Annotated in this window: 58 protein-coding genes, 1 tRNA gene and 1 other annotated feature (2 of these 60 running past the window's edge); of the genes, 33 read left to right on the top strand and 26 right to left on the bottom strand. The window is 54.3% G+C overall.

What is annotated here, in order from left to right; all coding sequences use genetic code 11:
* A protein-coding gene (gene priC / locus AM410_RS01740; protein WP_025204841.1) for a primosomal replication protein N'' crosses the window boundary here: on the bottom strand, window positions 1–398 show its 5' portion. 130 nt of this gene lie to the left of the window's left edge; only the first 398 of its 528 coding nucleotides appear in the window; it begins with the start codon at window positions 396–398; the stop codon falls past the left edge of the window.
* Window positions 399–448: 50 nt separating this feature from the next.
* On the opposite strand from priC, the gene AM410_RS01735 reads away from it, so the two are divergent.
* The 9 genes from AM410_RS01735 (at window position 449) to AM410_RS01695 (ending at window position 9,816) form a co-directional block, all read left to right on the top strand.
* The gene (locus AM410_RS01735) at window positions 449–826 is read left to right on the top strand and encodes a DUF454 family protein (RefSeq protein WP_020885182.1); all 378 of its coding nucleotides are present in this window, start codon (window positions 449–451) and stop codon (window positions 824–826) included.
* Between the two features lie 151 nt (window positions 827–977).
* Entirely contained in the window at window positions 978–1,529 is a 552-nt protein-coding gene (gene apt, locus AM410_RS01730; protein WP_000127359.1) for an adenine phosphoribosyltransferase, read from the top strand.
* Window positions 1,530–1,617: 88 nt separating this feature from the next.
* Window positions 1,618–3,546, top strand: a complete 1,929-nt coding sequence (gene dnaX / locus AM410_RS01725; protein WP_020885181.1) for a DNA polymerase III subunit gamma/tau — start codon at window positions 1,618–1,620, stop codon at window positions 3,544–3,546.
* Window positions 2,876–2,940: a sequence feature (DnaX frameshifting element), on the top strand. Its footprint overlaps the gene before it by 65 nt.
* 54 nt (window positions 3,547–3,600) lie before the next feature.
* Complete coding sequence (locus AM410_RS01720; RefSeq protein WP_010428194.1) at window positions 3,601–3,933, top strand: YbaB/EbfC family nucleoid-associated protein; 333 nt, start codon at window positions 3,601–3,603, stop codon at window positions 3,931–3,933.
* Window positions 3,933–4,538, top strand: coding sequence for a recombination mediator RecR (gene recR, locus AM410_RS01715; RefSeq protein ID WP_006809843.1), 606 nt, complete (start codon window positions 3,933–3,935; stop codon window positions 4,536–4,538). The genes AM410_RS01720 and recR overlap by 1 nt, the downstream gene beginning before the upstream one ends.
* Window positions 4,539–4,648: 110 nt before the next feature.
* A complete protein-coding gene (gene htpG / locus AM410_RS01710; protein WP_014168914.1) occupies window positions 4,649–6,523 on the top strand; it encodes a molecular chaperone HtpG in 1,875 nt (624 codons plus the stop codon).
* A gap of 192 nt (window positions 6,524–6,715) precedes the next feature.
* Complete coding sequence (adk, locus tag AM410_RS01705; RefSeq protein ID WP_006809841.1) at window positions 6,716–7,360, top strand: adenylate kinase; 645 nt, start codon at window positions 6,716–6,718, stop codon at window positions 7,358–7,360.
* Between the two features lie 125 nt (window positions 7,361–7,485).
* Window positions 7,486–8,448, top strand: coding sequence for a ferrochelatase (gene hemH / locus AM410_RS01700; protein WP_025204839.1), 963 nt, complete (start codon window positions 7,486–7,488; stop codon window positions 8,446–8,448).
* A 63-nt stretch (window positions 8,449–8,511) separates the two neighbouring features.
* Window positions 8,512–9,816, top strand: a complete 1,305-nt coding sequence (locus AM410_RS01695; protein WP_108647461.1) for an inosine/guanosine kinase — start codon at window positions 8,512–8,514, stop codon at window positions 9,814–9,816.
* A gap of 89 nt (window positions 9,817–9,905) precedes the next feature.
* On the opposite strand, the gene ybaL is transcribed toward AM410_RS01695, so the two are convergent.
* The gene (gene ybaL / locus AM410_RS01690) at window positions 9,906–11,582 is read right to left on the bottom strand and encodes a YbaL family putative K(+) efflux transporter (protein ID WP_014168917.1); all 1,677 of its coding nucleotides are present in this window, start codon (window positions 11,580–11,582) and stop codon (window positions 9,906–9,908) included.
* A 229-nt stretch (window positions 11,583–11,811) separates the two neighbouring features.
* Window positions 11,812–13,020 (bottom strand): MFS transporter, encoded by a 1,209-nt coding sequence (locus tag AM410_RS01685; RefSeq protein WP_020885177.1) that lies wholly within the window; start codon window positions 13,018–13,020, stop codon window positions 11,812–11,814.
* A 169-nt stretch (window positions 13,021–13,189) separates the two neighbouring features.
* Between AM410_RS01685 and ushA the strand changes: the two genes are divergently transcribed.
* Window positions 13,190–14,842: a bifunctional UDP-sugar hydrolase/5'-nucleotidase UshA gene (gene ushA / locus AM410_RS01680; protein ID WP_014168919.1), complete on the top strand. Its 1,653-nt coding sequence runs from the start codon at window positions 13,190–13,192 to the stop codon at window positions 14,840–14,842.
* A gap of 89 nt (window positions 14,843–14,931) precedes the next feature.
* Here the strand turns inward: ushA and ybaK are convergent, their stop codons facing one another.
* The 3 genes from ybaK to copA form a co-directional block, all read right to left on the bottom strand.
* Window positions 14,932–15,411, bottom strand: a complete 480-nt coding sequence (ybaK, locus tag AM410_RS01675; protein WP_020885175.1) for a Cys-tRNA(Pro)/Cys-tRNA(Cys) deacylase YbaK — start codon at window positions 15,409–15,411, stop codon at window positions 14,932–14,934.
* 199 nt (window positions 15,412–15,610) lie between these two features.
* Window positions 15,611–16,405 (bottom strand): TraB/GumN family protein, encoded by a 795-nt coding sequence (locus AM410_RS01670; RefSeq protein WP_040016802.1) that lies wholly within the window; start codon window positions 16,403–16,405, stop codon window positions 15,611–15,613.
* A gap of 50 nt (window positions 16,406–16,455) precedes the next feature.
* On the bottom strand, window positions 16,456–18,954 hold the full coding sequence (copA, locus tag AM410_RS01665; RefSeq protein ID WP_108647460.1) for a copper-exporting P-type ATPase CopA: 2,499 nt from the start codon (window positions 18,952–18,954) through the stop codon (window positions 16,456–16,458).
* 108 nt (window positions 18,955–19,062) lie between these two features.
* Here copA and cueR point away from each other — a divergent pair, with 108 nt between their 5' ends.
* Window positions 19,063–19,473, top strand: a complete 411-nt coding sequence (gene cueR / locus AM410_RS01660; RefSeq protein ID WP_014168923.1) for a Cu(I)-responsive transcriptional regulator — start codon at window positions 19,063–19,065, stop codon at window positions 19,471–19,473.
* Here cueR and AM410_RS01655 read toward each other — a convergent pair.
* Entirely contained in the window at window positions 19,464–19,922 is a 459-nt protein-coding gene (locus AM410_RS01655; protein ID WP_047744108.1) for an NfeD family protein, read from the bottom strand. The two genes, cueR and AM410_RS01655, sit on opposite strands and share 10 nt — an antisense overlap.
* The gene (locus AM410_RS01650; RefSeq protein ID WP_014168925.1) at window positions 19,919–20,833 is read right to left on the bottom strand and encodes an SPFH domain-containing protein; all 915 of its coding nucleotides are present in this window, start codon (window positions 20,831–20,833) and stop codon (window positions 19,919–19,921) included. The genes AM410_RS01655 and AM410_RS01650 overlap by 4 nt, the downstream gene beginning before the upstream one ends.
* Window positions 20,834–21,050: 217 nt before the next feature.
* On the opposite strand from AM410_RS01650, the gene fetA reads away from it, so the two are divergent.
* Window positions 21,051–21,722, top strand: a complete 672-nt coding sequence (gene fetA / locus AM410_RS01645) for an iron efflux ABC transporter ATP-binding subunit FetA (protein ID WP_044868016.1) — start codon at window positions 21,051–21,053, stop codon at window positions 21,720–21,722.
* Window positions 21,715–22,497, top strand: a complete 783-nt coding sequence (gene fetB, locus AM410_RS01640) for an iron efflux ABC transporter permease subunit FetB (RefSeq protein WP_020885171.1) — start codon at window positions 21,715–21,717, stop codon at window positions 22,495–22,497. The genes fetA and fetB overlap by 8 nt, the downstream gene beginning before the upstream one ends.
* A 49-nt stretch (window positions 22,498–22,546) precedes the next feature.
* Here the strand turns inward: fetB and AM410_RS01635 are convergent, their stop codons facing one another.
* From AM410_RS01635 to tesA, 3 genes are read right to left on the bottom strand one after another with little or no spacing between them, the layout of a single operon-like run.
* On the bottom strand, window positions 22,547–23,401 hold the full coding sequence (locus AM410_RS01635; protein ID WP_050737449.1) for a co-chaperone YbbN: 855 nt from the start codon (window positions 23,399–23,401) through the stop codon (window positions 22,547–22,549).
* Window positions 23,402–23,459: 58 nt separating this feature from the next.
* A complete protein-coding gene (locus AM410_RS01630; protein WP_108647458.1) occupies window positions 23,460–24,269 on the bottom strand; it encodes an SDR family oxidoreductase in 810 nt (269 codons plus the stop codon).
* Window positions 24,259–24,882, bottom strand: coding sequence for a multifunctional acyl-CoA thioesterase I/protease I/lysophospholipase L1 (gene tesA, locus AM410_RS01625; RefSeq protein ID WP_025206538.1), 624 nt, complete (start codon window positions 24,880–24,882; stop codon window positions 24,259–24,261). The genes AM410_RS01630 and tesA overlap by 11 nt, the downstream gene beginning before the upstream one ends.
* On the opposite strand from tesA, the gene ybbA reads away from it, so the two are divergent.
* The 3 genes from ybbA to AM410_RS01610 all read left to right on the top strand — a co-directional run bounded on the left by ybbA (window position 24,853) and on the right by AM410_RS01610 (window position 29,278).
* Complete coding sequence (ybbA, locus tag AM410_RS01620) at window positions 24,853–25,539, top strand: putative ABC transporter ATP-binding protein YbbA (RefSeq protein ID WP_068795147.1); 687 nt, start codon at window positions 24,853–24,855, stop codon at window positions 25,537–25,539. The two genes, tesA and ybbA, sit on opposite strands and share 30 nt — an antisense overlap.
* Window positions 25,536–27,950, top strand: coding sequence for a putative ABC transporter permease subunit YbbP (gene ybbP / locus AM410_RS01615; protein WP_108647457.1), 2,415 nt, complete (start codon window positions 25,536–25,538; stop codon window positions 27,948–27,950). Before ybbA ends, ybbP begins: the two co-directional genes overlap by 4 nt.
* 182 nt (window positions 27,951–28,132) lie before the next feature.
* The gene (locus AM410_RS01610) at window positions 28,133–29,278 is read left to right on the top strand and encodes a porin (RefSeq protein ID WP_014168933.1); all 1,146 of its coding nucleotides are present in this window, start codon (window positions 28,133–28,135) and stop codon (window positions 29,276–29,278) included.
* Window positions 29,279–29,349: 71 nt separating this feature from the next.
* Here AM410_RS01610 and mnmH read toward each other — a convergent pair whose 3' ends face one another.
* From mnmH to ppiB, 6 genes are all read right to left on the bottom strand, one after another.
* Window positions 29,350–30,420 (bottom strand): tRNA 2-selenouridine(34) synthase MnmH, encoded by a 1,071-nt coding sequence (mnmH, locus tag AM410_RS01605; protein WP_040016807.1) that lies wholly within the window; start codon window positions 30,418–30,420, stop codon window positions 29,350–29,352.
* 84 nt (window positions 30,421–30,504) lie between these two features.
* Window positions 30,505–31,572, bottom strand: coding sequence for a 5-(carboxyamino)imidazole ribonucleotide synthase (gene purK, locus AM410_RS01600; RefSeq protein WP_040016808.1), 1,068 nt, complete (start codon window positions 31,570–31,572; stop codon window positions 30,505–30,507).
* The gene (gene purE / locus AM410_RS01595; protein ID WP_020885164.1) at window positions 31,569–32,078 is read right to left on the bottom strand and encodes a 5-(carboxyamino)imidazole ribonucleotide mutase; all 510 of its coding nucleotides are present in this window, start codon (window positions 32,076–32,078) and stop codon (window positions 31,569–31,571) included. The genes purK and purE overlap by 4 nt, the downstream gene beginning before the upstream one ends.
* A 212-nt stretch (window positions 32,079–32,290) precedes the next feature.
* Window positions 32,291–32,500 carry a YdgH/BhsA/McbA-like domain containing protein gene (locus tag AM410_RS01590; protein ID WP_108647455.1) on the bottom strand — a complete coding sequence of 70 codons (210 nt, stop codon included), beginning with the start codon at window positions 32,498–32,500 and terminating at the stop codon, window positions 32,291–32,293.
* 136 nt (window positions 32,501–32,636) lie between these two features.
* Complete coding sequence (lpxH, locus tag AM410_RS01585; protein ID WP_040016809.1) at window positions 32,637–33,359, bottom strand: UDP-2,3-diacylglucosamine diphosphatase; 723 nt, start codon at window positions 33,357–33,359, stop codon at window positions 32,637–32,639.
* A gap of 3 nt (window positions 33,360–33,362) precedes the next feature.
* Complete coding sequence (gene ppiB / locus AM410_RS01580) at window positions 33,363–33,857, bottom strand: peptidylprolyl isomerase B (RefSeq protein WP_014168939.1); 495 nt, start codon at window positions 33,855–33,857, stop codon at window positions 33,363–33,365.
* 174 nt (window positions 33,858–34,031) lie between these two features.
* Between ppiB and cysS the strand changes: the two genes are divergently transcribed.
* Complete coding sequence (gene cysS / locus AM410_RS01575) at window positions 34,032–35,417, top strand: cysteine--tRNA ligase (protein ID WP_020885161.1); 1,386 nt, start codon at window positions 34,032–34,034, stop codon at window positions 35,415–35,417.
* A gap of 78 nt (window positions 35,418–35,495) precedes the next feature.
* Here the strand turns inward: cysS and AM410_RS01570 are convergent, their stop codons facing one another.
* The 5 genes from AM410_RS01570 to folD form a co-directional block, all read right to left on the bottom strand.
* A complete protein-coding gene (locus tag AM410_RS01570) occupies window positions 35,496–36,017 on the bottom strand; it encodes a metal-dependent hydrolase (RefSeq protein ID WP_073395649.1) in 522 nt (173 codons plus the stop codon).
* A gap of 72 nt (window positions 36,018–36,089) precedes the next feature.
* Window positions 36,090–37,106 carry a Mal regulon transcriptional regulator MalI gene (gene malI / locus AM410_RS01565; RefSeq protein WP_032677568.1) on the bottom strand — a complete coding sequence of 339 codons (1,017 nt, stop codon included), beginning with the start codon at window positions 37,104–37,106 and terminating at the stop codon, window positions 36,090–36,092.
* A gap of 84 nt (window positions 37,107–37,190) precedes the next feature.
* A complete protein-coding gene (locus tag AM410_RS01560) occupies window positions 37,191–38,690 on the bottom strand; it encodes a PTS transporter subunit EIIC (RefSeq protein WP_014168943.1) in 1,500 nt (499 codons plus the stop codon).
* Window positions 38,691–38,909: 219 nt separating this feature from the next.
* Window positions 38,910–39,122: a ribosome-associated protein YbcJ gene (gene ybcJ, locus AM410_RS01555; RefSeq protein ID WP_014168944.1), complete on the bottom strand. Its 213-nt coding sequence runs from the start codon at window positions 39,120–39,122 to the stop codon at window positions 38,910–38,912.
* Between the two features lies 1 nt (window position 39,123).
* On the bottom strand, window positions 39,124–39,990 hold the full coding sequence (gene folD, locus AM410_RS01550; protein WP_014168945.1) for a bifunctional methylenetetrahydrofolate dehydrogenase/methenyltetrahydrofolate cyclohydrolase FolD: 867 nt from the start codon (window positions 39,988–39,990) through the stop codon (window positions 39,124–39,126).
* A 310-nt stretch (window positions 39,991–40,300) separates the two neighbouring features.
* Here folD and fimA point away from each other — a divergent pair, with 310 nt between their 5' ends.
* From fimA to sfmF, 6 genes are all read left to right on the top strand, one after another.
* Window positions 40,301–40,864, top strand: coding sequence for a type 1 fimbrial major subunit FimA (gene fimA / locus AM410_RS01545; protein ID WP_020885158.1), 564 nt, complete (start codon window positions 40,301–40,303; stop codon window positions 40,862–40,864).
* A 67-nt stretch (window positions 40,865–40,931) separates the two neighbouring features.
* On the top strand, window positions 40,932–41,477 hold the full coding sequence (fimI, locus tag AM410_RS01540; protein ID WP_020885157.1) for a type 1 fimbrial protein subunit FimI: 546 nt from the start codon (window positions 40,932–40,934) through the stop codon (window positions 41,475–41,477).
* A gap of 34 nt (window positions 41,478–41,511) precedes the next feature.
* Window positions 41,512–42,204, top strand: a complete 693-nt coding sequence (gene fimC / locus AM410_RS01535) for a type 1 fimbria chaperone FimC (protein WP_020885156.1) — start codon at window positions 41,512–41,514, stop codon at window positions 42,202–42,204.
* 14 nt (window positions 42,205–42,218) lie between these two features.
* Complete coding sequence (locus tag AM410_RS01530) at window positions 42,219–44,780, top strand: fimbrial biogenesis usher protein (protein WP_106503780.1); 2,562 nt, start codon at window positions 42,219–42,221, stop codon at window positions 44,778–44,780.
* Entirely contained in the window at window positions 44,773–45,780 is a 1,008-nt protein-coding gene (gene fimH / locus AM410_RS01525) for a type 1 fimbria D-mannose specific adhesin FimH (RefSeq protein WP_020885154.1), read from the top strand. The genes AM410_RS01530 and fimH overlap by 8 nt, the downstream gene beginning before the upstream one ends.
* A 9-nt stretch (window positions 45,781–45,789) precedes the next feature.
* On the top strand, window positions 45,790–46,314 hold the full coding sequence (sfmF, locus tag AM410_RS01520; RefSeq protein ID WP_020885153.1) for a fimbria assembly protein: 525 nt from the start codon (window positions 45,790–45,792) through the stop codon (window positions 46,312–46,314).
* A gap of 51 nt (window positions 46,315–46,365) precedes the next feature.
* Here the strand turns inward: sfmF and fimZ are convergent, their stop codons facing one another.
* The 3 genes from fimZ to AM410_RS01500 all read right to left on the bottom strand — a co-directional run bounded on the left by fimZ (window position 46,366) and on the right by AM410_RS01500 (window position 49,250).
* Window positions 46,366–46,998 carry a fimbria biosynthesis transcriptional regulator FimZ gene (gene fimZ / locus AM410_RS01515; protein ID WP_014168952.1) on the bottom strand — a complete coding sequence of 211 codons (633 nt, stop codon included), beginning with the start codon at window positions 46,996–46,998 and terminating at the stop codon, window positions 46,366–46,368.
* 812 nt (window positions 46,999–47,810) lie between these two features.
* Window positions 47,811–48,527, bottom strand: coding sequence for a helix-turn-helix transcriptional regulator (locus tag AM410_RS01505; protein ID WP_032677572.1), 717 nt, complete (start codon window positions 48,525–48,527; stop codon window positions 47,811–47,813).
* Window positions 48,528–48,551: 24 nt separating this feature from the next.
* The gene (locus tag AM410_RS01500; RefSeq protein WP_047356117.1) at window positions 48,552–49,250 is read right to left on the bottom strand and encodes an EAL domain-containing protein; all 699 of its coding nucleotides are present in this window, start codon (window positions 49,248–49,250) and stop codon (window positions 48,552–48,554) included.
* Window positions 49,251–49,528: 278 nt separating this feature from the next.
* Here AM410_RS01500 and AM410_RS01495 point away from each other — a divergent pair.
* The 5 genes from AM410_RS01495 to AM410_RS01475 all read left to right on the top strand — a co-directional run bounded on the left by AM410_RS01495 (window position 49,529) and on the right by AM410_RS01475 (window position 53,820).
* Window positions 49,529–49,605: transfer RNA gene (locus AM410_RS01495), tRNA-Arg, on the top strand.
* 164 nt (window positions 49,606–49,769) lie between these two features.
* Window positions 49,770–50,954, top strand: coding sequence for a tyrosine-type recombinase/integrase (locus tag AM410_RS01490; RefSeq protein ID WP_108647453.1), 1,185 nt, complete (start codon window positions 49,770–49,772; stop codon window positions 50,952–50,954).
* Between the two features lie 1,022 nt (window positions 50,955–51,976).
* Entirely contained in the window at window positions 51,977–52,708 is a 732-nt protein-coding gene (locus tag AM410_RS01485; RefSeq protein WP_108647451.1) for a hypothetical protein, read from the top strand.
* Between the two features lie 214 nt (window positions 52,709–52,922).
* The gene (locus AM410_RS01480; RefSeq protein WP_048026851.1) at window positions 52,923–53,120 is read left to right on the top strand and encodes a helix-turn-helix transcriptional regulator; all 198 of its coding nucleotides are present in this window, start codon (window positions 52,923–52,925) and stop codon (window positions 53,118–53,120) included.
* Between the two features lie 103 nt (window positions 53,121–53,223).
* Window positions 53,224–53,820 carry a Rha family transcriptional regulator gene (locus tag AM410_RS01475; RefSeq protein WP_108647449.1) on the top strand — a complete coding sequence of 199 codons (597 nt, stop codon included), beginning with the start codon at window positions 53,224–53,226 and terminating at the stop codon, window positions 53,818–53,820.
* 70 nt (window positions 53,821–53,890) lie between these two features.
* On the opposite strand, the gene AM410_RS01470 is transcribed toward AM410_RS01475, so the two are convergent.
* Entirely contained in the window at window positions 53,891–54,076 is a 186-nt protein-coding gene (locus tag AM410_RS01470) for a YlcI/YnfO family protein (protein WP_048026853.1), read from the bottom strand.
* Between the two features lie 192 nt (window positions 54,077–54,268).
* Here AM410_RS01470 and AM410_RS23870 point away from each other — a divergent pair, with 192 nt between their 5' ends.
* From AM410_RS23870 to AM410_RS23860, 5 genes are all read left to right on the top strand, one after another.
* Complete coding sequence (locus AM410_RS23870; RefSeq protein ID WP_125364913.1) at window positions 54,269–54,475, top strand: hypothetical protein; 207 nt, start codon at window positions 54,269–54,271, stop codon at window positions 54,473–54,475.
* A complete protein-coding gene (locus AM410_RS23865) occupies window positions 54,468–54,920 on the top strand; it encodes a hypothetical protein (RefSeq protein ID WP_141240646.1) in 453 nt (150 codons plus the stop codon). Before AM410_RS23870 ends, AM410_RS23865 begins: the two co-directional genes overlap by 8 nt.
* Window positions 54,907–55,209, top strand: a complete 303-nt coding sequence (locus AM410_RS01460; protein ID WP_063214780.1) for a hypothetical protein — start codon at window positions 54,907–54,909, stop codon at window positions 55,207–55,209. Before AM410_RS23865 ends, AM410_RS01460 begins: the two co-directional genes overlap by 14 nt.
* Window positions 55,210–55,467: 258 nt before the next feature.
* On the top strand, window positions 55,468–56,448 hold the full coding sequence (locus AM410_RS01450; RefSeq protein ID WP_000019473.1) for an IS5-like element ISKpn26 family transposase: 981 nt from the start codon (window positions 55,468–55,470) through the stop codon (window positions 56,446–56,448).
* Window positions 56,430–56,743, top strand: the 5' portion of a protein-coding gene (locus AM410_RS23860; RefSeq protein ID WP_159082265.1) for a hypothetical protein. 97 nt of this gene lie beyond the right edge of the window; 314 of the gene's 411 nt are visible here — the first part of the coding sequence; it begins with the start codon at window positions 56,430–56,432; its stop codon lies beyond the right edge, outside the window. Before AM410_RS01450 ends, AM410_RS23860 begins: the two co-directional genes overlap by 19 nt.

The following is a 56,743-nucleotide window of genomic DNA, read 5'->3' as shown; positions in this document are numbered from 1 at the left end:
AGGCGCGTTTCCCGCTCCTGCTTCATCTCAAACAGACGGCGCGCAAACTCCTGGTTCTCCAGCCGCTTGCGCTGCCATTTACCGAGACCCGGCGAAGCGCTGTCCCAGACGCGTAGCGGCCAGGCGGTCATTTCACGGTGCAGGGCGGTGATCTGCTCGGTGAGATGTTCCGCAAGCCAGGCGACCTGTTGCTGTTGATTGTTCTCAACCGCGTGGCGCAACTCATCAAGATTCATCTGCGCCTCAGCAACATAATCCTGGATGCGCGTGCTGCGGGTACGAAAAAGCTGCCGGTCAAAGCGCGGCTTCAGCGTAGCATGCCCCATTAACGGCGTAGCCTGCGCGCGCAGGGTGGACAGCTGATTTTGCAGCGTCTCCAGAAGCAGGGCTGTTTTCAATACGCTCTCCAGTGGTAAAGTAGCCGTTCAGTTTGATAACGATTCGCATTATGCAGCGTACTATTTTAATCATCATTGGCTGGCTCGCGGTAGTGTTAGGCACGCTGGGCGTGGTTTTGCCCTTATTGCCCACTACGCCTTTTATTCTGCTGGCAGCCTGGTGCTTCGCCCGTTCATCGCCGCGCTTTCACCACTGGCTGCTGTACCGCTCCTGGTTTGGCGGCTATTTGCGCCACTGGCAAAAACATCGGGCAATGCCGCCCGGTGCGAAGCCGCGTGCGATCGCGGTGATCCTGATTACCTTTGCCATTTCATTATGGCTGGTGAAAATGATGTGGGTGCGCATTCTGTTGCTGACGATCCTCGCCTGTCTGCTTTTCTTTATGTGGCGGATCCCCGTGGTTGATGAAAAGCAACAAAAGCACTGAAGCCTTATAATGGCTGTTGCAATTATTGCGCGCAGCCAGTAAATTCGACCGTTTTCGAGCACAGCTGCGCCTGGTCAAAGGTTAAACAATTGTTACCCTGGCCGACTCGTTGCGCGCTGTGAGTAACACTGTTTCATTTAGGCACAAACCGATGACCGCAACTGCACAGCAGCTTGAATATCTGAAAAACAGCATCAAAAGTATCCAGGACTATCCAAAGCCTGGCATTCTTTTCCGTGATGTCACCAGCTTGCTGGAAGACCCGAAAGCGTACGCGCTCAGCATTGAACTGCTGGTCGAGCGTTATAAAAACGCCGGGATCACCAAAGTAGTGGGTACCGAAGCCCGTGGATTCCTGTTTGGCGCGCCGGTCGCGCTGGCAATGGGTGTTGGCTTTGTGCCGGTGCGTAAACCGCGCAAACTGCCGCGTGAAACCATCGCAGAGAGCTACGAACTGGAGTACGGCACCGATCAGCTGGAAATCCACGTTGATGCGATCAAGCCTGGCGATAAAGTGCTGGTGGTTGACGATCTGCTGGCGACCGGCGGCACGATTGAAGCGACCGTGAAGCTGATCCGTCGTCTGGGTGGTGAAGTGACCGACGCGGCATTCATCATTAACCTGTTCGATCTGGGTGGCGAACAGCGCCTGGAAAAACAGGGCATTACCAGCTACAGCCTGGTGCCTTTCCCGGGTCATTAATCCCGGTTTTCACAACCTCGCTCAATGGGTGAGGTTGTGATAGCATTCCCCTCCATAAATTCACCTTCCAGCGTTGCAGAGCCTGCCCATGAGTTATCAGGTGTTAGCCCGTAAATGGCGACCACAAACCTTTGCTGACGTTGTCGGTCAGGAGCATGTGCTGACGGCCCTGGCGAACGGCTTGTCGCTAGGTCGCATCCATCACGCTTATCTTTTCTCCGGCACCCGCGGCGTCGGTAAGACCTCTATTGCCCGTTTGCTGGCAAAAGGTCTGAACTGCGAAACCGGGATCACCGCCACGCCGTGCGGCGTGTGTGACAACTGCCGTGAAATTGAGCAGGGGCGCTTTGTCGATCTGATTGAGATCGACGCCGCCTCGCGCACGAAAGTGGAAGATACCCGCGATCTGCTCGACAACGTGCAGTACGCGCCGGCGCGTGGCCGCTTCAAGGTCTACCTGATCGATGAAGTGCACATGCTGTCACGCCACAGCTTCAACGCCCTGCTGAAAACGCTGGAAGAGCCGCCCGCGCATGTGAAATTCCTGCTGGCGACCACCGATCCGCAAAAGCTGCCGGTCACTATTTTGTCGCGCTGCCTGCAGTTCCATCTGAAGGCGCTGGACGTCGAGCAGATCCGCGCTCAGCTTGAACATATTCTTGATGAAGAGAAGATTGTCCACGAACCGCGCGCCCTGCAGCTGCTGGCCCGCGCGGCAGACGGCAGCCTTCGTGATGCCTTAAGTCTCACCGACCAGGCGATTGCCAGCGGTGACGGTAAACTCTCGACCGACGCGGTCAGCACCATGCTCGGCACGCTGGATGATGATCAGGCGCTCTCTCTCATCGAAGCGATGATCGCCGCCAACGGTGAACGCGTCATGTCGCTGGTGAACGCCGCGGCTGCCCGGGGCATTGAATGGGAAGCGCTGCTGGTTGAGATGCTGAGTCTGCTGCACCGCGTGGCGATGCTGCAGCTTTCGCCGTCAGCCATCGGTGCCGATATGGCGGTTATTGAACACCGGATGCGTGAACTTGCGCGCACCGTCCCACCGGCTGACGTGCAGCTTTATTACCAGACGCTGCTGATTGGCCGCAAAGAGCTGCCGTTTGCACCGGATCCCCGGATGGGCGTTGAAATGACCCTGCTGCGTGCGCTGGCGTTCCATCCGCGCATGCCTCTGCCGGAGCCGGAAGTGCCCCGACAGTCTTTTGCTCCGGTCGCCCCCACTGCGGTGATGTCGCCTCAGCAGGTGCCACCGCAGCCGACGGCTCCCCCGCAGCAGAACGTACCGCTGCCGGAGGCCACCAGTTCGGTGCTTGCCGCACGAAGCCAGTTGCAACGTGCTCAGGGAGCAACCAAACCAAAAAAGAGTGAACCGGCAGCGCCAGGAAGAGCGCGGCCGGTGAACAACGCCGCGCTTGAACGACTGGCTTCGGTTACGGAGCGCGTTCAGTCGCGCCCTGCACCGTCCGCGCTCGAGCAAAAAGCCCCGGTGAAAGAAGAGGCTTACCGCTGGAAGGCAACAACCCTCGTTGAAGAGGTGAAAGAAGAAGTTGCCACACCGAAAGCGCTAAAAAAGGCGCTGGAGCATGAAAAAACACCTGAGCTTTCCGCGAAACTTGCCGAAGAGTCTATTGAGCGTGACGCGTGGGCCGCAGAGGTCAGTAAACTGCAGTTGCCGAAGTTGGTTGAGCAGGTCGCGCTGAATGCCTGGAAAGAGCAGGACGGTCATCAGGTACGTTTACACCTGCGACCGGGTCAGCGGCACCTGAATTCCCCTGGCGCGCAAAAAGCGCTGGCCGAGGCGCTCACCGCATTACACGGTGCACCGGTTGAATTGACTATCATTGAAGATGATAATCCGGCGGTGCGAACGCCACTGGAATGGCGTCAGGCGATTTATGAAGAGAAGCTCGCGCAGGCGCGCGAGTCGATTATCGCGGATAACAATATCCAGACTCTGCGCCGGTTCTTCGACGCCGATCTGGATGAAGAGAGTATTCGCCCCATTTGATCGTGAGTCTGACTTACGGTTGTAATCCTTAAACGTGAAAGAAGAGAGAAGCCTATGTTTGGTGGAAAAGGCGGTCTGGGTGGCCTGATGAAGCAGGCTCAGCAGATGCAGGAAAAAATGCAGAAGATGCAGGAAGAGATCGCTCAGCTGGAAGTCACGGGTGAATCCGGTGCCGGTCTGGTCAAGGTGACCATCAACGGTGCGCATAACTGCCGTCGCGTTGAAATCGACCCAAGCCTGCTCGAAGACGACAAAGACATGCTGGAAGATCTGGTTGCAGCCGCGTTTAACGATGCTGCGCGCCGTATCGATGAAACTCAGAAAGAGAAAATGGCCTCTGTTTCCAGCGGTATGCAACTGCCGCCTGGCTTCAAGATGCCATTCTGATGCAAACCAGTCCGCTGCTCACGCAGTTAATGGAAGCACTGCGCTGTCTGCCGGGTGTCGGCCCGAAGTCGGCGCAGCGCATGGCGTTTACGCTATTGCAGCGCGACCGCAGCGGCGGGATGCGCCTGGCGCAGGCTTTGACCCGTGCCATGTCAGAAATTGGTCACTGTGCGGATTGCCGTACCTTTACCGAGCAGGACGTGTGTAACATCTGCACTAATCCGCGTCGTCAGGAAAACGGTCAGATTTGCGTGGTGGAGAGTCCGGCGGACATCTACGCCATCGAACAGACCGGGCAGTTTTCTGGCCGCTATTTTGTGCTGATGGGGCATCTCTCCCCGCTGGACGGTATTGGCCCGGACGATATCGGTCTCGATCGCCTTGAACAGCGTCTTGAGTCCGAAACGATCAAAGAGGTGATCCTCGCCACCAACCCAACGGTGGAAGGGGAAGCTACGGCCAACTACATCGCCGAATTGTGCGCACAGTATGGCGTTGACGCCAGCCGCATCGCTCACGGCGTGCCAGTGGGCGGTGAGCTGGAGATGGTGGACGGCACCACGCTTTCCCACTCTCTGGCTGGACGTCACAAGATTATTTTCTGACCAAACGGAGGCTGCAATCGCGGCCTCCGCTTGAAATTCTCCCCTCGTATCCCCATCTCTCCCTCAACGTTTTAAAACCCCATTAAATGGCATTGTTGAGGTCGACATAGATGAAAGGACAAGAAACCCGTGGTTTCCAGTCAGAAGTAAAACAGCTTCTGCACCTGATGATCCATTCCCTGTATTCCAACAAAGAAATCTTCCTGCGTGAGCTGATTTCCAACGCCTCCGATGCGGCGGACAAGCTGCGCTTCCGCGCCCTGTCTAACCCGGATCTGTACGAAGGCGACGGAGAGCTGCGCGTGCGCGTCTCTTTTGATAAAGAGAACCGTACCCTGACTATCGCTGATAACGGCATTGGTATGAACCGCGACGAGGTCATCGACCATCTCGGGACCATTGCTAAATCCGGTACCAAAGCGTTCCTCGAATCAATGGGCTCCGATCAGGCGAAAGACAGCCAGCTGATCGGCCAGTTCGGTGTGGGCTTCTACTCGGCGTTCATCGTTGCGGACAAAGTCACCGTACGTACCCGCGCAGCAGGCGACAGTGCGGATCACGGCGTCTTCTGGGAATCTAAAGGCGAAGGCGAATACACCGTTGATGACATCACCAAAGCGGACCGCGGTACCGAAATCACCCTTCACCTGCGTGAAGGCGAAGACGATTTCCTGAATGACTGGCGCGTGCGCTCCATCATCAGCAAATACTCCGACCATATTGCCCTGCCGGTTGAGATTGAAAAACAGGAAGAGAAAGACGGTGAAACCGTGGTGTCCTGGGAGAAAATCAACAAGGCGCAGGCGCTGTGGACGCGCAATAAGTCTGAAATTAAAGACGACGAATACAACGAATTCTACAAACACATCGCCCACGACTTTACCGATCCGCTCACCTGGAGCCACAACCGTGTGGAAGGTAAGCAGGAGTACACCAGCCTGCTGTATATCCCGTCACAGGCGCCGTGGGATATGTGGAACCGCGATCACAAGCACGGTCTGAAGCTGTACGTCCAGCGCGTATTTATCATGGATGACGCCGAGCAGTTCATGCCGAACTACCTGCGCTTTGTGCGTGGTCTCATTGACTCCAACGATCTGCCGCTGAACGTCTCCCGTGAAATTCTGCAGGACAGCACCGTCACCCGCAACCTGCGTAATGCACTGACCAAACGTGCGCTGCAGATGCTGGAAAAACTGGCGAAAGACGATGCAGAAAAATACCAGACCTTCTGGAAACAGTTCGGTCTGGTGCTGAAAGAGGGCCCTGCGGAAGATACATCCAACGTAGAAGCCATTGCTAAACTGCTGCGTTTCGCTTCCACTCACACCGACTCCTCTGCGCAGACCGTGTCGCTGGAAGAGTACGTCTCCCGCATGAAAGAAGGGCAGGAGAAGATCTACTACATCACCGCTGACAGCTACGCCGCGGCGAAGAGCAGCCCACACCTCGAGCTGCTGCGTAAGAAAGGCATCGAAGTACTGCTGCTGTCTGACCGCATCGACGAGTGGATGATGAACTACCTGACCGAGTTCGACGGTAAGGCGTTCCAGTCCGTCGCCAAAGCCGATGAGTCGATCGATAAGCTGGCCGATGAAGTGGACGAAAGCGCGAAAGAAGCGGAGAAGGCGCTGGAGCCTTTCGTTGAGCGCGTGAAAACGCTGCTGGGCGATCGCGTGAAAGAGGTGCGTTTCACTCACCGTCTGACCGATACCCCGGCCATTGTCACCACGGATGCGGATGAAATGAGCACCCAGATGGCGAAACTGTTCGCCGCGGCGGGCCAGGCGATGCCAGAAGTGAAGTATATCTTCGAGCTGAACCCGGATCATCCGCTGGTGAAACGCGCGGCGGATACGCAGGACGAAGCACGCTTCGCCGAGTGGGTTGAGCTTCTGCTGGATCAGTCTCTGCTGGCCGAGCGCGGCACGCTGGAAGATCCTAACCTGTTCATTAAACGTGTGAATGCGCTGCTGCTGGCGTAATTGACCCGCCTCACCCTGGTCTTCTCCCTCTCCTGTGGGAGAGGACCGGGGGAGGGCACCAGACCGCTCCTTCCCGTTAATCTCCCTTCATTAACCGTTTCAGCCCGCCTGCCTTCCTTGAGCCATATCCGTTCTGGTGGTATTGTTTAGCGCTTTTGAAAAATTGAATCGACTTTTGAGGGGATTTTCGCAATGCGTATTATTCTGCTTGGCGCTCCGGGCGCGGGTAAAGGAACTCAGGCTCAGTTCATCATGGAGAAATACGGTATTCCGCAAATCTCCACCGGTGATATGCTGCGCGCCGCTGTTAAATCTGGCTCCGAGCTGGGTAAACAAGCGAAAGACATCATGGACGCAGGCAAGCTGGTGACCGACGAGCTGGTTATCGCTCTGGTCAAAGAGCGCATTGCTCAGGAAGACTGCCGTAACGGTTTCCTGTTGGACGGCTTCCCACGCACCATTCCTCAGGCTGATGCCATGAAAGAAGCGGGCATCAACGTGGACTACGTGCTCGAGTTCGACGTGCCGGACGAGCTGATCGTTGACCGTATTGTTGGTCGTCGCGTACACGCTGCCTCTGGCCGCGTTTACCACATCAAATTCAACCCGCCTAAGGTTGAAGGTAAAGATGACGTTACCGGTGAAGAGCTGACCACCCGTAAAGACGATCAGGAAGAGACCGTGCGTAAACGTCTGGTGGAATACCATCAGATGACCGCTCCGCTGATCGGTTATTACACCAAAGAAGCGCAGGCGGGTAACACCAAATACGCGAAAGTTGACGGCACCAAAGCCGTTGCTGACGTTCGTGCAGAGCTGGAAAAAATCCTCGGCTAATTGCACCTCTCTCACCCGGGCTCTCCGGGTGAGAAAAATTCTCATCTTACCTATTGCAGCAATGGGTTTCGTTTAAACGCTTTTCCGCTACAATTGAAAACCATTCAAATGGTTAAGAGGCGTGAATGAGTCAGGCGAAAACCGGCATCCTGCTTGCCAATCTGGGTACACCAGATGCACCGACATCAGAAGCGGTAAAACGCTACCTGCGACAATTTTTAAGCGACACGCGCGTCGTGGATACCCCAAGACTGTTGTGGTGGCCGCTGCTGCGTGGCGTCATTCTGCCGATTCGTGCCCCACGTGTAGCAAAGCTTTATCAGTCCGTCTGGATGGAAGAGGGCTCACCGCTGATGGTGTATAGCCGTCGGCAGGAAAAAGCGCTGGCCGCCCGCCTGCCGGATATGCCCGTCGCGCTGGGCATGAGCTACGGTAAACCGTCACTGGAAAGCGCGGTCGACTCGCTGCTGGCGCAGGGCGTCGACCACATTGTGGTTCTCGCCCTTTATCCGCAGTACTCCTGCTCGACGGTTGCCGCCGTCTGGGATGAGCTGGCACGTATTCTGGCGACCCGCCGCCGTATTCCTGGCGTGACCTTTATTCGCGATTACGCCGATAACGAACGCTATATTAAAGCGCTTGCCAGTAGCGCGCGCGCGTCGTTTGAAAAACATGGCGAGCCGGATCTGCTGTTGCTCTCCTATCACGGGATCCCGCAGCGCTTCGCCAATGAAGGGGATGATTACCCGCAGCGCTGCCGCGATACTACCCGTGAGCTGGTCTCAGCCCTCGGCCTGCCGCCAGAGAAAGTGATGATGACCTTCCAGTCGCGTTTTGGCCGCGAGCCGTGGTTAACGCCTTATACCGACGAAACCCTCAAAATGCTCGGTGAGAAGGGCGTGAAACATATTCAGGTGATGTCACCCGGTTTCTCCGCCGACTGTCTGGAAACGCTGGAAGAGATTGCCGTGCAGAACAGAGAGTTCTTCCTCGAGGCGGGCGGAACGAAATACGAATATATTCCGGCCCTTAACGACTCGCCTGAGCATATCGAGATGATGGTGTCACTGGTGACAAACAGCCGCTGATCGCACTATGGGCCGGGTTTGTGCTACCATTCCCGGCCCATAATCCTTGCACAGTTCAGACCCATGAAATTTCCCGGTAAACGCAAATCTAAACACTACTTTCCCGTTGATGCCCGCGATCCGCTCCTGCAGCAAATCCAGCCGGAAAATGAAACCAGCGCCGCATGGGTCGTCGGTATCGATCAGACGCTGGTGGACATTGAAGCTAAAGTGGATGATGCGTTTGTCGCTCGTTACGGTCTGAGCGCCGGTCACTCGCTGGTGATTGAGGACGATGTTGCCGAAGCCCTGTATCAGGAGCTGACGCGCGAAAACCTGATCACCCATCAGTTTGCCGGTGGCACTATCGGCAACACCATGCACAACTACTCGGTGCTTGCCGACGACCGCTCTGTGTTATTGGGCGTCATGTGCAGCAACATCGAAATTGGTGGCTACGCCTACCGTTACCTGTGCAATACCTCCAGCCGCACCGATCTGAACTACCTTCAGGGCGTTGACGGGTCGATTGGCCGCTGCTTCACGCTGATCAGCGATTCCGGCGAACGTACCTTTGCCATCAGCCCCGGCCACATGAATAAGCTGCGTGCAGAGAGCATTCCGGAAGCGGTGATAGCGGGCGCGTCTGCACTGGTGCTGACGTCGTATCTGGTGCGCTGTAAACCCGGTGAGCCGATGCCGGAAGCCACCATGAAAGCGATTGAGTACGCGAAGAAATACAATGTGCCGGTCGTTCTGACGCTGGGCACCAAATTCGTGATAGCCGACAACCCCGAGTGGTGGCAGGCCTTCCTGAAGGAACACGTCTCGATTCTGGCGATGAACGAAGAAGAGGCTGAAGCATTGACCGGCGAGAGCGATCCGCTGCTGGCCTCCGATAAAGCGCTCGACTGGGTCGATCTGGTGCTCTGCACGGCCGGACCGGTAGGGCTGTATATGGCAGGCTTCACGGAAGAAGAGAGCAAACGCAAAACGCAGCATCCACTGCTGCCAGGCGCCATTGCCGAGTTTAACCAGTACGAGTTCAGCCGCGCGATTCGCCATAAAGATTGCGAAAACCCGCTGCGTATTTACTCCCACATCGCGCCGTATATGGGCGGGCCAGAAAAGATCATGAACACCAATGGCGCGGGAGATGGCGCACTGGCGGCGCTGCTGCATGACATCACTGCGAATGCCTACCATAAAACCAACGTCCCGAATTCCAGCAAGCACAAATTCAACTGGCTGACCTATTCGTCGCTGGCGCAGGTGTGTAAGTACGCGAACCGCGTGAGTTATCAGGTGCTGAACCAGCACTCGCCGCGCTTAACCCGCGGTCTGCCGGAAAGGGAAGATAGCCTCGAAGAAGCCTACTGGGACCGATAAAGGCAAAACGGCAACCTTGCGGTTGCCGTATTCGTGTTTGTACCCTCTCCCGGTGGGAGAGGGTCAGTAAAGGGCTGCAGGAGGCACGCTTACCCCGTCACCACCTCGTCAACCGGCGGTTTCGTTAACAGCGTCAGCATCGCTTTTGCAATTTCGCGTTCACCCATCACCACCTGATCCGCACCCCGTTCGGTAATGTACTCCACCTCATCGTCATAATGGGCACGGGCAATGATCTCAATATTCGGGCATTTTTCACGTGCGGACGCCACAATTTCACCCGCTTCATAGCCGTTTGGAATGGTCAGCAGCAACCAGCGCGCGCAGTCCAGATGCGCGAGATTCATGATCTCTTCGTTTGCCGCATTGCCCAACACCGCGCGAACGCCGCGCTCGCGCAGCTCGTCGACGCGGGTACGTGATGTTTCAATCACCACCAGCGGGATCCCCTGCGCCATCAGCTTCTCACCGAGCAGGCTTCCTACGCGGCCAAAGCCGACCAGCAGGGCATGATTGCAAATATCCACCGGGATCTGCTTCTCTTCTTCGATAGCTTCTTCCAGCGTCTGCTCTTCCAGCGTTTCGGTTTTATCGAGGTATTTTTCCAGCAACGCAAACAGGACCGGGTTCAGCATGATGGAGAGGATCGCTCCGGCGAGGACCAGGTTTTGCCCGGCCTGCGGCAGCAGATTCAGCGCCATACCCAGGCCTGCCAGAATAAAGGCGAACTCACCAATCTGCGCCAGGCTGGCGGCGATGGTCAGAGCGGTACGCGGCGAGTGGCCAAACATCCGTACCAGGAAGAAGGCGGCAACCGACTTACCAAAGATAATAATCGCCAGGGTGCCCATCACGGCCAGCGGTTGCTGAACCAGAACCATCGGATCAAACAGCATCCCGACGGAGACAAAGAACAGGACGGCGAAGGCGTCGCGCAGCGGCAGCGTATCGTGCGCCGCACGGTGGCTCAGCTCGGATTCGTTCAGCACCATCCCGGCGAAGAACGCGCCCAGTGCAAAGGAGACGTCGAACAGTTCAACGGCACCAAAGGCAATCCCCAGCGCCAGGGCAAGGACAGAAAGGGTAAACAACTCACGGGAGCCGGTGGCCGCGCTGCGGGACAGGATCCACGGCACCAGACGGCGGCCCACCAGCATCATAATGGTGATAAACGCCACCACTTTCCCGATGGTGATGCTCATGTCCAGCGCCAGCGTCGCAAAGCCGACGCTCTCTTTTTCCATCATACCGGCGACGGCAGGCAGCAACACCAGCGTCAGCACCATCACCAGGTCTTCCACAATCAGCCAGCCTATCGCGATTTGTCCGCGCTGGCTGTCGATAAGCTGCCTCTCCTCAAGCGCGCGCAGCAGTACGACGGTACTGGCGGTTGAAAGACACAGCCCAAAGACGATACCGGTCATCAGCGACCAGCCAAGCACTGTCGAAAGCGCCATTCCCAGCAGCGTCGCTACGGCTATCTGTGCGATCGCTCCCGGTATGGCGATCGACTTTACCGCCATCAGATCCTTGAGTGAGAAATGCAGACCCACGCCAAACATCAGCAGAATCACGCCTAATTCCGCCAGTTCAGGCGCCAGTTTGGTATCCGCCACGAAACCTGGCGTAAAAGGACCCGCCAGCACACCCGCTAACAAATAGCCCACCAGAGGCGAAATACGCAGTTTATTGGCAATCATGCCGAGGATAAAAGCGAGCACAAGTCCACCAACAATGGTGGTGATAAGCGGTGTGGCGTGATGCATTCCGTCTCCTTTCGTTGTGGGTGTTCCATTTGGTTAAAAAACCAAAAACCGAGTAATAGTTTATGACAATTTTTGCCGTTATGTTTATGAATAATTGTTGAAGTTTGAATAAAACAGCAATATGCGTGTAAAAAAGCGCATTTTGATAAATTAGGCGGGGGGATGCAGAAGAAACCCTTATGGCATCAGGGGGTCAGGTCGCCAAAGTAAAACTTTAGCGACCGTTATATTACGCTTTATGGCGGTTATCAGGCAGGAATATGGTCAACATCCCCAGAAGCGGCAGGAAAGCACAGATTTTATAGACCAGGAAGATGCTGGTGTGGTCGGCTATCATGCCCAGCACTGCCGCACCAAGGCCGCCCATGCCGAAAGCAAAACCGAAAAAGAGCCCGGAAACCATACCGATACGGCCTGGCAGCAGCTCTTGCGCGTAAACAAGGATGGCGGAAAACGCCGAGGCGAGGATAAACCCAATAATCACGGTCAAAATCCCCGTCCACTCCAGGCTTGCATACGGCAAAATAAGGGTAAACGGGGCCACGCCGAGGATAGAGCCCCAAATGACGTATTTACGTCCGATTTTATCGCCCACAGGCCCGCCGATAACCGTCCCTGCAGCCACCGCAAACAGGAAGGCAAACAGGTGAAGCTGGGCGTTTTGGACCGATAATCCGAATTTTTGCATCAGGTAAAAGGTGTAATAGCTGCTGATGCTCGCCATATAGAAGTATTTCGAAAAAATCAGCACCAGAAGCACGGAGACGGCCAGAATGACCTTATCGCGAGGAAGGGGATTGATAACCTTCGCTTTAGGTTTACCTTTGTTCACGCGATGCTGCGCGGCATACCAGCGGCTTATCTGAATCAGTACGATAATCGCCAGCAAGGCTGCCAGCACAAACCACGCCACGTTACCCTTGCCGTACGGAGCGATGAGCACCGCTGCCAGCAGTGGGCCGAGGGAGCTGCCAAAGTTACCGCCCACCTGAAACAGCGATTGCGCCAGCCCGTGACGGCCCCCGGAGGCCATGCGCGCCACGCGTGAGGACTCCGGGTGAAAGACCGACGACCCCGTGCCCACCAGCGCGGCGGCAATCAGCACAGCTTCAAAGCTGCCTGCCATTGCCAGCAGCACCAGCCCGCTCAAGGTAAAACACATGCCAATCGGTAGCGACCACGGCATGGGATATTTATCCGTCCAGTAGCCCACGACCGGTTGCAGAAGCGAGGAGGCCAGCTGGAACGTCAGGGTGATCATCCCGATCTGCACGAACGTTAACGAAAACTCGGACTGTAGCAGCGGGTAGATCGCGAGAATCAACGACTGGATCATGTCGTTGAGCAGATGTGAAAGACTGATTGCGCCTAACACTTTAAACGAGGTGCGCGACGCCGGAGCGCCAGACACGGGCTGGGTTGATTCACTGATTGCCATAGAGATGAATACCACGTCTTTTGTTATTAGAAATGCAGGGTGTAATTATTATCCAACTAACATACCCGGCAGTGACATTTGAATAAAGTCGCAATTCTGAAAACTTATTTGTCTATTCTTATTAGTCACTGTAATTTTTGCCTTTGTCTATTGGTCAGGGAGAGAGAAGATGAAGTTAATGAAGCGGAGCGTCGCGCTGGCGCTGATCGCCGCCTGGGGTCTGGTTAGCCTGCCCGTGCAGGCCTATGAAAAAGATAAAACCTATAAAATCACCATTCTGCATACCAACGATCACCACGGCCATTTCTGGCGCAGTGAATACGGCGAATACGGTCTGTCGGCACAAAAAACGCTGGTGGATGGCATTCGTAAAGAGGTGGCAGCCCAGGGAGGCAGCGTACTGCTGCTGTCGGGGGGCGATATCAATACCGGTGTGCCGGAATCTGATTTACAGGATGCGGAGCCTGATTTCCGCGGCATGAATCTTATTGGCTACGATGCGATGGCCGTCGGTAACCATGAATTCGATAACCCGCTGACGGTGCTGCGTCAGCAGGAAAAATGGGCCAAATTTCCGTTCCTCTCTGCCAACATCTACCAGAAAAGCACCGGCGAGCGACTGTTCAAACCCTGGGCGCTGTTTAAGCGTCAGGATCTGAAAATTGCGGTCATCGGGTTAACCACCGACGATACGGCGAAAATCGGCAACCCTGAGTTCTTTACCGATATCGAATTCCGTAAACCGGCAGACGAAGCGAAGCTGGTCATTCAGGAATTGCAGCAGAACGAAAAGCCGGATGTCATTATTGCCACCACCCATATGGGCCACTACGACAACGGTGAGCACGGCTCGAATGCGCCGGGTGACGTGGAGATGGCTCGCAGCCTGCCTGCGGGCTCGCTGGCGATGATTGTGGGCGGTCATTCACAAGACCCGGTCTGCATGGCGTCAGAGAATAAAAAGCAGGTCGACTACGTGCCAGGCACGCCGTGTGCTCCGGACCGTCAGAACGGTATCTGGATTGTGCAGGCGCACGAATGGGGTAAATACGTGGGGCGTGCGGACTTTGAGTTCCGTAACGGCGAGATGAAGCTGGTGCACTATCAGCTCATTCCGGTCAACCTGAAGAAGAAAGTGACTTACCCTGACGGGAAGAGTGAACGCGTACTCTACACCCCGGAAATTGCCGAGAACGCGCAGATGCTCTCCCTGCTGACGCCCTTCCAGAATAAAGGCAAGGCGCAGCTGGACGTGAAGATTGGTACGCTGAATGGTCGTCTGGAAGGGGACCGCAGCAAAGTTCGCTTTGTGCAGACCAATATGGGGCATCTGGTGCTGGCGGCACAAATGGCGCGCACAAATGCCGATTTTGGCGTGATGAGCGGCGGCGGCATCCGCGACTCCATCGAAGGCGGAAACATCACCTATAAAGATGTGCTGAAGGTTCAGCCGTTCGGTAACATCGTGGTGTATGTCGACATGAGCGGTAAAGAGGTGATTGACTATCTCACCGCCGTGGCGCAGATGAAGCCGGATTCCGGCGCTTATCCGCAGTTTGCCAACGTCAGCTTTGTGGCGAAGGACGGCAAGCTCAACGACCTCAAAATCAAAGGCGAGCCGGTCGACCCTGCCAAAACCTACCGCATGGCAACATTAAGCTTTAACGCCACCGGTGGTGACGGTTATCCGCATATCGACAATAAACCGGGCTATGTGAATACCGGGTTTATCGATGCGGAGGTGCTGAAGCAGTTCATCGAGCAGAATTCACCGATCGACGTGAATACCTATGAGCCGAAAGGCGAGGTGAGCTGGCAGTAGTGCGGTTTTGTGCCGGGGGGCGGCTACGCCTGACCCGGCCTGTATGAGAATCGTCGGCCCGGTAAGCACAGTGCCTCCGGGCCACTTCCTCAATCCCGTCGCGCAATATCCGCAAATGTCGCGTCCAGTATTTTCGCCAGATCGCCTGCGGACAGTTCAATATCCAGCCCGCGTTTGCCGCCGGAAATATAAATGGTGTCGAACGTCTGCGAAGGGGCATCAATCAGCGTCGGCAGGCGTTTTTTCTGCCCGAGCGGGCTGATACCGCCAACAAGGTAGCCGGTAGTGCGTTGCGCAACCATCGGATCGGCCATATCCACCTTCTTTGCCCCCAGCGCTTTGGCCACTTTCTTGAGATCCAGCTGCCCGGCAACGGGCGTTACCGCAACGGCGAGGTGTTTCATATCACCGTTCACCGCCACCAGCAGCGTCTTATAAACCCGATCGGCGTTCAGCCCCAGTTTGCGCACCACTTCATCACCAAAATTCGTTTCGCTGGGATCGTGATCGTAGGTGTGGATCCGAAAGGGAATGTTGTTTTTTTCGAGTAATTTAACGGCGGGAGTCATAGCTATCCTTCTTACGACAGACAATTCATGCTGACAGCATACGCCTGACGTTTGTCTAAAAAATAGCACCATCTTGCGCAATAGTATTGGCAGTGATGGTCACTTTGAGCGACAATCGGCTCAACCGAAGGTCTCCTTCGGCATAATAAAAACGATGAAATTCCTCTTTGACGGGCCAATAGAAATATTGGCCATTTTTTTATTTCAGCAGTGACGGCAAATTCCCTTCTCCGTACAAATGTAACGCCCCGACAGCGACCACGTAACGCCCCGCAGGCAACGCATGTAGCGTCTGCTGCCAGGCTTTGTTGCGCTCGTTCATCAGCACATCATACAACGATTCACTGAACGTCGACGGCAGCGCCAGTTTATCGTCCGTGGGTGGCGCATTCAGCCACCAGCCGATCATCGTTTGCAACAGACGCGCGTTGGTGTGCCAGTGGGTCAGGGTATCATCCAGCAGCATCAACCCATCATCAGGAAGCTGGCGCAGCAGGGCTATCTGGCTGTCCGTGCCTTCGAGCTCAATGACTGACAAATGGCGTGCTCTCGCGGCATTCAACAGCTGGTAATCAATACCGTAATCCCCGCGTAGCCCCAGACGCTGCGCCTGGGTCGCCTGCAGGACCATCGCGATTTGCCACAGCGGCAGTGTGTCCAGCATGGAGAGCGACACGCCCGTCTCATCTGCGACGCGCGTCAGTTCAGCAAACTGCGTGTCGTTCAGACGTTCAGCCAGGGGGAGATCGCTTTCGAGGCCGGCAAACGGCGACGTCTGGCCCGAAATATCCGCTTCAACGACCAGCGCATCGGCGCTCTTCAGCAGTTTCATCAGACCGGCTGGCAGCGGGGACATATCCTGCGTGCCCATATGGATGCTGCCCACCAGGTGAAGGTGCTGCCCGCCGGGAAGCGAGATATCCATGCCGGGCCAGGCATAACGGCGGGGGAAGAGGGCGCGAAACGATGTTTTTATACGATTAAACAGACTCATACGCGCTCCATAAACGGAAAGGTTCATGCTAGCGCGTAGGAGAAGAAGGTTCAATCTTTCGGTTTAAACCGCAACAACCGGTTTGCGTTGCTCACCACGGTAATGGACGAGAGTGCCATCGCCGCACCCGCGACAACCGGGTTCAGCAGCGTGCCGGTCAGCGGCCACAAAATACCGGCGGCAATCGGGATACCGAGCGAGTTGTAGACGAAGGCGCCCAGCAGGTTCTGCTTCATGTTGCGCAAGGTGGCTTTTGAAATCGCCAGCGCGTCCGCAACGCCCATCAGGCTGTGGCGCATCAGGGTAATGGCGGCCGTCTCAATGGCGACATCGCTACCGCCCCCCATCGCAATACCCACTTCCGCCTGTGCCAGCGCCGGCGCATCGTTAATCCCGTCACCGACCATCGCCACCTGGCGACCCTGGCTTTGCAGCGTCTTGATGGCGTCTGCTTTGCCGTCAGGTAACACCCCGGCAATGACCTCGTCAATCCCAGCTTCCCGGGCGATGGCGTTCGCCGTCACAGGATTATCCCCGGTCAACATCACCAGGCGATAGCCCGCACGATGCAGGCGTTGCAACGCCTGCACGCTGTCCTGGCGTAGCGGATCGCGAATTGCCAGCAGCGCCGCGGCCTTGCCATCAACGGCAAGCAGAACCGGGGTTGCGCCCTGAGAGGCTTGATCTTTCAGGTCTTGTTCCAGGGCTGAAGTCTCAACGCCATGCTCCTTCAGCAGTGCCTGATTCCCCAGCAGCAGCGTGTGCCCTTCGGCGGTACCGCTGACGCCTAAACCGCGCAGGGTACGGAAATTGCTCACCTGCGGCAGGCTGGCATTCCCGGCTTTCTCAATAATGGCGTGGGCCAGCGGGTGGCTGGAGCCTTGTTCAAGCGCCGCGGCGAGACGCAGCGCGTCATCCTGCGTGATGCCTGCGGTTATCACGGCCACTACCTGCGGTTTCCCTTCCGTCAGCGTGCCGGTTTTATCAAACACCAGCGTGTCCAGCGTGCTCGCCCGCTGCAGCGCATCGGCATCCCGTACCAGCACACCAAATTCAGCGGCACGGCCTACGCCTGAGATGATCGACATTGGCGTGGCAAGACCGAGCGCGCAAGGACAGGCAATGATCAGCACCGTGGTGGCAATCACCAGGGTATAAACAATTTGCGGTGCCGGACCGAAGACATACCAGATAGCCGCGCTCAGCAGCGCGATACCGACCACGACCGGCACAAAAATGGCGGAGATTTTATCGGCCAGCTGACCAATTTCCGGCTTACTGCTCTGTGCCTGACGCACCATGCGAATAATGCGTGACAGCGTAGTATGGCTGCCGACGGCACTGGCGGTGAAAAGCACGCTACCGTCCTGCACCACCGTACCGGCATGAATGGCATCGCCCTGGGCTTTCTGTTGCGGGACGGGTTCGCCGGTCAGCATCGCTTCGTCAAACCAGGCTTCGCCCTGAGTGATTTCACCGTCGACGGGAACGCGGTCGCCGGTGGTCAGGCGCAGCGTCATGCCGGGTTGAACTTCAGCCAATGGCACGTTTTTTTCACCCGCATCCGTCACGACGCGCGCGGTCGGTGGGGTTAAATCCAGCAGGCGCTCCAGCGCTTTGGAGGAACGCTGACGGGCGCGCGCTTCAAGCATATGGCCGAGGTTAATCAGGCCGATAATCATCGCGCTCGCTTCATAATAGAGATGACGCGCTTCCATCGGGAACCACTGGGGCCAGACGTTGACGCTCATGGAGTACAGCCACGCCGCACCCGTGCCGAGTGCGACAAGGGTGTCCATCGTCGCGGTGCGATTTTTCAGGCTTTTCCAGGCGCTGGAGTAGAAGTGACCGCCTGCGAAGACCATCACGGCAAGCGTAATCAACCCAATGACTAGCCACAGCATGCGGTTATCGTCGGTGACCATCATATTGTCACCGATCATACCCCACACCATGACCGGGACCCCAACCAGCAGCGCGACGATGGCCTGCCAGCGGAAGCGTTTCATGGTGGCGACGGCCGTTTCCTGCTGGCGTTCACGACGTTTGAGGTCATCTTCGATGGCCTCTGCGCCGTAGCCCGCTTTTTCAACGGCCTGCACTAAATCTGCGGCGGAGGCACTGCCCATCACCAGCGCAGTACGCTCCGCAAGATTGACCCGTGCCTGCGCGACACCCGGTACAGCCTGCAAGGCATTTTGTACCCGGGAGACGCAGCTGGCGCAGCTCATGCCGTTGATCAGCAGCTGTTGGCTGTCATCAATATCATCAGCTACCGGAAGCTCAGGAGTGGCCGCTGTCAGTGCTTCCGACGGGGATGATGACTCTGCCAGCGGTTTAGCCTTTGGGTGGCTCAGCTCCGCCCCATAACCAGCCTGTTTGATCGTATCAATCAGCGCATCCGCACTGGCGCTACCGGTGACGGCGGCGTGATCAAGGGTCACTTCAGCGCTGTCTACATCAGGACGCTGTTCCAGACTTTCTTTAACGCGTTTGACACAGTGGCCGCAGGAGAGGCCGTCCAGTGTCAGGTCAATAGTGTGAGACATAACAAAACTCCCGTATAATGATCTGGTCAGATGTTGACCGGCATAACGCTTTTCGCTAACTGTTATGAAGGTTAAACCTTCCATCAAGGGGAAGGTCAAGGGGGAAATGTGAATATCAGTGATGTTGCGAAAAAAACCGGATTGACCAGCAAAGCGATCCGTTTTTATGAAGAGAAGGGGCTGGTGACACCGCCGCTGCGCAGTGAAAATGGCTACCGCAGTTATACGCAACTGCATCTGGATGAACTGACGCTGCTGCGCCAGGCGCGGCAGGTGGGATTTAACCTTGAAGAGTGCGGCGAGCTGGTCACCTTATTCAACGATCCGGCACGCCATAGCGCAGACGTGAAAAAACGTACGCTGGAGAAAGTGGCTGAGATTGAACGCCACATTACCGAGTTACAGGCGATGCGTCAGCAGCTTCTGGCGCTGGCGGAATCCTGTCCGGGGGATGACAGCGCCGACTGCCCGATTATCGATAATCTGTCCGGCTGCTGTCATCGTAAGGCTCATGCCTGACAGGCTTTAACCCGCAGGGTTATCCCTTCCACCGCAATGACCTCAACCTGCGTGCCGGCGCTGAGGTCATCGTCGGCCACCACGGGCCATGAACTGTCGCCCACGCGCATATGTCCGCGCCCGTTAACCAGCGCCGTGTCGAGCGTAAAACGTTTGCCGACAATCTGCTGCCCGCGCTGATTGAGGTGGGCGTCGAGCGGTTTCTGCTCTGCCACCTGGCGGTTAAGCCAGCGCCACCACAGCCAGGCGGCCAACAGCGTCAGCACGGCAAATAACGCCCCCTGCCACGCCCAGTCGAGGGGCAGTAGCCAGACCACTAACCCGGTAATGACAGCGGCAACACCGCTCCAGAGCAGGTAACCGTTGCCGCCAAGCATCTCCGCGGCCAGCAATAAGCCACCGAGGCTTAGCCAGAATGCATGAGGATGTGCGACGATTAGCTCAATCATTTTTTGCGCTCGTTTCCGCTGTCTTTGATAAGTTCCGTGATCCCGGCGATGGAGCCCATCAGGCTGCTGGCATCCAGCGGCATCATCACCACTTTGCTGTTGTTCGCGGAGCCAATCTCTTTCAGCGCGTCAGTGTATTTTTGCGCAACAAAGTAGTTCACCGCCTGGATATCACCTGCTGCAATTGCTTCAGAGACCATCTGGGTGGCGCGGGCTTCCGCTTCTGCAGAACGTTCACGGGCTTCCGCCTGTAAGAAGGCAGACTGGCGTTCACCTTCCGCTTTCAGGATCTGCGACTGTTTTTCCCCTTCGGCTTTCAGGATCTCTGCCTGACGTACCCCTTCAGCTTCCAGAATGTAGGCGCGTTTGGTCCGTTCCGCTTTCATCTGTGCGTTCATGGAGGCGATCAGCTCTGCCGGTGGACGCACGTCGCGGATCTCAATACGGGTAACTTTGATCCCCCACGGGTTGGTGGCCTCGTCGACAATGTGCAGCAGGCGGGTGTTAATGCTGTCGCGCTGAGAGAGCATCTCGTCCAGCTCCATTGAACCGAGCACGGTACGAATGTTGGTCATCGTCAGATTTACGATAGCCAGCTCCAGATTGCTGACTTCATAGGCCGCTTTTGGGGCATCAATAACCTGAATAAAACAGACCGCATCAATGGTGACGTTGGCGTTATCCTTGGAGATCACTTCCTGGGAAGGAATATCCAGCACCTGTTCCATCATATTGATTTTACGTCCAATCCTGTCCATGAAAGGGACAATCAGGCTTAAACCCGGCTGGAGCGTGTTGGTGTAGCGGCCAAAGCGTTCAACGGTCCACTGATACCCCTGTGGGACAATTTTGACGCCAGCGCCGACAATAACCAGCGCAACGAAAATAAGGACAGGTATAACGATAAGCATAAAAACCTCCTGTTTTGCATGCTGTGACGAAGGGAACTGCGTGTGTGTTATAAGTCAGTATATCGGCTATCGGACTGAAATTCGCCCCTGTAAAGAAGGGGGCGCGACGAATACCGGTAAAACCTTTACTCCAGCCATCGACACACCCTATTCGCGCTGCGTTCGTGAAAGGATTATTCTACGCGTGGTTGCAATAAAGGTGGTTACAGGATGCATGATGAACAATAAAAATACGCTCTTGCAGGTCAGGGATGTCGGTTTTCGTGTGGCAAATACCACGATCCTTCAGCATGTCGATTTTTGTCTTTCCCCGGGTGAGTTCAAACTGATAACAGGGCCGTCAGGCTGTGGTAAAAGCACGTTATTAAAGATTGTCGCTTCACTGCTCAGCCCCACTGAGGGCGCTATTCTGTTTGAAGGGCAGGATATCGCGACACAGTCGCCAGAAAGCTATCGTCAGCAGGTCTCTTACTGCGTGCAAACCCCTTCGCTGTTTGGGGACACGGTTTATGACAACCTGGTCTTTCCGTGGCAAATCCGTCATAAAACGCCGGAGCCAGAAAAATTTATCGCCGATCTGGCCCGCTTTGGCCTGTCGAAAGAGACGCTGACTAAATCCATCAATGAATTATCGGGCGGCGAAAAGCAGCGCGTTTCGCTGATTCGCAATCTGCAGTTTTTGCCGAAGATATTGTTACTGGACGAGATCACCAGCGCGCTGGATGAGGTGAACAAACGCAACGTTAACGAGATTATTCATCGTTACGCAAGCGAGCAGAATATTGCCGTGCTGTGGGTTACGCACGATTCAAACGAAATTACCCATGCGGATGATGTCATTACGCTTGAGCCGCAGGGCGGGAAAATGCAGGAGGCAAACCGTGGGTGAGCATAATATTACGAATACGTCGCTGGCGTTTTCGATGGTGCTGGTACTGATCGCTATTGTGGTGAGCTACCGGGAAAAGCTGGGCCTGGAGAAAGATATTATCTGGAGTATCTGCCGCGCGGTTATCCAGCTCATTATTGTCGGCTATGTGCTGAAGTATATTTTTAACGTCAACCACGCGGTGCTGACGCTCCTGATGGTGCTCTTTATCTGCTTTAACGCGGCGTGGAACGCGCAGAAACGCAGTAAGTATATCGATAAGGCGTTTGTCTCATCGTTTATCGCCATTACAACCGGGACGGCGCTGACGCTGGCGGTGCTGGTGGTGTCCGGCTCAATCGAGTTTACGCCGATGCAGGTTATCCCTATTTCCGGGATGATTGCGGGGAACGCTATGGTGGCTGTAGGACTGTGTTACAACAACCTCGGCCAGCGATTTAGCAGTGAACAACAGAAGCTGCAGGAGAAATTAAGTCTGGGGGCGACACCGAAAATGGCCTCGGCGGTACTGATCCGCGACAGCATCCGCTCGTCGCTGATCCCAACGGTGGATTCCGCAAAAACGGTTGGGCTGGTTAGCCTGCCGGGAATGATGTCCGGGTTAATTTTTGCCGGTATCGATCCGGTCAAAGCCATTAAATATCAGATCATGGTGACCTTTATGCTGCTCTCTACGGCCAGCCTGTCGACCATCATTGCCTGCTATTTAACCTATCGGAAGTTCTACAACGCGCGCCATCAGCTGGTGGTGACGCAGTTGAAAAAGGCGGGGTGACCGCCTCTTTTGCAGGCCCGGTGAGCGCAAACGGCACCGGGCCTGTTCATCAGTAGAGCAGGGCGTACAGCTGACGGCGGTACGTCGACGCCAGCGCATCGCCGGTGCCCAGCGCGGCCAGGATCTCCTGGAACATTTTCCGCGCCTGACCGTCGGCGGCACCCAGATCGTTTTGCAGATGGCTGAACAGCAGTGCCAGCGCTTCTTCGTTACGTCCCACCTGATGCAGCTGCAGCGCCAGCTGGCTTGCCAGCGCGGCATTGGTCGGGTTATCGGCAACCTGCTGTTGAAGCTGCTGGATCTCCGGCGTATCCGCCGCCTGTTTCAGCAGATCGATCTGCGCGACCAGACCCTGATAACGGGTATCCTGATCCTGCAGTGGAATGGTCTTCAGCACAGCTTCCGCATCGTCGGAACGGTGCAGGGCAATCTGCGTTTCCGCGAGGAGCAGGCCAATCTGGCTGTCCTGTTTCGACAGCTGCCACGCCTCTTTGAGCAGCGGCAGCGCTTCGTCGTATTTGCCTTCCTGCATCAGTCCCATGGCTTCCTGCGCCTTCAGCTCTTCCTCGCGCGGCAGGACTTTATCCAGCAGGGCACGGATCGCTTCTTCAGGCTGTGGCCCCTGGAAGCCATCAACAGGTTGCCCATTCTGGAACAGATAGACGGTTGGAATCGCGCGCAGGCCAAACTGAGACGCCACCATAGGCTCAGCGTCACAATCCAGCTTGGCGAGAATGAACTGGCCATTGTATTGCGCGGCAAGGCTTTCGAGTACCGGCGTCAGCTGCAGACAGTGTTGACTACGCTCAGACCAGAAGTAGAACAGCACCGGTTTGGTCATGGACTGTTCGAGGGTCTGTTGCAGGTTTGCTTCAGTAATATTGACGATATTCTGTACGGACATGCGGCCTTCTCTTTTATCGGTTTGTTATTTACATGGGGGTTAGCGACGACGCTTCAACTCAACCGTGTAAAATTTTGTCCATCATCCGGCCCGGCAGCAGGCGTTTTAACCAGCCTACCGCATGGGTTACCAGCGTCACCGGATAGCGCATTTTGGGGTTTTCGCTTTCAAAAGCATGGCGCACTTTAGCGACAACTGCTTCCGGCCCGAGCGTAAAGCGTGCGGCGATACCGGGATTTTCGACCGGTTTATCCGCCTGGGTCTGGTTAACGTTTTCCGTAAAGCGGGTGCGGATAGGGCCCGGCTCAATCAGGCTGACCTTAATGCCGCTGTGACGCAACTCCATGCGCAGGGCATCGGACCAGGCCTCCAGCGCATATTTGCTGGCGGCATAGGCCCCGCGGCCCGGGGTTGAAATCAGCCCCATCACGGAGGAGGTCATCACAATGCGTCCTTCACCGTGCGGCAGCATGGCGGGGAGCAGGCGCATGGTGAGCTGATGGACGCCAAAGAAATTGGTGGAAAACTGTTTTTCCAGCTGCTCGCGGGTGAGCGTGTCCAGGGGACCATACACGCCGTAACCGGCATTGTTAAAAAGGCCGTACAGACGGTTGTCGGTCAGGGTCAGCACCTCATCGGCAGCGCGTTCCACGCTTTCCGGTGAGTCTAAATCCAGTAACACACCGGTAAAGCCCAGCCCGTTCATGCGTTCGACGTCGTCGGATTTACGGCAGGCCGCCAGTACCCAATATCCCTGACGCTTCAACTCGAGTGCACTTTCAAGACCGATTCCGCTGGAACATCCTGTAATTAAGACCGATTTTTGCATAACTTTACCTGTCAGGATCTCCGCTGAATTAGGAGTCATGTTTAACTAAAGGGGCCAGCCGTGTTGCCATCCAGTCGGCAATAAACGGCTGCGCATCGCGATTGGGGTGGATCCCATCGTCTTGCATCCACTGGGGTTTGAGATAGACCTCTTCCATAAAAAATGGCAGCAGCGGAATATCAAACTCGTTGGCAAGCTTTGGGTAGATCGCGCTAAAGGCTTCATTATACCGACGTCCATAGTTGGCGGGCAGGCGAATTTGCATCAGCAGCGGTTGCGCGTTCGCGGCCTTAATATCCTTAAGGATCGTGCGCAGGGTCTGTTCCGTTTGCTGAGGCTGGAAACCACGCAAGCCATCATTACCGCCCAACTCAACCAGCACCCATCGCGGTTGATGCTGTTTGAGCAAGGCTGGCAGGCGCGACAAGCCTTGCTGCGAGGTATCACCGCTGATGCTGCCATTAATAACCGTTGTCTTACTCTGCCATTTGTCATTGAGCAGAGCTGGCCAGGCCGCGTTGGCCGCCATGCGATAGCCTGCACTCAGGCTGTCACCGAGAACCAGTAACGTGTCCGCTGCCGCCGCGCGGAAGGTCATCAGGATTAAAAACAGGAAGGGCAAATGCCAGCGGAAAACATTGTTGAAGTTCATCGTCTTAAGAAGTCCGTCGGTCAGGGGGAACACGAGCTTTCCATCCTCACCGGAGTTGAACTCGTTGTCAAACGCGCCGAAACCATTGCGCTGATTGGCGAGTCCGGCTCCGGGAAGTCCACGCTCCTGGCCATTTTAGCCGGTCTGGACGACGGCAGCAGTGGAGAGGTCAACCTGGTCGGGCAACCGCTGCATCAGCTTGATGAAGAGGCGCGTGCTGCGCTCCGCGCTCGTCATATCGGGTTTGTCTTTCAGTCCTTCATGCTGATCCCGACGCTCAATGCGCTGGAAAACGTTGAACTGCCGGCGCTACTGCGCGGCGAGAACAGCCGTGAAAGTCGCGCCCACGCGAAGGCATTGCTGGAGCAACTAGGGCTGGGCAAACGCCTCGACCATCTTCCGGCGCAGCTTTCCGGCGGGGAGCAACAGCGTGTGGCCCTGGCCCGGGCGTTTAACGGCCGCCCGGACGTGCTGTTTGCGGATGAGCCTACCGGAAACCTCGACCGAAAGACCGGGGATAAAATTGCCGACCTGCTTTTTTCGCTCAACCGCGAACACGGGACCACGCTGATTCTGGTGACCCACGATCCGCAACTGGCTGCCCGCTGCGACCGTCGCCTGCGGCTGGTTAACGGTGAACTGCAGGAGGAAGCATGATTGCCCGCTGGTTCTGGCGCGAATGGCGCTCGCCCACGCTGTTGATTGTCTGGATGGCGTTAAGCCTGGCGGTAGCCTGCGTGCTGGCGCTGGGCAGCGTCAGCGATCGCATGGAGAAAGGGTTAAGCCAGCAAAGCCGCGAGTTTATGGCCGGAGACAGGGCGCTGCAAAGCTCGCGTCCCGTCCCGCCGGGCTGGCTTGAGGAGGCGCGTAAGCGTGAACTGAAGGTGGGGGAACAGCTGAGCTTTCAGACCATGACCTTTGCCGGCGATACGCCGCAGCTGGCGAGCGTCAAAGCCGTCGACGACCTTTACCCGCTGTACGGTGAACTGCAGACCAGCCCGCCTGGCTTAAAGCCGAAACCGGGCACGGTGCTGCTGGCGCCACGTTTAATGGCGCTGCTGAACCTGAAAACGGGTGACAGCATCGACGTGGGTGACGCCACGTTCCGTATCGCCGGGGAAGTGGTTCAGGAACCTGACTCCGGCTTTAACCCGTTCCAGCTTGCCCCGCGCTTGCTGATGAATACCGCTGATGTGGCGAATACCCATGCCGTGCAGCCGGGAAGCCGCGTCACCTGGCGCTATAAGTTTGCGGGAACGCCCGCCCAGCTTGACGCGTATGAAAAATGGCTGCTGCCGCAGTTAAAACCAGAGCACCGCTGGTACGGACTGGAGCAGGACGAAGGGGCGCTTGGTAAATCTCTCGAACGTTCTCAGCAGTTCCTGCTGCTTTCAGCGCTGTTAACCCTGCTGTTGGCCGTGGCGGCGGTGGCGGTGGCCATGGGGCACTACTGCCGCAGCCGATACGATCTGGTGGCGATCCTCAAAACCCTCGGCGCGGGCAGCGCCCAGCTGCGTAAGCTGATTGTCGGCCAGTGGCTGATGCTGCTGGTGTTGTCAGCACTCACCGGTGGGGCGATGGGGCTGCTGTTTGAAAAGCTGCTGATGGTCATGCTGAAACCGGTACTGCCTGCCGCACTTCCACCGGCCAGCCTCTGGCCGTGGCTGTGGGCGATTGGCGCGATGATGGTGATCTCGGTGCTGGTGGGGCTTCGCCCGTACCGGCTGTTGCTCGCGACGCAGCCGCTGCGCGTGCTGCGCCGTGACGTGGTGGCCAACGTCTGGCCGCTGAAGTTCTATCTTCCTGTCATTGTTGCGGTTTCGGTTGGGTTGTTGGCCTGGCTGATGGGCGGCAGCACGCTGCTGTGGGCCGTACTGGCCGGGGCGGTGGTGCTGGCGCTGCTGTGTGGTGTGGTCGGCTGGGTGCTCCTTAATGTGCTTAAAAAGCTGACGGTGAAGTCGCTTCCCGTGCGGCTGGCGGTGAACCGTCTGCTGCACCAGCCCTGGTCTACGCTGAGTCAGCTGTCTGCCTTTTCGCTGTCGTTTATGCTGCTGGCACTGCTGCTGGTGCTGCGCGGCGATCTGCTGGAGCGCTGGCAACAGCAGCTTCCGCCGGAAAGCCCGAACTATTTCCTGATCAATATCGCCCCTGAGCAGGTGACACCGCTGAAGACGTTCCTGGCGGAACACCAGATTGTGCCGGAGTCGTTCTACCCCATCGTCCGCGCGCGTCTGACGCAGATCAACGGCCAGTCCACGGAGGGAAACAAGGATGAATCGCTTAACCGCGAACTGAACCTGACCTGGCAGGAGAAACGTCCAGATCACAACCCGATTACCGCCGGCAGCTGGCCGCCGAAAGCGGGAGAAGTCTCGATGGAAGAGGGGCTGGCGACGCGCCTGAACGTCAGGCTGGGCGACAGCGTGACTTTTACCGGCGATACCCAGGACTTTAGCGCTAAGGTCACCAGCCTGCGTAAGGTGGACTGGGAAAGCCTGCGGCCGAACTTCTTCTTTATTTTCCCCGCAGGCGCACTGGACGGACAGCCGCAAAGCTGGCTCACCAGTTTCCGCTGGGAAAACGGCAACGGTATGCTGACCCGGCTGAACCGCGAATTTCCGACGGTCAGCCTGCTGGATATTGGCGCGATCCTTAAACAGGTCGGGCAGGTGCTGGAGCAGGTCAGCCGGGCACTGGAGGTTATGGTGGTGCTGGTGACGATCTGCGGCGTACTGTTGCTGCTGGCCCAGGTGCAGGTCGGGATGCGGCAGCGTCATCAGGAGCTGGTGGTCTATCGCACGCTCGGGGCGAGTAAGCGACTGCTGCGCACCACGCTGTGGAGCGAGTTTGCCCTGCTGGGGCTGGTCTCGGGTCTGGTGGCGGCGATGGGTGCTGAGACGGCGTTAGCCGTGCTGCAGACCCGGGTCTTCGATTTCCCGTGGGAGCCTGACTGGCGACTGTGGTTCACGCTGCCGGTCTGCGGTGCGGTGCTGCTGTCGCTGTGCGGCGGCTGGCTCGGCACGCGATTGCTAAAAGGCAAAGCGTTGTTCCGTCAGTTTGCCAGTTAGTTCAAATCCGTGATAATTACGCACCGGTTTATCTGCTGGTGCGTAATAATTTAGCAGCACAAATCGGTAATACCCATGCGTTTAGTAGCACAAAACATTAAAAACCCGCGCACACAGCAAGATTATTTCCAGTTAATATTCACCTGCTAAATATTTAGCAGCGTGTCTATAAAGGAAAAATAATGACTATAAAAAAATCAGCGCTGGCAGTAACAATTGGCGCAGCAGTGGCATTGACCTCCTTCGCATCTCAGGCGGAAATCACGGTTCTTAAACAAGACCCTCAGGCGGGTAACCCGCTGAGCCGTCTTAACTTTACCGTTGGCGGCAGTATTCGTCCTCAGTTCAACATGATGACGGGCGACGGCGATAAAGGCTCCTACAAACGTAATGGCTTCGACGGCGGCACCCGTTTCCGTTTCGCAGCAGATTACTATCTGTTTGATGACATCAGCTGGATCAGCTACTACGAGCTGGGTGTGAACATTCCGGCGCTGTTCAACTGGGATAATCACTACGCTGAAGGTGCTAACGACACCTCTCGCCGTATGCTGTACACCGGTCTGAAGAGCGACACCTGGGGTACGCTGACCTTCGGTCAACAGAACAGCGTTTACTATGATGTGGTTGGCGTGAAAACCGATATCTGGGACTACGACATGATTGGTCAGGCTCCAGGTAACGGGATCAACGGTGACTACGACGGCTCTTATCGTTCACGCAAAATGCTGAAATATAAGAAAACCGTAGGCGATGCGGATATCTATGCATCCTACCTGTTTGAAGACAGCGAATACCTGCCGGGCAATGGCCTGCGTTACAAACGTAAAGGCGGCGGTTCACTGGGGCTGGATTACCACCTGACCACCGATCTGACCTGGGGCGCAGCGTGGAACTACACCCGCGCGGACATGCGTAACCCGGACAACGGCGACAGCAAATCTTACGACCAGAATATCCTCGGTACCGCGCTGAGCTGGACGCCGGATAACTGGACCTTCTCGGCTGGCGGCGGCTGGTACCAGAACTTCCTGACCACCAAAAAAGTGTCTACTGACAACTACTTTGCCGGTGATGCATGGGGTATTGAATACTTCGCAGGGTACAAATTCCCAATCGATCAGTATGCGGTGAAATCCATCCAGCCTTACTTCATGGGTGACCGTATTGAGTACGTGAATGGTCGTAACTACCAGCGTATCGATAACGGCGTGGGTGTTAGCGTCCAGCTGGACTACGGTTTCCGTGTTGATTACGAACACGTGTTCACCTCCAGCACGGATAACCTGGGCGACATGAACCTGGTGCGTCTGCGTTACGACTTCTAAGTTCAGTCAGCAGGGAAGTCACCCCGATATGAAAACGGCAACCCTGGGTTGCCGTTTTTTTTGCGCGTGATTCAGCGATTGAGCCAGTCAGCCACGTCCTCAAACGTTCCGCGATACACAATCTTCTCCGCCTTTTTTGCCAGTTGCCAGGTGTACATCGGGTCGTAATAGTCGTTCAGTAGCGGGGCAAGCCAGCGCAAATGCGCGTAGGTGCTGCCAGAACGTTGTTGCTCCTGCAGGGCGGAATCCAGCAGCGCCGTAAAGTCTGCAAAGCGCTGCAGCCCCAGACGGCGGCGAATGGCAAACAGGCCGTGGTGCAGATATTCGCTATACGCGTTCCAGCCCGCCTCTTCGCCAAAGGCAGCAGAAAAATCCGCCCACATATGGTCGAAATACTCTTCACGCAGGCGTTCAAGACGGACATCAAACGGGTCTTCTACCACCACAACAGGCGCCTGAACCATGCGGTCTCGCAGGCATTCCGGCAGGTGGTTGGAGCCAATCATCCGCCCTTCATCCTCCAGCACCCAGCGTGCGGCCTCTTTTTTCAACAGCACGACAGCGAGCTGATTTTCGAAGCTCGCCTGCGAAAGCTGTGGTGTAAGCGTGCGGCCAAACGACGAGCCGCGATGGTGTGCCAGCCCTTCCAGATCCACGCCCTGCGCGTGCTGTTTCACCAGCAACGTTTTGCCGCTCCCGGTACAGCCGCCGATCAGCACCATCGGTTTTTGCACCTGCTCAGCGGTTACCTCAATTGCGGTCTGACGCAGCGCTTTATAGCCGCCTGCGATCAGCGGGTAATCCACGCCGCGCGCTTTCAACCAGGCCTGAGTGATATGCGAGCGTTGACCGCCACGCGCGCAGCAGAGGTAGCCGGTGGGGTGGGAGAGACAGGCTTCGCGCCAGGCGTTAATGCGCATCTCACGGGTACTGCCTGCGACCAGGCTATGGCCGAGAGCAAGCGCAGCGTCCGGCCCCTGGCGTTTATAGCAGGTGCCGACGGCGGCGCGTTCATCATCGTTCATCAGAGGCAGGTTGATTGCCGCAGGCATCGCGCCCTGGGCGAATTCGATCGGCGCGCGAACGTCGATTAAAGGGGTATCGGATGCGAGGATCGCGCGATAGTCCGTTCCATCGTTCATGGTTTTTCCAGAAGAAAACTAAGCTGCAATGGGCGGGGATTGTACGCCGGGGAGGGGGAAGGTCAACTCCCCGGCAGAGGAGTATTACTTAAGCTTTGATTGCGCCCAGATAATTCCGCTCGCGTATTCCGGCGGCAGGAGAGGAATAATCGCTTCCAGCGTGGCGCTCAGACGATCGGTGTCGGTATCGTTCAGGTTCAGGTGACCGACCTTACGACCCGGACGCACCTCTTTGTCATACCAGTGCAGATGCACCAGCGGCAGCTTGAGCCAGTCGTAGTTCAGATCGGTACCGATCAGGTTGATCATCACCGACGGGCTGTTCACCACCGGCTGCGGCAGCGGCAGGTCAGTGATGGCGCGCAGGTGCAACTCGAACTGGCTGATGGACGCCCCGTTTTGGGTCCAGTGACCGCTGTTGTGAACGCGCGGTGCCAGTTCGTTAATCAGCAGACCGGACGGCGTGACAAAACACTCCATCGCCATGACGCCGACGTAACCGAGTTCGTGCATGATGGCAGAGAGCATCTCTTCTGCCTGCGCCTGCTGTTCAGCACTGGCCTGCGGGAATGCAACGCTGGTTCGCAGGATCCCGTCCTGATGCAGGTTATGCGTCAGCGGATAAAAAACGGTATGACCGTCCTGCCCGCGAGCACCTACCAGCGAGACTTCACCGCTGAAGTTAATGCCCTGCTCAACGATGCACTCCCCGTAGCAATCGTCCGGCAGCTCGTGAGTGTCATCGGCGCGCAGACGCCACTGTCCACGACCGTCGTACCCGCCGACGCGACGCTTCACAATTGCCAGCTCGCCCAGCATTGCAAAAACATCCTTCCACTCGCTTTTATCGGACAACAGCTGCCACGGCGCAGTCGGCAGCCCGAGCTTATCGAACAGCTGCTTTTGCGTTAGACGGTCAGCAATAATGGGAAAGACGTCGCGGTTAACGAAGGCATTGTGACGCGCCAGCTCGCGCGTCAGGGCCGTTTGTGGCCAGCGTTCAATCTCCGCGGTGATCACACTCTGGTGAAACGGCACGGCTTCCGGTTCGTCATCCAGCCCGACGGGCCACACGGCAATACCCAGCGGCTCACCGGCCTGACGCAGCATACGGCCTAACTGACCATTACCGAGGACGCATACCTGCTTCATGCCGCACCCCGCGGGTCCGGATTGTCCAGCACCTCGTCGGTCTGGGCTTTACGCCAGTCCGCCAGACGCTGATGTAACGCTTTATCGTGAGTCGCCAGGATCTGCGCGGCGAGCAGGGCAGCGTTGGCAGCGCCCGCTTTACCAATGGCCAGCGTGCCGACCGGAATGCCACGCGGCATCTGAACGATGGAATAGAGGCTATCGACACCACTTAACGCAGCGCTTTGCACCGGAACACCCAGAACCGGTACCAGCGTTTTGGCGGCAATCATGCCTGGCAGATGTGCTGCGCCGCCCGCACCGGCAATGATCACCTCATAACCCTTCTCTTCGGCGCTTTCGGCGAAGCTGAACAGTTTGTCCGGTGTACGGTGTGCGGAGACCACTTCAACGTGGTGCGGAACATTCAGGATTTCAAAGATTTCGGCGGTGAACTGCATGGTAGCCCAGTCGCTTTTGGACCCCATCACGATGGCGACACGCGCCGGATTATTGCGGGAAGACATGCGTCTTAAAACTCCTGTGGTGCGAAACACACTGCTTTCGAGGGCACAGAGAATAGCATGTAATAGGGGCAAGGAAAACGGTTGCGCGGTTAAAAACTGAGCCGTTGTGGCTCTCAGGAGATAACAAAACAGACCGCGTTCTGGCGGTCTGTTTTATCAGGCATCGATGTGCTTTGATGTGCTTTTGACGGGCGGCACGGTCAGCAGACGTCTTATTTGGTCAGTTCTGCCGTCATGTGAACGCGGTTGTTAAACTGAGCGCTGGTGATTTTGTAAGACGCGCCCTGTTCAGCAGCCTGAGCGGCAATTTTCGCTTCTGCGCGGTCAAGGGTAGAGGCCGTGGCGCTGACGCTCTGAGCAAAAGAACCGAAAGAGATCAGAGAGAGTGCGGCAACTGCAACGAAAGTTTTGATGAATTTCATGGTCGTATTCCTTAAATGTTTTATCTGGGATAGGGCGTGTTGCCCTGATGTGATAAATAATAGGCCGACCATGGGCTGATTAAAATCGAAACAATTTGCCGATATTGTTCAAAAAAATAGAATGATTTTTGACGGGTTAAAACGGGAAAGCGATCAGTTCCACACCGTCAGGCGTGACGCTGACCATAGAACCTTCGCTGTGCCAGGCCCCCAGGACGACGCGGTGGGCCGCTTCGCCGTTGGCGGTAAGGGTATGCACATCGGGACGATGAGTATGACCGTGGATCAACCACTGAACGCGGTGTTTTTCCATGACCCTGACTACCGCCTGGGGATTAACGTCCATAATGGCCATGGATTTTCCGCTGTTGGCGGCCTTACTGTCTGCACGCATTCTGGCTGCGATCCGCTTGCGGATAAACAGCGGCAGAGCCAGGAATAGTTTTTGGATCCACGGGGTATGAACCTTAGCGCGAAACGCCTGATAGCCGGTGTCGTCAGTGCAAAGTGTGTCACCGTGCATGATTAACACCTTTCGGCCATAAAGGTCGAGTACCTGCTCTTCCGGCAGCAGCGTCATGCCGCTTTCGCGGGCGTAGCGCTTGCCGAGCAGGAAATCACGATTGCCGTGGATAAAGAAGCAGGGGACGCCGGAATCGACCAGCGCGTTAATGGCAGCCGCCATCTCACGGTGCAGCGGGTTGGGATCGTCGTCGCCAATCCAGGCTTCAAACAGGTCACCCAGAATGTAAAGTGCATCGGCACTTTTCGCTTCACCGCGTAAAAAACGCAGAAAACCGGCGGTTATCGCCGGTTCTTCTGTTTGCAGGTGCAAATCTGCAATAAAGAGTGTCGCCACGAATTACTCGCTGACGGTCACGCTGTTAATCACGACGTCTTCTTTTGGAACGTCCTGATGCATGCCGCTGCGGCCGGTCGCCACGGCTTTGATTTTGTCGACTACGTCCATACCTTCAACCACTTCTGCGAAGACGCAGTAGCCCCAACCCTGCAGGCTTTCGCCGGAGAAGTTCAGGAAGTCGTTGTCAGCAACGTTGATGAAGAACTGGGCTGTTGCAGAGTGAGGAGCCTGCGTACGCGCCATCGCCAGCGTACCACGGGTGTTTTTCAGACCGTTGTTCGCTTCGTTTTTGATCGCTTCTTTCGTCGCTTTCTGGTTCATGCCAGGTTCGAAACCGCCGCCCTGGATCATAAAGCCGTTGATCACGCGGTGGAAAATAGTGTTGTTGTAGAAACCTTCGCGGCAGTAGTCCAGGAAGTTTTTAACTGTTTCAGGCGCTTTGTCATCAAAGGTTTTGATTACGATATCGCCATGATTAGTGTGGAAAGTAACCATTTTTGCATCCTGTTCCGTTATTGTGGTACGTCGACCCGCGTTTGGGTCATCTATAGGGGCTTGTTATAGCATAACCACAGGATGCGATCACCTTGCATTGTGTGCTGCTTCAGGTTTGAATTACAGGTAGAATAACCGGTTTTCAACCACACACGTGTTTACATGGAATCTTCGATGTTAAAAATCTTTAATACAATGACGCGCCAAAAAGAGGAATTTAAACCTATCCATGCCGGGGAAGTCGGCATGTACGTGTGTGGTATTACGGTTTACGATCTCTGTCATATCGGCCATGGCCGTACCTTTGTTGCATTCGACGTTGTCTCGCGCTACCTGCGTTTTCTGGGCTACAACCTGAAATACGTGCGTAACATCACCGACATCGACGACAAAATCATCAAGCGCGCGAACGAAAATGGCGAAAGCTTTGTTGCGCTGGTGGATCGTATGATCGCGGAAATGCACAAAGATTTCGACGCCCTGAATATTCAGCGTCCGGACAGCGAGCCGCGTGCCACCCACCATATCCACGAAATTATCGACATCACCGAGAAGCTGATCGAACGTGGTCACGCCTATGTGGCCGATAACGGTGACGTGATGTTCTCTGTGCCGACTGACCCTACCTACGGTCAGCTTTCCCGTCAGGATCTGGATCAGCTGCAGGCCGGTGCGCGCGTTGATGTGGTGGACGTGAAGCGTAATCCGATGGACTTCGTGCTGTGGAAGATGTCCAAAGAGGGCGAACCAAGCTGGCCTTCCCCGTGGGGCGAAGGGCGTCCTGGCTGGCACATTGAGTGCTCGGCGATGAACTGCAAACAGCTGGGCAAACATTTCGATATTCACGGTGGCGGTTCGGATCTGATGTTCCCGCACCATGAAAACGAAATTGCACAGTCAACCTGTGCGCATGGCGGCGAGTACGTGAACTACTGGATGCACTCCGGGATGGTGATGGTTGACCGTGAGAAGATGTCTAAATCTCTGGGCAACTTCTTCACCGTGCGCGACGTGCTGAAATATTACGATGCGGAAACCGTGCGCTACTTCCTGATGTCTGGTCACTATCGCAGCCAGCTGAACTACAGCGAAGAGAACCTGAAACAGGCGCGTGCGGCGCTGGAGCGTCTGTACACTGCCCTGCGCGGTACCGATAAATCTGTACCCGCGGCAGGCGGTGAGGCGTTTGAAGCGCGCTTTATTGACGTGATGAACGATGACTTCAACACGCCGGAAGCCTACTCTGTGCTGTTTGATATGGCGCGTGAAGTTAACCGTCTGAAGTCAGAAGATATGGCGGCGGCGAATGCATTGGCCTCCCATCTGCGTAAGCTCTCTTCGGTACTGGGTCTGCTGGAGCAGGAACCGGATCTGTTCCTGCAAAGCGGTGCGCAGGCGGACGATAGCGAAGTGGCGGAGATTGAGCAACTTATCAACGCGCGTCTGGAAGCGCGTCAGGCGAAAGACTGGGCGGCAGCAGATGCCGCGCGTAACCGTCTGACGGAAATGGGCATCATTCTGGAAGATGGCCCGCAGGGAACCACCTGGCGTCGGAAATAATTCTGGTGCGCGCTGATGCCCTCTCCCACCGGGAGAGGGTGCAAACACTAAAACGGCAACTGGGTTGCCGTTTTGCTTTTACCTCCGCTTCCACCACAACAGCCCCATCAGCACAACCCCTGGCAGCCACACCCACAGCAGTTCCGACATAATCACCTGATGCCCGTAGGGCGTGGTATAGCGTGACAGCGCAAACGGCGCGACCTTAATGACCTGCCACGGTGCAAAAAAACGTTCATCTGACCACGGCCACAGCCAGCCGACGCCTTTTCCCCCGGTGGTGATGGAATCCAGCAAGCTGTGCGACAGCAGAGACACGGTTAAGAACAGCCAGCAGCGGGTCAGACTTGCCCGAAACCATCGTCGGCCCATCAGTACGCAAAGTATCGGCACCACAAAGGCAAACAGCAGGGAGTGAGTAAAGCCGCGGTGGCCGAACACATTGCCGTAGGCAACGCCGAACTTAAACGCCAGCACGTCGGCGTCCGGCAGCATGGCGAGGACGACGCCGGCAAACAGCAGGCGGGGAGGGATGATTTCACGTCCCAGGCCTAAGCCCAGACACAAAGGCACTACAGCGTGGGTGATAACGGTAGGCATTGCGATTATCCATGGCAAAGCAGGGAAATATAGCAGCGAATGGGCGCAATGAGGATGGTGTTAGCGTCTTATTTACGCCGATTCCCGGGCAATAAGCTGCCCGGAAAGGGTGATACGCTGTGTTTGCAGATCCGGCTCTTTTAGCTTGCGGATGATCAACCCCGCCGCCTGACGCCCCGTCTCCTCACTGGCGGAGGAAACGTAGGTAAACGAGGGAGACGTCAGGTTCACGTGCAGCATATCTTCAAAACCGACCAGCGCGACCTGCTGGGTGAGAAACACATCTTTCCCCACGGTACGCCCCACCTGATGAATGCCGGAGATGGAGCCGATCATCGCATCCGGCGAGTGGCAGAGCAGGGCGGTGATGGTGTTGTTTTTATCCAGCAGCTGGCGGGTGGCGAAACCTGCGGCCAGCGTGTCATCGCTACACGCAGGCGAGTATTCCTCACGCCAGACCAGGCCGTTCTGGGTCATCGCGCTGCGAAAGCCGAGCAATCGCTGCTCGCGGATAAGGCAGCCTTCACGACCCCCAATGTAGGCAATGTTGCGGTGCCCGCGCTCGATAAGATAACGCGCGGCAAGGTTCGCCGCCTGGCGGTTGTCGCGCATCACCAGATTGCATTTTTCATCCAGCAGGGACTGAGAGACCACTACCAGCGGCAGCGGGCACTGGCGGATGTGTTCCGGCAGCGAGGATGCCCGGGTGTCAGAGGCCAGATAGATAACGCCGGCGACCCCCTGCTGTTTAAACGACAGCAGGCAGCGCTCAAGATGTTCATGGTCGTTCAGCGGCTGGCCGAGGAAAACCATATACCCCTGTCTCTCCAGCTCCTGGACGATGCTCGCCATCACCTTAATGGAAAAGCTGTCGCTAAAGTCGCGCAGGATCAGGCCGATCAGGTTGGAGGTGTTGGCGCGGAGGTTGGCAGCGGCGACGTTGTGAACATAGCCCAGCGTAGTGATGGCAGCATTGACCTTCGCGATCGTTGCGTCTGAAATCTTCCCTTTCTGGCGCAGCACCAGCGACACGGTGGAGACCGAAACGCCCGCATGCTTTGCGACATCAATGATGCTGACTTTCTTCAAAACCGCTCCCTGAAATTTACCGATTATCAGCCAGATAAGACAACGTCCCCCAGCGTACAGGAGACGTGTCGTTCAGGCATCTTATTATTTGCCAATCATGGTGGACATGGTCTGGGCGATAAACTGTGCTCTGGCACCGAAAATCACCTGAATACCGTTATCACCGACGAACACTACGCCGCGGGCGCCAAGGCCGTTCAGACCGTCCTTATCAACCGCTTCACTTTTTGCCACTTCCAGGCGCAGACGGGTGATGCAGGAGCCGACGGAGTCGATGTTGTGCGCGCCGCCCAGCAGGTTGATGATCTCTGTGGCGAGTTCTGAATCTGACTTATCGTCCGCACTGGCGGTCACTTCTGTACGGCCCGGCGTTTTCACGTCGAAACGACGGATCACAAAGCGGAACGTGAAGTAGTAAATCAGGCCCATCGGAATGCCGATAATAATGGCGTTCAGGAAGTTGGTTTTGTAGCCGTTAAATGACGGCAGGATCCCGAACGACAGGTAGTCGATAAAGCCCGCAGAGAACGACTTGGCGATATGCGCATGCAGCAGATACATGGTCATGTACGCCAGACCGGCCATGATGGCGTTAAAGACGTACAGAATAGGGGCGACGAAGATAAAGGTAAATTCAACCGGCTCGGTGATCCCCGTCAGGAAGCAGGTGAGCGCCGCAGAGAACAAAATACCGGCCGCGATTTTCTTATTTTTGGTGTGCGCTTCGTGGTACATCGCCAGACACGCCGCAGGCAGCGCGAACAGCATCAGCGGGAATTCACCCTGCATGAACTTACCGGCGTTCTGGTAGCTGTCACTGCTGAAGGATTTGACCCCTTCTTCCAGCATCTTGAACCAGATGGTCTGGTCGCCGTGAATCACCTGACCGGCCTGGGTGGTGTAATCCCCAAACGAATACCAGAAAGAGGGATACCAGATGTGGTGCAGGCCGAGTGGGATCAGCGCACGTTCCACCAGACCGAAGATAAAGGTCGAGGCTGCCTGATTATCGCCATTAACCACCACGGAGAGCGCATCGATGCCCGCCTGGATATGCTGCCAGACATACGGCAACAGCAGGCCGAGCAGGAAAGAGAGAAACGCTGTCGCAATCGCCACAAAGCGTTTCCCGGAGAAGAACCCGAGGAACTCTGGCAGCTGCAGGGTGTGGAAACGGTTATAGCACCAGGCGGCGAGAATACCGCAGATCAGGCCGCCGAAGACGCCCATCTGCAACGTCGGGATGCCGACCACCATCGCGTATTTGCCGCCCTGAGACGCCATTTCCGGCGTGATGCTCAAGACGGTGCTGATGGTGATGTTGGTGACAAACACCGAGACCGCCGCCGAGAGCGCGGCAATGCCGGACTCGGATGCCAGCCCCACGGCGGAACCAATGGCAAACAGCATCGGCAGGTTATCAAAGATAACCCCGCCCGCGTTCATCATCAGCGGCAGGTGAAACTTATCGCCAAAGGCCAGCAGCAGGCCCGCAGCGGGAAGCAGTGAAATTGGCAGCATTAACGCGCGACCAATCATCGATAATTTAGAGAGCGATTTAACAAACCCTGATATCAGACTCATGCTGATTTCCCCCGAGTAGCGCTTTTTTGGCGCTGTTATTGTAAGTAGAACGTTTTAGTAGAACGTTCTACTTATCGTGGGGAAAGAGTGAAAAACGCGCAACAGAATTTTCACTTTTCAACAGATGAAATAGTGATTATTTGAAGTCGATCGATAATTAACCGTGATGGGTGTGGGGGAATGTGGGTTCCCTCTCCCGACGGGAGAGGGGGGAGAGCATCAGGCGGTCACCGTCACGGTTTGCCCTTCAAAGCTCACGGTCTGACCCGCGACAATTTTGCAGCGCTTGCGGGTTTCCACTGCGCCGTCCACCTTAACAAGCCCGTCGGCAATGGCGATTTTGGCCTGCGCGCCGCTTTCGGTCCAGCCTTCCAGCTTCAGCAGATCGCACAGCTCAACGTGCGGGTGTTTACCTAATGAAAATGTGGCCATCTTACGCGTCCTCTACGTCGTGGTACTCTTCGCATGCCTGCAAAGTATTCTGAATCAGTGTGGCAACGGTCATCGGGCCTACGCCGCCCGGAACTGGGGTAATGTAAGAGGCGCGAGCCGCAGCATCTTCGTAAACCACGTCACCGACCACTTTCCCGTTTTCCAGACGGTTAATACCGACGTCCACAACGATCGCGCCTTCTTTAATCCATTCACCCGGAATAAAGCCCGGCTTCCCGACCGCCACGATCAGCAGATCGGCGTTTTCTACGTGATGACGCAGATTTTTGGTGAAGCGGTGGGTCACGGTGGTGGTGCAGCCAGCGAGCAGCAGCTCCATGCTCATCGGACGGCCGACAATGTTTGATGCGCCAATGACCACGGCGTTCAGACCGTAGGTATCGATGTTATAACGCTCCAGCAGCGTAACGATACCGCGCGGCGTGCACGGACGCAGACGCGGGGCGCGCTGGCACAGACGGCCCACGTTGTACGGGTGGAAACCGTCGACGTCTTTGTCGGGGGCGATACGTTCCAGCACCTTCACGTTGTCGATGCCGGCTGGCAGCGGCAGCTGAACCAGAATACCGTCGATCGCGTTGTCGGCATTCAGGGTATCAATAAGTTCCAGCAACTCTGCTTCGCTGGTGGTTTCCGGCAAATCGTAAGAGCGGGAGACGAACCCCACCTCTTCACACGCTTTGCGTTTGCTGCCGACATAAATCTGCGATGCCGGGTTGCTGCCGACCAGCACAACGGCCAGCCCGGGGGCGCGTTTTCCGGCAGCTTTACGCGCCTTCACTTTTTCCGCGACCTCAGAGCGCACCTGCTGCGCAATCGTTTTACCGTCAATAATCTTTGCTGCCATCAGAGAGAAGATTCCGTCTGTAACGTTTGAAAGGGGGGATTGCCTGTATTTTGTCAGAAGCGAGCGCCGCTGTCAGTCACCCTTTGCGAGTTTTCATCAGGAGGCCGTAAAAACCCTTCTGAGGGGATGGTCAATTTCTTAGGCAGGATTAGGATGTGACCTGGCGAAATGACAGCGTTTTGACATATTTTAAAATACATTCATGAGCTACTTTGTCTCCTCCGAAATAAGCTTTCAATTAATCAATTGAACGTATTTCTTATTCCCGATTATTCGCGGGAAGGGTTATTTACATTTTAAAGGAATAGACATGAAACTCAGCAACATTGCTTCTACTGTTATTGCTACTCTGGCCCTGGTTGCGGGTGCCGCAAATGCAGAAGATACAGCCACTCCGGTTACCGTAAATGGCGGTACCGTACACTTTAAAGGTGAACTGGTTAATGCTGCATGTTCAGTAAATACTGATTCTTCCGAGCAGACGGTTAACCTGGGCCAATACCGTACCGCGAAGTTCACGAAAGTGGGTGACACTACCTCTAATATTCCGTTCACCATTGAACTGAATGATTGTGACCCGCTGGTTGCGAAAACGGCCGCAGTTGCGTTCACCGGTCAGATCGACGCGACCGACAAAACCCTGCTGGCGGTAACCTCTGGTAACAACGACAACTCCGCGAAGGGCGTGGGCATCGAGATCCTCGACAGCAAATCCACCACCCTGACTCCAGATGGTTCAACCTTCTCTGCCGCGCAGAACCTGATCGAAGGGACTAACACCCTGAACTTCACCGCGCGTTACAAATCAACGGCTGCGACCACCGAGCCAGGCCAGGCAAACGCTGACGCCACTTTCGTAATGAAATACGAGTAATTCCTCCGCACAGGGATGTTCAGGCCTCAGGGAAGAGGCCGTCATACGCTAAGGCCAGGAACGAAGGATGACAAGGACCGGAACACTACTGCTGTTAACCCTTGCGATGGCCTGCCAGGCCTCAGCACATACCGTGGTGATCGACGGCGGCAAAGTTCATCTCAGAGGTGAGCTGGTGAACGGCGGCTGCGCCGTGGCACCCGACAGCCAGAACATGCGCATCGAAATGGGGCAGTACCGAACCAATTCATTTTCCGGTGTGGGCAGTTTTTCCACGGTCAATGTGCCCTTCACCGTGCGGCTGCTGGATTGCAGCGTGGATGTCTCGCGCACCGTGGGGATCCAGTTTCAGGGCGTTACGCCAGCAGAAGATCCGCAGGTTTTTCTGGCGACATCGCGGCCAGGTGAATCACCGATAAGCAGCGGCGTCGGGCTGGCTCTTTTTGACGAACAACAACGTCAGATTATCCCGAACGCAACGGCCGTCAGCTGGTTGCCGGTGAATACCAGTGAGCTTGCGTTTCATTTTAGCGCCCGCTATCGGGCTATTTCCGAACACCTCGTGCCAGGCAATATTCAGTCGGATGTCTGGTTTACGTTGATTTATCCATAACACCTGCGAACACATTATTAAAGGTACGGTTGTGATGAATACCCTAATTAAACCAGGACTGTTTTTATCGTTAATTTTAATGATGGTTTCTGCATGCGCAAATGCTTCCGGCGGTATTGCGCTGGGGGCCACCCGCGTTATTTATCCGGCAGATGCAAAGCAAACTTCGCTGGCGATCACCAACAGCAATAAACAAGAGCGCTATTTAATCAACGCGTGGATCGAAAATGCGAACGGGCAAAAAGAAAAAACCTTTGCCGTGACCCCGCCGCTGTTTGTCAGCGAGCCGGACAGCGAAAACACGCTGCGCATTATTTATGCCGGGCCCGCGCTGCCTGCCGATCGTGAATCGCTCTTCTACATGAACGTGAAAGCGATCCCGTCCGTGAACAAAGCGAAAACGGAAAACAATAACGTGCTGCAGCTGGCTATCCTGTCGCGGATCAAGCTGTTTGTCCGCCCGACAAATCTGCCGATGCAGCCGGAAGAGGCGCTCTCGCAGCTGCGTTTTGAGCGCGTCGGCAACCACCTCAAAGTCAGTAACGCTTCGCCGTATTACATCACGCTGGTCAATATGAAGCTGGGCGGACAGACGCTGGATAACCTGATGGTTGCGCCTAAAAACTCGGCGCAGCAGGTACTGCCAGCCGCCGCAAGCGGTACGCTCTCCTGGCAGAGCGTGAATGACTACGGTGCCATTACGCCGGCGCGTAGCGTCAACCTGTGAGCAGAGTCAGCGCGATGAATAATCACCAGGGACGTTACTGCCCGGTCGCACTGGCGCTGATGGCAGCGCTCTGGCCACAGGCTGGCTGGAGCGAAAGCTACTTTAACCCGGCCTTCTTGTCCGATGACACCGCCAACGTGGCGGATTTATCGCGTTTTGAACAAGGTCACCAGCAGGCGCCTGGCGTTTATCGCGTGGATATCTGGCGTAACGATGAGTTCATCGCGACGCAGGATGTGCGCTTCGAGCAGGCCGACAATACACCGCCGGTTGCCGGTGGGCTGTCGCCGTGCATTACGCGCGTGATGCTGGAGCGTTTTGGCGTCAATATCGCGGCCTTTCCTGAGCTGGTTAACGTGAAAGGGGATACCTGTATTCCCCTGGCGAAGGCTATTCCCGGCAGTGAGATCGCGTTCAACTTTGCCTCGTTGCGCCTGAATATCAGCCTGCCACAGGTGGCGATGCAGAACAGCGCACGCGGTTATATTCCGCCCGATCAATGGGATGAAGGGATCCCTGCCGCGCTGGTGAACTACAGCTTTACCGGCAACCGCGGGAGCGAGGACGACAGTTATTATCTGAACCTGCAGAGCGGGCTGAACTATGGCGCGTGGCGTTTACGCAATAATGGCGCATGGCGTTACACGCAGAATAACGGGCAGCGGCACAGCAACTGGCAGAATATTGGCACCTGGGCGCAGCGCACCGTGATCCCGCTGAAAAGCGAGCTGGTGCTGGGCGACAGCAATACCGGTAATGACGTTTTCGACAGCGTGGGTTTTCGCGGCGGGCGGCTCTTCTCGTCTGACAGCATGTACCCGGACAGCCTGCAGGGCTACGCGCCAACCGTTCGCGGCATCGCCCGAACGCCCGCCAAAGTGGTCGTTCGACAAAACGGCTACGTTATCTATCAAAGCTATGTACAGCCTGGTGCCTTTGCCATCACCGATCTTAACCCAACCTCGTCAAGCGGTGACCTTGAGGTGACGGTTGAAGAGAAGGATGGCAGCCAGCAGCGCTATACCGTGCCGTATTCCACCGTGCCCCTCCTGCAGCGCGAAGGGCGCTGGAAGTATGACCTGGTGGCCGGGGATTACCGCAGCGGCAACAGCGAACAGGATACGCCATTCTTCACGCAGGGTACGTTGATTACCGGGCTTGGCGACGGCTACACGCTGTACGGCGGTACCCAACTCGCGTCACGCTATACCGCGGTGGCCATCGGGGCCGGGAAAAACCTCGGTGACTGGGGGGCGGTGTCGCTCGATATCACCCATGCCCGCAGCCAGCTCGCGGATGACAGCCGCCATGAAGGGCAGTCGCTGCGTTTCCTCTATGCAAAATCGCTTAACGGATTCGGAACCAACTTCCAGCTGCTGGGCTACCGCTACTCCACAAAAGGGTTCTACACCCTGGACGATGTCGCGTGGCGTTCAATGGAAGGCTACCAGTATGCCGACAACCAGGATGATGACGGTGTGCCGGATGTGGAGAGTTATCACAACCTGACGTGGAATAAAAAAGGGCGCTTCCAGCTCAATATTTCCCAGTCGCTGGGGGATTACGGCTCGGTCTATATCTCCGGTAGCGAACAGACGTACTGGGGCACCGATGAGTCCAACCTCTGGTATCAACTGGGGTACGCGGGCGGCGTGAAGGGCGTCAACTACTCCGTGTCCTGGTCATGGAACAAATCCGTTGGGATAGACGGCACGGACCGAATCGCGTCGTTTAACGTCTCCGTACCGTTCAGCCTCTTTACCCGCCAGGGTTTTCGTCGGGACAGCGCCATTGACCGCGCCTATGCCACGGCGTCAGCCAGCCGTAATAGTGATGGCGACACAAGCTGGCAAACCGGGGTCAGTGGGACGTTGCTGGAAGATCGCAACCTGAACTACAGCGTGACCCAGGGCCACACCAGCAATAACGGCTCAAGCGGAAGCGCCAGCGCGAACTGGCAGGCAACCTACGGCACGCTGGGTGTTGGCTACAACTACGCACGCGACCAGCACGATCTCAACTGGCAGCTCTCCGGCGGCGTGGTCGGCCATGCGGATGGCGTAACCTTCAGCCAGCCGCTGGGTGATACCAACGTTCTGATCAAAGCGCCGGGAGCATCGGGCGTGAGCGTGGAAAACCAGACCGGTGTGAAAACCGACTGGCGTGGCTATGCGGTGATGCCGTATGCCACCGTCTACCGCTATAACCGCGTGGCGCTGGATACCAACACCATGAGCAATAACACCGATATCGAAAATAACGTGAGCAGCGTGGTGCCGACAAAAGGGGCGCTGGTGCGCGCCAGCTTTGATACCCGTATTGGCGTGCGCGCCCTGCTGACCGTCACGCGCGGCAACCAGCCTGTGCCATTCGGTGCCGTGGTGCGTGAAACCCAGAGCGGCGTCACCAGTATGGTGGGCGATGACGGACAGATTTACCTGAGCGGACTGCCGCTGGAAGGTGAACTGCTGATCCAGTGGGGCAACGGGATGCAATCCCAGTGTCGTGCGCACTACAGCTTGCCAGAAAAGAGCCTGCAACAGGCAATCACACTTAAGGGGATTCGCTGTGAGTAAAATCCATTGCCTGGCTTTATCACTTCTCTCTATTTTGCCCGTGGGGAATGCCTTAGCCACCGTGTGTGTGAATGAAAAGGGCGTCCCTACGGAGGTGCATTACGACCTGACGGATAAATTTAACAGTTCGAATAACCAGATCGGACAGGTGGTGACGCTCAGCGAGAAATCGCAGTGGGTGGGGGTGAATGCCGTCTGCCCGAAGGGCACCACCGGGAACACGACCAAACGTAGTTATGTTACCGATTACCCGGTTACGGGAACAAGTGATGGCTATCAGTACCTGAAGCTCAACGACTATCTGGATGGGGCAATGAAAATTACGGACAGCTTTGCTGGCGTATTTTATCCGCCCAAAAGTTACATCCAGATGGGGAGTCACCCGAACGTCTCTAAAAACAAACCGTTTGGCGTTCAGGATTCCAGCCTCGTCTTTCGCCTCAAAGTGACCCGACGGTTTATAAATATGGTGGTGATCCCGCGGGCGACCATGTTCCGCGTCTATGTCACCACTACCTCTTCTGATCCGTTAACCTCGCCGGTCTACACCATCAGCTACAGCGGGACCATTCAGGTGCCACAAAGCTGCGCCATCAATGCGGGGAATATCGTGGAGTTTGACTTCGGCGATATCGGTGCCTCCCTGTTCAGCAAGGCCGGGGCGGGTAACAAACCGGAGGGGGTAACCGCACAAAGCAAAACCATCGCCATCAAATGCACCAACGTGGAAGCGAACGCAATGCTGACGATGCGCGTTGAGGCAGAAAAGGTCTCCAGCAACGCGGTGGTGTCGGATAACCCCGATGTGGGGTTTGTGATTGCCAACGAAAGCGGTACCCCGCTAACACCCAACAACCTGACCAGCAAAATTCCGTTCCGGCTCGACGACAGTGCGCAGGCGCAGGTGGGGATCCGGGTCTGGCCGGTCAGCGTGACGGGGAATAAGCCTGCGGAAGGCCGTTTTACGTCGCGGGGTTATCTGCGTGTGGATTACGATTAAGGGGAAGAGATGCGGAACCGGAACTGGCATTTCGCCGCAATGACACTGATGATGCTTCACGCCAGCGCGCAGGCAGCCACTGCGCTGGGGGAGATCAATATTCAGATGTACGGCAACATTGTTGATTTTACCTGTGTGGCCGAGGGCAGCGATAGCGACAAGACCGTCACGCTGGGAACCTGGCCCACGAAACAGCTCAGCACCACGGGAAGCCGCACGCAGCCTATGCCGTTTACGCTGAAGCTGACCGGCTGTCCACCTGGTGCAGCGTCCATCACGTTTTCGGGTAAAGCCGACGGAAGCAATAATGGGTTACTGGCGCTCAATGACGCCAGTACGGCAAGCAACGTTGCCGTCGAGATCAGGGATGCGGATAAAACGCGTCTGGCACTTCAGCAGGCCAGCCAGCCGGTAGCGGTTGATGCGCAGGGAAATGCGACATTGTCATTTTATGCCAATTATATTGCCACTGCTGATAACCCTCAGCCCGGACGGGCTGATGCTGATGCCACCTTCATGATTAATTATAATTAGCGCTGACCGCACTCCCTGCAGCTCGGATAAGCTGCAGGGAGTGAATTCAGGTTATAGCAGTTCGTGTGCTTTGGCATAATCAATTAATTCAACGATGCTTTGCACACCCAGCTTGGAATAAATATTGGATTTATGTGCGCTGATGGTTTTGTTGCTTAATAGCAACTGCTCTGCAATCTCCTTATTGGATAAACCATTTGCCAGGTAACGTAATACCGTCACCTCACGATTCGATAATGGCATATCCGCGACCATCCCTTTCCCCGAACCCAAATGGTTTATAAAATTCAACGTTTCCGACGGGAAAAAAGAATAGCCCATCAGGATCATTTCAACGGCGTTGTAGATCTCGCCCAAATCTTTTCGTTTACTGACAAAACCATTTGCCCCGGCGCGAATGGCGCGTCCCGCGTAAAAAGACTCGGATTTTGAAGAGAGGAACAGGACCTTGATGTCTTTATTTAAGTTTCTGATTCTCTTCAGTAAAGCGAAGCCATCTGTGCCCGTAAGTTCGATGTCCAGGATCACCAGATCGATAGGGTGGTTACGGATACAGTCAAGGACTTCATGGCTGTCGCCAGACTTGAGTTTGACTGTGATGTTTTTATTTTTCTGTAGCAGGACTTCTATCGACATTCTGACGATAGGGTGTTCGTCCATAATGATAACGGATGCCGGTTTCATTTTTAATGCCTCAGACTGTTAAAAGCGTTATGCCGAGTTTGGTTAAAACTCTCGAAATGCCGGAAGGATAAATGTGCAGATCCTTATACCGTAGTATTTCCCTGGAAAGAGCGAAAGCATCCTTGTTAACGTAGTGAAGAAATCTATGCCTCAGCGCGGTCATCTCATTTGGCTGGTGTTGGCAAAAAGGTTTTTCTTATTCATATTTGATACGCGTCTTATTATACCGTGTAAGTTTTTTCCGAAAACCCTGTAAATTACCCCTCGCTTATTACTTTGTATTATCTTCTGGATCCGAATAGCTATTTTTTTAAAATTAGCTTAAATATCCTGTTATCCCATTTACCGCATCTTTTGATCTTTATGTAATAACAAAAAATGACATATCACACTGTATGTTGATCAAATGTTAACAAATCGACGGCCGTTTTCAGGGGCTGAAAGCGGGAACGGATGGTGAAAAAGTGTTCACAGAGGGCACCAGACCTTCGTTTGAAAGTGATCGGGTCGTCGCCGGAAAGGGCACCCGTCGTACAGCAGAACATACTACAGACTTCGCTTTTGACTGCCAGGCAGTCTCGCCGAGCCGCTTGTTTTTACATCATTATCGTCTTATTAACTCCTTTATCAAACACTTAACGCACGGAGGAAAGTGCTGCAGATTATTCATTCTGTGACATTTCACATGGTTTAAGCCCGTAAATTAGGAATAGTTATAAAATTGAAATTATTGTTAAAATTTAACAAATAAGTAACATGATTGATAAGTAAATTCCTAAAGGTCTTTAGGAAATAAGGGCTTAGTGGGTGGGTTAGAAGGTGCAGTCTGAGAGGTTATTGAGAAGGTGCAGCAGTTCCTGGCGATGGGTCAGACCCAGTTTCAACAGAATGCAGCTGAGACGATAGATAATGCGGCTATAGGGGCGATTCTGCATCAACGCTATCTGGCGAAGGGTCTTCCCCCGCGATAACTCCTGCAAAATAGGCCATTCGGTGCGGGAGAACCAGTCTTTATCGCAGCCCTGGGGAGGGCTGGTATCCATCAGGCTGTGCTGGAAAGCAGACGGCGTCAGTTGACGTTCGAGCACGTGAAAAGGGCCCGCCGCTTTGCAGAACAGGCGAGTATCGTAATTATCCGCCCTGACTAACAGATAGGGCGTCAGAAAAGGGGGATAGAGGCTATGCCTTCTGAGCTGATCCAGCTTGTCGATCAGCGCAGTGGAGCGGCTTTCAATATCCACCACCAGACGGGCGGATGGCCACTGGGCCAGGGCGCTAAACGCATCCTCCAGCGTGGGATAGTCGCAACAGCTGCTCAGGGGAAATTGGCCGTTGAGAAAACCGGTGCGCAGAAAATGATCCTCCGTCACCAGAATGATAAACGGAGCGTCTGTTTTGCGGGGCTGGCTGATGGACTGACTCAAAAATTCGAGCCGGTCGAAGAAGGGGGGAGCAAAAGGCGAGCGCGTAAATCCCAGTGCATCACTTCCTGTACGCCGCCGCCGGTAACGGCGCACTGTCATTCGCATGGCCTCCCCCCTGGAAATGGCTTTTTAATCCTCCGGCCATGTCCAGGACGGCCAGTAATAGCCCTGGCCGAGTTCTGCGCCTGCCTGCAGTGCCCAGGTACAATCCTGCTCAGTCTCAATACCTTCAATAAGCACTTTCCCGGCAAGCTGAAAGCACCGGGACACCAGTTGCCGTAGCACGGGCGTGGCGCGTAAACGCCAGAATGCATCCTTATCGATTTTTACGCCGCTTAACGGTAACTGGCAGGATAAAAAGGGCGGGATGAGTGTTTCATCAATGTCATCCAGCCAGATACCGTGACCTTGTCTTATGAGCTGCAACAGGCTCCGGGTAACGGTCTGCCTCTGCGCGGCTGACAGCGTTAAAAAAGCACTGGGGTCGACAAGTTCAATATTCAGCGGCGGACATTTTATCCGGCTAAGCCGCTGAAAAGCGTCGGGCTCTGTCAGGACGGTTATCGGCAGATTAATGAAAAAATTATTACAGTGCGGGGTATTTTTTAACGCGGTGAGCTGTGCTTCAAGCAGCGTTATCGACCAGTCTGCAGACTGATGGCGGAAAAAGGCTTCGCTATGCTGCGTTTCAGACAGGACGCTAAGGACCTCCACGCCGACCCTGCGTAAAGAGGAGAGGGCGACGATGGGCTCAAGTTTGATGCCGACGATGTCCTGAGAAAGGTACTGTAACCGGGGGGGCGTATAGGTCAGGTTTTGCGCTGTCACTCCATGGTCCTGTTGTCTGTCAGCCTCCAGGCGGCCGGGATACCTCACACTAGTGTGACGAGCTGACGCTCAGGAAAACAGCAGGCGTTACTTAAATGCAACTAAGCCTTTTCGCAGCGCGAAATTCTACGACGGAAAAGCGATGAATGTTGAAAAAACAGCCGTATTTACAATCGGCTAGCGGTAATTGCCCCTGAAAGCCGAAAAGGCATTGACTCACCTGTCATTGACCGTATAATTCCAGGCGTTTCACCACCGCGAAGTTCACTCTTCTCAGTGCGCCCTTAGCTCAGTTGGATAGAGCAACGGCCTTCTAAGCCGTAGGTCGTAGGTTCGAATCCTACAGGGCGTGCCATTATCACTTCTACTAACGTCTCTCAAAGTCTACCAAATCTAGTAATACCAAGCCATTCAGCTAAATCTCGTTCTCCCTACGTCTACTAAATTGAATTGAAATCCACACCAAAGTGGGGGTACATTCGGGGGTATATACAGGTTCAATGGAAAGAGATACCCCCAATGAAGTTAACGGCACGCCAGATAAGCACAGCTAAGCCTCAGGACAAGCCCTACAAACTGGCGGATGGCGGTGGCCTGTACCTGCTAGTTAACCCGAATGGTTCCCGATACTGGCGCCTGAAGTACCGCCTGGCAGGAAAAGAAAAACTCCTTTCAATTGGCGTTTTTCCTGATGTTACCCTCGCTGAGGCAAGAGATAAACGGAATGAAGCGAAGCGATTACTCGCTAATGGTGAAGATCCTTCTGAAGTTAAGCAGGCGGAGAAGCAAGCCAGAATACTCGCGGTGAATAACAGTTTTGAGTCTCTTGCACTTGAATGGCATGCACATAAGAAACCGAATTGGTCTTCGGGTTATGCTGACGATATACTCGAATATCTGCGAAAAGATATTTTCCCTTATATCGGTAGAAAAGCGATTACCGATATCAAACCCATGGACATGCTTTCTGTTCTGAAGAAGATGGAGGAACGCGGTGTCCTGGATAAGCTCAAGAAAACGAGACAGGCTTGCCGCCAGATATTCACTTATGCTGTCATCACCGGAAGGGCCGAGTACAACCCAGTCACTGATTTGGCTGGGGCTCTGAAATCCCCCAAACAACAACATTTCCCTCATCTATCACCAGCTCAACTTGGTCCCTTCAGACAAGCTGTTGATGCATATAGCGGTAGTAAAATTACCCGTATCGCGACATTACTTCTCATGTACCTCAGTGTCCGAACCATCGAACTTCGTGCTGCTGAGTGGCATGAATTTGATCTGAGCAAAGATCTCTGGCTAATCCCAAATGAGCGCATGAAGATGCGCCGACCACATCTCGTTCCTATTCCGAGACAAGCCAAGGAGCTGTTGCTCGAACTCAAAGAGATTACCGGTAGAGGGAAGTATGTTTTCCCGGGGCGTAATGACGCAGGGAAGCCGATGAGCGAAGCCAGCATTAACCAGGTGATTAAACGTATTGGCTATGCCGGTCAAGCCACTGGCCATGGATTCAGACATACCATGAGCACTGTGTTGCATGAACAGGGATTCAATTCTGCCTGGATAGAGGCGCAGCTGGCACATTCTGACAGAAACACGATACGTGGTACCTATAATCACGCTCAGTACATTGATGGGCGGCGCGAGATGCTTCAGTGGTATGCAGACTATCTGGATGAGTTGTCTGATAAAACCACCTGATAGGAGCTTTACTTATGTGAGATGAAAGAAGTTGTTCCAATCGTTTCAGTGCCCCGTATATGTTGATATGAAGATAACTTATTGTTTTTATAAATATGTGATCTCTTTAGCTGGAACAACACTGGAACAACTTTATAGTGAAGTAGCATTCCGAGTTTATGATAATAAAAGTGCTGGACATGTAGACAGTAGTGATCTATCTTTTACCTGTATAGACGTTAAATGCTCTTTAAAACGCTGCTCTCGATGAATACATCGAGCTACCATAGGATATGGTAGAGACCAAGACCTTGAGTTGGTCTGTACTTTTTTACAATGGGAATAGTCCCTACGTCGCTGAAAAGCGATTTGCCATAGCGTTTTAACACGCTGCTCTTTAAAATGAATGGGTTGGCCTACCGAAATGTAGGCTGCACTGTCTTCAAAACTCGTTCATGAGTTTCTCCCAGAAATACTGGAAGAAGCTAAGCGATAGTACTGATAGTTCTTTAAAATTTGGATTCGTATTCTTATTAAGGATACAAGTAAGCTGTGTATTGCGGCTTCGTGAATCCATTTGGTTAGGGATGTTTCGTCCCTCTCTGAAGTTCAAACCAACTGCAGTAGTATTTTTTATTCGATTTTTATATCATATATCAAGGTTTTATCTTAAAACTTTGTCTAATATTTTAAATACATCTCTCTATAAAATTTAAATCATTGATCAAACCTGTCATTCGTGACTAGGTTTTTTTGTCATGTCTGCAACTTATACAAATTCATCGAAATTAAATTTAATGAATGGAGAAGCCAGGAAATTAGTGAATCATATGGTTAGGCTGGAATATTGTTAATTTTGTATCCGATAATTGTCACCCATTATTTTCCTAGTGCTGTATTTGGATACGGTCTAGGATGGACATGTTTACCTCAGTAGACGATAATCTAGGCATTGGAGATATCTATGCCTAGGCTGAGTACCGAAAACCCATACACCTCTGTGGTCAGGCATAGCATAAAATATCAGAGGGTGAGGTGATGTTATGCCAATTATTGAAGACCTTCCTGATCTTTCTCATTGGAAAACAGTACAAGAGTTTTCAATTTCTCAGGCGGCCATGTTGCTTGCAGGTATTGATCCATATGATTTTGAGAATGGCTTAGATGAGGTAAAAACTCGACGACATGAGCGGTGGAAGATGGCATGGGGTATTTCTGAGGGGATTATTAGTGCAATACGACGTGGCGTTCTTACACCTGTGCAATGCTTTGCAGTTAGATGGGTAGAACATGACCAGTGGAATGGCTATTGGGAATATTATGAGATTAAACCTACTGATCGCAAAAATGAAATATCTAAGGATAAAACACTCATTACTCGAGATTCATTATTTGTTTGGGTAGAAAATGAACGCGTTGATTTTGTACGTAAACCTGTGCCTGTAAAAATAGAAACAACCACTTCTGGTTGGGAAAGTAATCTGCCATCTGTGGTGATTGATAGTGAACATTGTGAAGTTAAAGAGTCACTATTGTTGTTACCTAAATATGCACATAATTGTGAAGGTTTGGAGTTTGTTGAAGAAGCTATTAAACAATTTTGGTCCACATACGATGAGAATGATCCTTCTACAGCGCCTACAAAAATGGAAGTCACTGACTATCTCAAAAATAGAGGGGCATCTAATAATCTTGCAGAGGCTGTGGATTTAGTTCTTCGTCCATTTTCTGTAAGAAAAGTTGGCAGAAGAAAATCAATAAAAACAACAAGATAATAACTACTCACCCTTTACAATTAAACGGTGGGGGGACATAAAGAATCATCTCTTAGAGAACGGCTTCGGCCGTTTTTTTTCGCTTTTTATTTTATGCAAGGCTGGGTAGGGTTAAACCACATAGGTAGGTACCATGTTTATTATTGCCCATCTTTTTTTTACTGCTCTGAAATGAAAATATTTCGTAAATCGCAATAAACCTCACGAGGTAAATATGTCGCAATCATTCATTCGTCTTTCTGAAGTCCTGTGTAGAATTCAGTTAAGTAAAGCATGGGTCTATAAACTTATAGCTCAAGATAAATTCCCAAAGCCCGTCAAAATCGGTTCGCGTGCCATCGCCTTCGTCGAAAGTGAAGTTGATGACTGGATTAACCAGCGTATCGAAGAATCACGCAAGGAGGTTGCCTGAATAAGAACCCCTATGTGTATTTGTTGCGAGTCGTTGCATTAGCATCTGGTTAAGATCTGGTGGTCACGACAGCTATCAGCTAATTAAAGACAGGTAAATCATCATGACTAAATTTTATGCCCATATTGGGGAGGACCTCTCTCAACCTAAAATCGGCCTACATGGCATTTCTACGCCAACCATGAGTAGTCTGGAAATGGTCGATTACATTAATGCCGAACGTCAGTTGAAAGCAGAAGAGGAGGGGATGTCATTCCCATGCAAGAAATACCGCAAGCTTCGCCATGACAGTTTTATGGCGAAAGTGCCAAAAGTCTTGGGTGAAACTCAATCTCCAAAATTTTTTGGAGATTACATTGATGGCAAAGGGCGAGCCCAATCCTGCTACAACTTCCCCAAACGTGAGGCCTGTCTGATGGCAATGAGCTATAGCTATGAGCTGCAGGCCAAGGTTTACGACTACATGGAAGAGTTAGATCGCCAGGCTCATGGCTACCTCAATTACTCAGTCCAAGAACTACAGGCAATTGTGACTGGAGCTCGTAAGGTATCAGATGAAGACTCAAGTGACGCTGGCCGCCGTTTGCGTAAACGTCAGGACGATCTGATTTTGCTAAATAAAGCGGAATCTCTGGTCAAAAGCCTCAGTCAGTTGAATCTGGATTTAATTGGTGGTGGCAAATTTCTAGAGGTTCGCTGATGCTTCCTGTCAGTTTTGTCCATGGTGAAGGCAGCGTTGTTAGGTACGCTGCCTTATTGAACCTCAAAGATCACTGGTCTTTTGTGCTTTTGTGTTTCTTCCTCTCGCGAAATTTTATTTCCCGTTCCAGAGCAGTTACAACAAATTGGCCAGTGCTTTCACCTTGTTCTTTTAATGCTTCGACTGCATCCGCAACTTCATGGGGTACTCGTACGTCGAATCGCTTTGATTTTGCATTGATGCCTTTGGTTGCCATGACATTTCCATTATTGGGTAGGTGTCCGACATCATACATTAAAATTTCAACTGAAAAAAGCATTGACGTGTCGGACACCCTGGCATTACATTGTGTCCGACACCTAGTGTTGATTCAGGTGAAAATGCGAAACCCGGTAGTGCTACTAACACTTACCGGGTCTCTAACCACAACGTAAGTGAGGCTTACACTATGGCACATTCACATAGTAACCAAACTCGCCCTGAAAAAAAATATCATTGGCGATTTCTGGTATTAAACCAAACTGATTTTTTAGCAAACTTTTGCTGCTTGATTGTCGAAGTATCATCTGGTTTTGATGCTGGTACGGCATCTATGCAGTTTTACGCTTTCTCTTCCACTGGTCGCGTTCGTATTCAGGAGGTGGCTAATGTCTAAATCAACTCAACTCAAGTTTCACAAGAATCGCTGCTCTATTTGGGCAAGACTTCCTTTTGTAGACCGAATTGAGGGTAAGCCAGGTTACAACTCTTGGTGCGTTCCGCGAGATGGTGGCTATTTTGGCGGTTGTGAGTCAGGAAAGGCACTTGGAATGATTTACCTCAAATATTTACGTGAGAATGGGAGAGGGTTAGGAGGCAATCTACAGTTTGTTGTCATGGATATGTGTGGCTTAGGTTTTTCTGCCGGGAGACTTACTGACGAACAGGATGCGCTTAAAGGACAGATTGTTGGTTTTTTCACACTGTTAGAAGATTGGCTGGAACAAGCTGTAAAGCATGGAGGCCATAAGCTAGACAATCTTGAAGAGCCAAAATTGCTCAAGTACGCAAACCATTGGCTGTCAGTCAAGGACGCGGAGGTTAATCATGAGTCAGATTGAACAAATTCTCACTAGGTCCTGTTCAAGGAATGAATCACCGGATGAACTCAATAAAATAAGTTCAAATTCTCATGATGCCTTTGATGGAATTATGTCTGGTCTCAGCTCCATGGGGAACGTGATTTTCTGGGCATGTGATAATGCCGATTACGATGATAAATCTGCTAGAGAAGATCTCCGCAATATCGGTGAAATGCTGATGTATCTCCCTGGTATTGCCGCTGCATTGAAATTCAACGCTGGTGAAGCTGATTCAGTTTTGAGAGAAGCTAGACGCAAGAAAAACTGAACCAGTAATTTATAACCCGCTATTAGAACAAATACAGCCATCAGGTTGGGGACTTACTCGTCCTGAGAAATGGAGAAGCGTAATTATGAAACCTGAAAAGCAGAGCTTCATAAAAAAGAGACGATACTTCGTAGTCTATTACATGGTCCGTTCTTTCCATTCTGAAAGGGGGAGCTATGGCGCGCATTAGGGAAGGTGCGAACAAGTTCCTGATATGAGATCATCATATTCATCCGGAGCGCATCCCAGAGGGACATCATGAGCCATCAACTCACCTTCGCCGATAGTGAATTCAGCACTAAGCGCCGTCAGACCCGAAAAGAGATTTTCCTCTCCCGCATGGAGCAGATTCTGCCATGGCAAAACATGGTGGAAGTCATCGAGCCGTTTTATCCCAAGGCGGGCAATGGCCGACGGCCCTATCCGCTGGAGACCATGCTGCGTATTCACTGCATGCAGCATTGGTACAACCTGAGCGACGGTGCCATGGAAGATGCCCTGTACGAAATCGCCTCCATGCGCCTGTTTGCCCGATTATCCCTGGATAGCGCCCTGCCGGATCGCACCACCATCATGAATTTCCGCCACCTGCTCGAGCAGCATCAACTGGCCCGTCAATTGTTCAAGACCATCAATCGCTGGCTGGCCGAAGCAGGCGTCATGATGACCCAAGGCACTTTGGTGGATGCCACCATCATTGAGGCACCCAGCTCTACCAAGAACAAAGAGCAGCAACGCGATCCGGAGATGCATCAGACCAAGAAAGGCAATCAGTGGCACTTTGGCATGAAGGCCCACATTGGTGTCGATGCCAAGAGTGGCCTGACCCACAGCCTAGTCACCACCGCGGCCAACGAGCATGACCTCAATCAGCTGGGTAATCTGCTTCATGGAGAGGAGCAATTTGTCTCAGCCGATGCCGGCTACCAAGGAGCGCCACAGCGCGAGGAGCTGGCCGAGGTGGATGTGGACTGGCTGATCGCCGAGCGTCCCGGCAAGGTAAAAACCTTGAAGCAGCATCCGCGCAAGAACAAAACGGCCATCAACATCGAATACATGAAAGCCAGCATCCGTGCCAGGGTGGAGCACCCGTTTCGCATCATCAAGCGGCAGTTCGGCTTCGTGAAAGCCAGATACAAAGGGCTGCTGAAAAACGATAACCAACTGGCGATGTTATTCACCCTGGCCAACCTGTTTCGGGTGGACCAAATGATACGTCAGTGGGAGAGATCTCAGTAAAAACCGGAAATAACGCCAGAAATGGTGGAAAAAATAGCCTAAATAGGCTGATTCGATGTGTTTGCGGGAAAAAAATCGGCCCAGATCCGCGAAATTTTAATCAGCGAGTCAGCTTGGGAAGAAATGACCTGCTTATTCGCACCTTCCCTAGCAGTTTTGATGATTACCTTCTTTCTAGTCATAGTGGTGACTCTCAATACTCTGTCAACGACGGGACATTCGAAGTCATCGAGATTGGTAAACGTTTTTTCAGCTATAAAGTTGATATGCAATACTTTGCTGGTTGCAAGGATAT

It is taken from the genome of Enterobacter cloacae complex sp. FDA-CDC-AR_0164 (assembly GCF_003071645.1).
Lineage (GTDB): Bacteria > Pseudomonadota > Gammaproteobacteria > Enterobacterales > Enterobacteriaceae > Enterobacter > Enterobacter ludwigii.
The sequence above is the reverse complement of the archived record's forward strand: the minus strand, read 5'-3'. Positions and strand labels throughout refer to the sequence as shown.

Coding starts and splice junctions, on each gene's coding strand:
- ybbP (WP_108647457.1), top strand. CDS start 25,536: ATGATTGCCCGCTGGTTCTGGCGCGAATGGCGCTCGCCCACGCTGTTG.
- sfmF (WP_020885153.1), top strand. CDS start 45,790: ATGCGGAACCGGAACTGGCATTTCGCCGCAATGACACTGATGATGCTT.
- fimI (WP_020885157.1), top strand. CDS start 40,932: ATGACAAGGACCGGAACACTACTGCTGTTAACCCTTGCGATGGCCTGC.
- AM410_RS01570 (WP_073395649.1), bottom strand. CDS start 36,017: ATGCCTACCGTTATCACCCACGCTGTAGTGCCTTTGTGTCTGGGCTTA.
- adk (WP_006809841.1), top strand. CDS start 6,716: ATGCGTATTATTCTGCTTGGCGCTCCGGGCGCGGGTAAAGGAACTCAG.
- AM410_RS23870 (WP_125364913.1), top strand. CDS start 54,269: ATGGCACATTCACATAGTAACCAAACTCGCCCTGAAAAAAAATATCAT.
- AM410_RS01505 (WP_032677572.1), bottom strand. CDS start 48,527: ATGCGAATGACAGTGCGCCGTTACCGGCGGCGGCGTACAGGAAGTGAT.
- AM410_RS01695 (WP_108647461.1), top strand. CDS start 8,512: ATGAAATTTCCCGGTAAACGCAAATCTAAACACTACTTTCCCGTTGAT.
- fimC (WP_020885156.1), top strand. CDS start 41,512: ATGAATACCCTAATTAAACCAGGACTGTTTTTATCGTTAATTTTAATG.
- AM410_RS01590 (WP_108647455.1), bottom strand. CDS start 32,500: ATGAAATTCATCAAAACTTTCGTTGCAGTTGCCGCACTCTCTCTGATC.
- ppiB (WP_014168939.1), bottom strand. CDS start 33,857: ATGGTTACTTTCCACACTAATCATGGCGATATCGTAATCAAAACCTTT.
- AM410_RS01635 (WP_050737449.1), bottom strand. CDS start 23,401: ATGTCCGTACAGAATATCGTCAATATTACTGAAGCAAACCTGCAACAG.
- tesA (WP_025206538.1), bottom strand. CDS start 24,882: ATGAACTTCAACAATGTTTTCCGCTGGCATTTGCCCTTCCTGTTTTTA.
- AM410_RS01450 (WP_000019473.1), top strand. CDS start 55,468: ATGAGCCATCAACTCACCTTCGCCGATAGTGAATTCAGCACTAAGCGC.
- cysS (WP_020885161.1), top strand. CDS start 34,032: ATGTTAAAAATCTTTAATACAATGACGCGCCAAAAAGAGGAATTTAAA.
- mnmH (WP_040016807.1), bottom strand. CDS start 30,420: ATGAACGATGGAACGGACTATCGCGCGATCCTCGCATCCGATACCCCT.
- purE (WP_020885164.1), bottom strand. CDS start 32,078: ATGTCTTCCCGCAATAATCCGGCGCGTGTCGCCATCGTGATGGGGTCC.
- ybaK (WP_020885175.1), bottom strand. CDS start 15,411: ATGACTCCCGCCGTTAAATTACTCGAAAAAAACAACATTCCCTTTCGG.
- ybaL (WP_014168917.1), bottom strand. CDS start 11,582: ATGCATCACGCCACACCGCTTATCACCACCATTGTTGGTGGACTTGTG.
- hemH (WP_025204839.1), top strand. CDS start 7,486: ATGAGTCAGGCGAAAACCGGCATCCTGCTTGCCAATCTGGGTACACCA.
- AM410_RS01685 (WP_020885177.1), bottom strand. CDS start 13,020: ATGGCAATCAGTGAATCAACCCAGCCCGTGTCTGGCGCTCCGGCGTCG.
- AM410_RS01530 (WP_106503780.1), top strand. CDS start 42,219: ATGAATAATCACCAGGGACGTTACTGCCCGGTCGCACTGGCGCTGATG.
- ushA (WP_014168919.1), top strand. CDS start 13,190: ATGAAGTTAATGAAGCGGAGCGTCGCGCTGGCGCTGATCGCCGCCTGG.
- AM410_RS01485 (WP_108647451.1), top strand. CDS start 51,977: ATGCCAATTATTGAAGACCTTCCTGATCTTTCTCATTGGAAAACAGTA.
- AM410_RS01460 (WP_063214780.1), top strand. CDS start 54,907: ATGAGTCAGATTGAACAAATTCTCACTAGGTCCTGTTCAAGGAATGAA.
- folD (WP_014168945.1), bottom strand. CDS start 39,990: ATGGCAGCAAAGATTATTGACGGTAAAACGATTGCGCAGCAGGTGCGC.
- AM410_RS01735 (WP_020885182.1), top strand. CDS start 449: ATGCAGCGTACTATTTTAATCATCATTGGCTGGCTCGCGGTAGTGTTA.
- AM410_RS01470 (WP_048026853.1), bottom strand. CDS start 54,076: ATGGCAACCAAAGGCATCAATGCAAAATCAAAGCGATTCGACGTACGA.
- AM410_RS01610 (WP_014168933.1), top strand. CDS start 28,133: ATGACTATAAAAAAATCAGCGCTGGCAGTAACAATTGGCGCAGCAGTG.
- recR (WP_006809843.1), top strand. CDS start 3,933: ATGCAAACCAGTCCGCTGCTCACGCAGTTAATGGAAGCACTGCGCTGT.
- AM410_RS23865 (WP_141240646.1), top strand. CDS start 54,468: ATGTCTAAATCAACTCAACTCAAGTTTCACAAGAATCGCTGCTCTATT.
- fimA (WP_020885158.1), top strand. CDS start 40,301: ATGAAACTCAGCAACATTGCTTCTACTGTTATTGCTACTCTGGCCCTG.
- copA (WP_108647460.1), bottom strand. CDS start 18,954: ATGTCTCACACTATTGACCTGACACTGGACGGCCTCTCCTGCGGCCAC.
- AM410_RS01655 (WP_047744108.1), bottom strand. CDS start 19,922: ATGATTGAGCTAATCGTCGCACATCCTCATGCATTCTGGCTAAGCCTC.
- AM410_RS01480 (WP_048026851.1), top strand. CDS start 52,923: ATGTCGCAATCATTCATTCGTCTTTCTGAAGTCCTGTGTAGAATTCAG.
- AM410_RS01475 (WP_108647449.1), top strand. CDS start 53,224: ATGACTAAATTTTATGCCCATATTGGGGAGGACCTCTCTCAACCTAAA.
- ybcJ (WP_014168944.1), bottom strand. CDS start 39,122: ATGGCCACATTTTCATTAGGTAAACACCCGCACGTTGAGCTGTGCGAT.
- AM410_RS01630 (WP_108647458.1), bottom strand. CDS start 24,269: ATGACTCCTAATTCAGCGGAGATCCTGACAGGTAAAGTTATGCAAAAA.
- dnaX (WP_020885181.1), top strand. CDS start 1,618: ATGAGTTATCAGGTGTTAGCCCGTAAATGGCGACCACAAACCTTTGCT.
- AM410_RS01560 (WP_014168943.1), bottom strand. CDS start 38,690: ATGAGTCTGATATCAGGGTTTGTTAAATCGCTCTCTAAATTATCGATG.
- fimZ (WP_014168952.1), bottom strand. CDS start 46,998: ATGAAACCGGCATCCGTTATCATTATGGACGAACACCCTATCGTCAGA.
- fetA (WP_044868016.1), top strand. CDS start 21,051: ATGAACAATAAAAATACGCTCTTGCAGGTCAGGGATGTCGGTTTTCGT.
- htpG (WP_014168914.1), top strand. CDS start 4,649: ATGAAAGGACAAGAAACCCGTGGTTTCCAGTCAGAAGTAAAACAGCTT.
- AM410_RS01670 (WP_040016802.1), bottom strand. CDS start 16,405: ATGAGTCTGTTTAATCGTATAAAAACATCGTTTCGCGCCCTCTTCCCC.
- AM410_RS01650 (WP_014168925.1), bottom strand. CDS start 20,833: ATGCTTATCGTTATACCTGTCCTTATTTTCGTTGCGCTGGTTATTGTC.
- AM410_RS01490 (WP_108647453.1), top strand. CDS start 49,770: ATGAAGTTAACGGCACGCCAGATAAGCACAGCTAAGCCTCAGGACAAG.
- AM410_RS01720 (WP_010428194.1), top strand. CDS start 3,601: ATGTTTGGTGGAAAAGGCGGTCTGGGTGGCCTGATGAAGCAGGCTCAG.
- ybbA (WP_068795147.1), top strand. CDS start 24,853: ATGCCAGCGGAAAACATTGTTGAAGTTCATCGTCTTAAGAAGTCCGTC.
- purK (WP_040016808.1), bottom strand. CDS start 31,572: ATGAAGCAGGTATGCGTCCTCGGTAATGGTCAGTTAGGCCGTATGCTG.
- apt (WP_000127359.1), top strand. CDS start 978: ATGACCGCAACTGCACAGCAGCTTGAATATCTGAAAAACAGCATCAAA.